This is a genomic window from Gillisia sp. JM1 (genome assembly GCF_000424645.1).
Lineage (GTDB): Bacteria > Bacteroidota > Bacteroidia > Flavobacteriales > Flavobacteriaceae > Gillisia.
The window spans coordinates 115,343-173,013 of sequence record NZ_AUKH01000007.1; the positions used below are offsets into that span (position 1 = coordinate 115,343).

General features: G+C 35.6%; 55 protein-coding genes and 1 tRNA gene (1 of these 56 cut by a window edge). 32 read left to right on the forward strand and 24 right to left on the reverse strand.

The genetic code is table 11. From position 1 onward, the window contains the following. From H033_RS0100465 to H033_RS0100500, 8 genes are all read left to right on the forward strand, one after another. Window positions 1-941 carry the 3' portion of a sodium:solute symporter family transporter gene (locus H033_RS0100465; RefSeq protein WP_026836557.1) on the forward strand. It extends 403 nt beyond the left edge of the window, so 941 of the gene's 1,344 nt are visible here — the last part of the coding sequence; the start codon falls outside the window, past its left edge; it ends in the stop codon at window positions 939-941. Then, window positions 917-1,741 (forward strand): metallophosphoesterase family protein, encoded by an 825-nt coding sequence (locus tag H033_RS0100470; protein ID WP_026836558.1) that lies wholly within the window; start codon window positions 917-919, stop codon window positions 1,739-1,741. Before H033_RS0100465 ends, H033_RS0100470 begins: the two co-directional genes overlap by 25 nt. A 56-nt stretch (window positions 1,742-1,797) precedes the next feature. Then, window positions 1,798-2,307 carry a rhodanese-like domain-containing protein gene (locus H033_RS0100475; protein ID WP_026836559.1) on the forward strand — a complete coding sequence of 170 codons (510 nt, stop codon included), beginning with the start codon at window positions 1,798-1,800 and terminating at the stop codon, window positions 2,305-2,307. A gap of 21 nt (window positions 2,308-2,328) precedes the next feature. Next, window positions 2,329-2,934, forward strand: coding sequence for a TIGR04282 family arsenosugar biosynthesis glycosyltransferase (locus tag H033_RS0100480; RefSeq protein WP_034885980.1), 606 nt, complete (start codon window positions 2,329-2,331; stop codon window positions 2,932-2,934). 5 nt (window positions 2,935-2,939) lie between these two features. Beyond that, a complete protein-coding gene (locus H033_RS0100485) occupies window positions 2,940-3,752 on the forward strand; it encodes a purine-nucleoside phosphorylase (protein ID WP_026836561.1) in 813 nt (270 codons plus the stop codon). A 67-nt stretch (window positions 3,753-3,819) separates the two neighbouring features. After that, complete coding sequence (gene arsM, locus H033_RS0100490; RefSeq protein WP_026836562.1) at window positions 3,820-4,788, forward strand: arsenosugar biosynthesis arsenite methyltransferase ArsM; 969 nt, start codon at window positions 3,820-3,822, stop codon at window positions 4,786-4,788. 239 nt (window positions 4,789-5,027) lie between these two features. After that, a complete protein-coding gene (locus H033_RS0100495; protein WP_026836563.1) occupies window positions 5,028-5,837 on the forward strand; it encodes a DUF547 domain-containing protein in 810 nt (269 codons plus the stop codon). A 1-nt stretch (window position 5,838) separates the two neighbouring features. Further along, window positions 5,839-6,525: a TIGR04283 family arsenosugar biosynthesis glycosyltransferase gene (locus H033_RS0100500; protein ID WP_026836564.1), complete on the forward strand. Its 687-nt coding sequence runs from the start codon at window positions 5,839-5,841 to the stop codon at window positions 6,523-6,525. Here the strand turns inward: H033_RS0100500 and H033_RS0100505 are convergent. Together H033_RS0100505 and H033_RS0100510 are read right to left on the reverse strand one after the other, a co-directional pair. After that, window positions 6,515-7,576 carry a glycoside hydrolase family 113 gene (locus H033_RS0100505; protein WP_051227710.1) on the reverse strand — a complete coding sequence of 354 codons (1,062 nt, stop codon included), beginning with the start codon at window positions 7,574-7,576 and terminating at the stop codon, window positions 6,515-6,517. The genes H033_RS0100500 and H033_RS0100505 overlap by 11 nt on opposite strands. Continuing rightward, window positions 7,566-8,273 carry a DUF547 domain-containing protein gene (locus H033_RS0100510; RefSeq protein WP_026836566.1) on the reverse strand — a complete coding sequence of 236 codons (708 nt, stop codon included), beginning with the start codon at window positions 8,271-8,273 and terminating at the stop codon, window positions 7,566-7,568. Before H033_RS0100510 ends, H033_RS0100505 begins: the two co-directional genes overlap by 11 nt. A 117-nt stretch (window positions 8,274-8,390) precedes the next feature. On the opposite strand from H033_RS0100510, the gene H033_RS0100515 reads away from it, so the two are divergent. Together H033_RS0100515 and H033_RS0100520 are read left to right on the forward strand one after the other, a co-directional pair. Continuing rightward, the gene (locus tag H033_RS0100515) at window positions 8,391-9,683 is read left to right on the forward strand and encodes an NAD(P)/FAD-dependent oxidoreductase (protein ID WP_026836567.1); all 1,293 of its coding nucleotides are present in this window, start codon (window positions 8,391-8,393) and stop codon (window positions 9,681-9,683) included. Window positions 9,684-9,706: 23 nt separating this feature from the next. After that, the gene (locus tag H033_RS0100520) at window positions 9,707-11,287 is read left to right on the forward strand and encodes a 4Fe-4S binding protein (protein WP_026836568.1); all 1,581 of its coding nucleotides are present in this window, start codon (window positions 9,707-9,709) and stop codon (window positions 11,285-11,287) included. Between the two features lie 87 nt (window positions 11,288-11,374). Here the strand turns inward: H033_RS0100520 and H033_RS0100525 are convergent, their stop codons facing one another. Together H033_RS0100525 and H033_RS0100530 are read right to left on the reverse strand one after the other, a co-directional pair. Then, entirely contained in the window at window positions 11,375-12,376 is a 1,002-nt protein-coding gene (locus H033_RS0100525) for a fasciclin domain-containing protein (protein ID WP_026836569.1), read from the reverse strand. A gap of 25 nt (window positions 12,377-12,401) precedes the next feature. After that, window positions 12,402-13,283, reverse strand: coding sequence for a hypothetical protein (locus tag H033_RS0100530; protein WP_026836570.1), 882 nt, complete (start codon window positions 13,281-13,283; stop codon window positions 12,402-12,404). A 220-nt stretch (window positions 13,284-13,503) separates the two neighbouring features. Here H033_RS0100530 and H033_RS19280 point away from each other — a divergent pair, with 220 nt between their 5' ends. The 5 genes from H033_RS19280 (at window position 13,504) to H033_RS0100555 (ending at window position 18,958) form a co-directional block, all read left to right on the forward strand. Beyond that, a complete protein-coding gene (locus H033_RS19280) occupies window positions 13,504-13,983 on the forward strand; it encodes a toxin-antitoxin system YwqK family antitoxin (RefSeq protein ID WP_051227712.1) in 480 nt (159 codons plus the stop codon). Beyond that, entirely contained in the window at window positions 13,984-14,676 is a 693-nt protein-coding gene (locus tag H033_RS0100540; protein ID WP_026836571.1) for a glycosyltransferase family 2 protein, read from the forward strand. Beyond that, window positions 14,676-16,148 carry a cellulose synthase family protein gene (locus H033_RS0100545; protein WP_026836572.1) on the forward strand — a complete coding sequence of 491 codons (1,473 nt, stop codon included), beginning with the start codon at window positions 14,676-14,678 and terminating at the stop codon, window positions 16,146-16,148. The genes H033_RS0100540 and H033_RS0100545 overlap by 1 nt, the downstream gene beginning before the upstream one ends. 7 nt (window positions 16,149-16,155) lie before the next feature. Beyond that, on the forward strand, window positions 16,156-17,157 hold the full coding sequence (locus H033_RS0100550; RefSeq protein WP_026836573.1) for a metal-dependent hydrolase: 1,002 nt from the start codon (window positions 16,156-16,158) through the stop codon (window positions 17,155-17,157). A 79-nt stretch (window positions 17,158-17,236) separates the two neighbouring features. Beyond that, complete coding sequence (locus H033_RS0100555; protein WP_026836574.1) at window positions 17,237-18,958, forward strand: DUF885 domain-containing protein; 1,722 nt, start codon at window positions 17,237-17,239, stop codon at window positions 18,956-18,958. Between the two features lie 882 nt (window positions 18,959-19,840). Here the strand turns inward: H033_RS0100555 and H033_RS19285 are convergent. From H033_RS19285 to H033_RS19290, 4 genes are all read right to left on the reverse strand, one after another. Further along, window positions 19,841-20,851: a M56 family metallopeptidase gene (locus tag H033_RS19285; RefSeq protein WP_051227713.1), complete on the reverse strand. Its 1,011-nt coding sequence runs from the start codon at window positions 20,849-20,851 to the stop codon at window positions 19,841-19,843. A gap of 279 nt (window positions 20,852-21,130) precedes the next feature. Then, window positions 21,131-21,373 carry a hypothetical protein gene (locus H033_RS21890; RefSeq protein ID WP_231367520.1) on the reverse strand — a complete coding sequence of 81 codons (243 nt, stop codon included), beginning with the start codon at window positions 21,371-21,373 and terminating at the stop codon, window positions 21,131-21,133. An 8-nt stretch (window positions 21,374-21,381) separates the two neighbouring features. After that, window positions 21,382-21,747 (reverse strand): BlaI/MecI/CopY family transcriptional regulator, encoded by a 366-nt coding sequence (locus H033_RS0100565; RefSeq protein ID WP_026836575.1) that lies wholly within the window; start codon window positions 21,745-21,747, stop codon window positions 21,382-21,384. A 150-nt stretch (window positions 21,748-21,897) separates the two neighbouring features. After that, entirely contained in the window at window positions 21,898-23,289 is a 1,392-nt protein-coding gene (locus H033_RS19290; RefSeq protein WP_051227717.1) for an IS4 family transposase, read from the reverse strand. Window positions 23,290-23,519: 230 nt separating this feature from the next. Between H033_RS19290 and H033_RS0100575 the strand changes: the two genes are divergently transcribed. Then, window positions 23,520-24,098 (forward strand): PhnA domain-containing protein, encoded by a 579-nt coding sequence (locus tag H033_RS0100575; RefSeq protein ID WP_026836576.1) that lies wholly within the window; start codon window positions 23,520-23,522, stop codon window positions 24,096-24,098. Window positions 24,099-24,378: 280 nt separating this feature from the next. Here H033_RS0100575 and H033_RS0100580 read toward each other — a convergent pair whose 3' ends face one another. After that, window positions 24,379-25,770, reverse strand: coding sequence for a dipeptidase (locus H033_RS0100580; RefSeq protein ID WP_026836577.1), 1,392 nt, complete (start codon window positions 25,768-25,770; stop codon window positions 24,379-24,381). A 145-nt stretch (window positions 25,771-25,915) separates the two neighbouring features. Here H033_RS0100580 and H033_RS0100585 point away from each other — a divergent pair. Together H033_RS0100585 and trhA are read left to right on the forward strand one after the other, a co-directional pair. Then, a tRNA-Leu gene (locus tag H033_RS0100585) sits at window positions 25,916-25,997 on the forward strand. A 465-nt stretch (window positions 25,998-26,462) separates the two neighbouring features. After that, entirely contained in the window at window positions 26,463-27,101 is a 639-nt protein-coding gene (trhA, locus tag H033_RS0100590) for a PAQR family membrane homeostasis protein TrhA (protein ID WP_026836578.1), read from the forward strand. 535 nt (window positions 27,102-27,636) lie between these two features. Here the strand turns inward: trhA and H033_RS21895 are convergent. The 6 genes from H033_RS21895 to H033_RS0100630 form a co-directional block, all read right to left on the reverse strand. Further along, window positions 27,637-27,786 carry a hypothetical protein gene (locus H033_RS21895; protein WP_155827669.1) on the reverse strand — a complete coding sequence of 50 codons (150 nt, stop codon included), beginning with the start codon at window positions 27,784-27,786 and terminating at the stop codon, window positions 27,637-27,639. A gap of 1,013 nt (window positions 27,787-28,799) precedes the next feature. Then, window positions 28,800-29,177, reverse strand: a complete 378-nt coding sequence (locus tag H033_RS0100605) for a PleD family two-component system response regulator (protein ID WP_026836580.1) — start codon at window positions 29,175-29,177, stop codon at window positions 28,800-28,802. A gap of 25 nt (window positions 29,178-29,202) precedes the next feature. Next, window positions 29,203-29,574 (reverse strand): PleD family two-component system response regulator, encoded by a 372-nt coding sequence (locus H033_RS0100610; RefSeq protein WP_231367521.1) that lies wholly within the window; start codon window positions 29,572-29,574, stop codon window positions 29,203-29,205. Next, the gene (locus H033_RS0100615; protein ID WP_026836582.1) at window positions 29,564-34,018 is read right to left on the reverse strand and encodes a CheR family methyltransferase; all 4,455 of its coding nucleotides are present in this window, start codon (window positions 34,016-34,018) and stop codon (window positions 29,564-29,566) included. Before H033_RS0100615 ends, H033_RS0100610 begins: the two co-directional genes overlap by 11 nt. Window positions 34,019-34,570: 552 nt before the next feature. Next, window positions 34,571-35,305 (reverse strand): LVIVD repeat-containing protein, encoded by a 735-nt coding sequence (locus H033_RS0100625; protein ID WP_026836583.1) that lies wholly within the window; start codon window positions 35,303-35,305, stop codon window positions 34,571-34,573. 4 nt (window positions 35,306-35,309) lie between these two features. Further along, complete coding sequence (locus H033_RS0100630) at window positions 35,310-35,813, reverse strand: hypothetical protein (RefSeq protein WP_026836584.1); 504 nt, start codon at window positions 35,811-35,813, stop codon at window positions 35,310-35,312. A 399-nt stretch (window positions 35,814-36,212) separates the two neighbouring features. Between H033_RS0100630 and H033_RS0100635 the strand changes: the two genes are divergently transcribed. The 4 genes from H033_RS0100635 (at window position 36,213) to H033_RS0100650 (ending at window position 39,204) form a co-directional block, all read left to right on the forward strand. Next, window positions 36,213-37,139, forward strand: coding sequence for an alkaline phosphatase (locus H033_RS0100635; RefSeq protein WP_051227719.1), 927 nt, complete (start codon window positions 36,213-36,215; stop codon window positions 37,137-37,139). A gap of 29 nt (window positions 37,140-37,168) precedes the next feature. Beyond that, window positions 37,169-37,639: a GyrI-like domain-containing protein gene (locus H033_RS0100640; RefSeq protein ID WP_316928617.1), complete on the forward strand. Its 471-nt coding sequence runs from the start codon at window positions 37,169-37,171 to the stop codon at window positions 37,637-37,639. 260 nt (window positions 37,640-37,899) lie between these two features. Continuing rightward, window positions 37,900-38,394: a nuclear transport factor 2 family protein gene (locus tag H033_RS0100645; RefSeq protein WP_026836587.1), complete on the forward strand. Its 495-nt coding sequence runs from the start codon at window positions 37,900-37,902 to the stop codon at window positions 38,392-38,394. A gap of 102 nt (window positions 38,395-38,496) precedes the next feature. After that, complete coding sequence (locus tag H033_RS0100650) at window positions 38,497-39,204, forward strand: TerC family protein (RefSeq protein ID WP_026836588.1); 708 nt, start codon at window positions 38,497-38,499, stop codon at window positions 39,202-39,204. A 249-nt stretch (window positions 39,205-39,453) separates the two neighbouring features. Here H033_RS0100650 and H033_RS0100655 read toward each other — a convergent pair whose 3' ends face one another. The 5 genes from H033_RS0100655 to H033_RS0100680 form a co-directional block, all read right to left on the reverse strand. Beyond that, window positions 39,454-40,032, reverse strand: coding sequence for a DUF1989 domain-containing protein (locus H033_RS0100655; protein ID WP_026836589.1), 579 nt, complete (start codon window positions 40,030-40,032; stop codon window positions 39,454-39,456). After that, entirely contained in the window at window positions 40,019-40,636 is a 618-nt protein-coding gene (locus H033_RS0100660) for an FMN-binding negative transcriptional regulator (RefSeq protein ID WP_026836590.1), read from the reverse strand. The genes H033_RS0100655 and H033_RS0100660 overlap by 14 nt, the downstream gene beginning before the upstream one ends. Before the next feature lie 3 nt (window positions 40,637-40,639). After that, complete coding sequence (gene gntA, locus H033_RS0100665) at window positions 40,640-41,341, reverse strand: guanitoxin biosynthesis heme-dependent pre-guanitoxin N-hydroxylase GntA (RefSeq protein ID WP_026836591.1); 702 nt, start codon at window positions 41,339-41,341, stop codon at window positions 40,640-40,642. A gap of 548 nt (window positions 41,342-41,889) precedes the next feature. Further along, a complete protein-coding gene (locus H033_RS0100675; RefSeq protein ID WP_026836592.1) occupies window positions 41,890-42,144 on the reverse strand; it encodes a SemiSWEET family sugar transporter in 255 nt (84 codons plus the stop codon). Between the two features lie 8 nt (window positions 42,145-42,152). Next, the gene (locus H033_RS0100680; protein WP_026836593.1) at window positions 42,153-42,674 is read right to left on the reverse strand and encodes a DUF421 domain-containing protein; all 522 of its coding nucleotides are present in this window, start codon (window positions 42,672-42,674) and stop codon (window positions 42,153-42,155) included. Between the two features lie 147 nt (window positions 42,675-42,821). On the opposite strand from H033_RS0100680, the gene H033_RS0100685 reads away from it, so the two are divergent. Together H033_RS0100685 and H033_RS0100690 are read left to right on the forward strand one after the other, a co-directional pair. Next, window positions 42,822-43,508: a glycerophosphodiester phosphodiesterase gene (locus tag H033_RS0100685; protein WP_026836594.1), complete on the forward strand. Its 687-nt coding sequence runs from the start codon at window positions 42,822-42,824 to the stop codon at window positions 43,506-43,508. A gap of 47 nt (window positions 43,509-43,555) precedes the next feature. Further along, window positions 43,556-44,770, forward strand: coding sequence for an NAD(P)/FAD-dependent oxidoreductase (locus tag H033_RS0100690; protein WP_026836595.1), 1,215 nt, complete (start codon window positions 43,556-43,558; stop codon window positions 44,768-44,770). A 7-nt stretch (window positions 44,771-44,777) separates the two neighbouring features. Here the strand turns inward: H033_RS0100690 and H033_RS0100695 are convergent, their stop codons facing one another. Then, window positions 44,778-45,257, reverse strand: coding sequence for a TspO/MBR family protein (locus H033_RS0100695; RefSeq protein WP_026836596.1), 480 nt, complete (start codon window positions 45,255-45,257; stop codon window positions 44,778-44,780). Between the two features lie 98 nt (window positions 45,258-45,355). Between H033_RS0100695 and mvaD the strand changes: the two genes are divergently transcribed. The 8 genes from mvaD (at window position 45,356) to H033_RS0100735 (ending at window position 53,673) form a co-directional block, all read left to right on the forward strand. After that, complete coding sequence (mvaD, locus tag H033_RS0100700; RefSeq protein ID WP_026836597.1) at window positions 45,356-46,447, forward strand: diphosphomevalonate decarboxylase; 1,092 nt, start codon at window positions 45,356-45,358, stop codon at window positions 46,445-46,447. A gap of 70 nt (window positions 46,448-46,517) precedes the next feature. After that, complete coding sequence (locus tag H033_RS0100705) at window positions 46,518-47,456, forward strand: mevalonate kinase (RefSeq protein ID WP_026836598.1); 939 nt, start codon at window positions 46,518-46,520, stop codon at window positions 47,454-47,456. Window positions 47,457-47,471: 15 nt separating this feature from the next. Next, a complete protein-coding gene (locus tag H033_RS0100710; RefSeq protein ID WP_026836599.1) occupies window positions 47,472-48,377 on the forward strand; it encodes a geranylgeranylglycerol-phosphate geranylgeranyltransferase in 906 nt (301 codons plus the stop codon). A gap of 71 nt (window positions 48,378-48,448) precedes the next feature. Further along, on the forward strand, window positions 48,449-49,324 hold the full coding sequence (locus H033_RS0100715; RefSeq protein ID WP_026836600.1) for a pseudouridine synthase: 876 nt from the start codon (window positions 48,449-48,451) through the stop codon (window positions 49,322-49,324). Between the two features lie 330 nt (window positions 49,325-49,654). Further along, window positions 49,655-51,058, forward strand: a complete 1,404-nt coding sequence (locus tag H033_RS0100720) for an arginine decarboxylase (RefSeq protein ID WP_026836601.1) — start codon at window positions 49,655-49,657, stop codon at window positions 51,056-51,058. Window positions 51,059-51,139: 81 nt separating this feature from the next. After that, window positions 51,140-52,018: an agmatinase gene (speB, locus tag H033_RS0100725; RefSeq protein ID WP_026836602.1), complete on the forward strand. Its 879-nt coding sequence runs from the start codon at window positions 51,140-51,142 to the stop codon at window positions 52,016-52,018. Beyond that, window positions 52,011-52,982 (forward strand): deoxyhypusine synthase family protein, encoded by a 972-nt coding sequence (locus H033_RS0100730; RefSeq protein ID WP_026836603.1) that lies wholly within the window; start codon window positions 52,011-52,013, stop codon window positions 52,980-52,982. The genes speB and H033_RS0100730 overlap by 8 nt, the downstream gene beginning before the upstream one ends. Window positions 52,983-53,058: 76 nt before the next feature. Next, window positions 53,059-53,673, forward strand: a complete 615-nt coding sequence (locus H033_RS0100735) for a lipid-A-disaccharide synthase N-terminal domain-containing protein (RefSeq protein ID WP_026836604.1) — start codon at window positions 53,059-53,061, stop codon at window positions 53,671-53,673. Here the strand turns inward: H033_RS0100735 and H033_RS0100740 are convergent. From H033_RS0100740 to H033_RS0100750, 3 genes are all read right to left on the reverse strand, one after another. After that, window positions 53,670-55,049 (reverse strand): mannosyltransferase, encoded by a 1,380-nt coding sequence (locus tag H033_RS0100740; RefSeq protein ID WP_034885982.1) that lies wholly within the window; start codon window positions 55,047-55,049, stop codon window positions 53,670-53,672. The genes H033_RS0100735 and H033_RS0100740 overlap by 4 nt on opposite strands. Window positions 55,050-55,404: 355 nt before the next feature. Beyond that, window positions 55,405-57,174 (reverse strand): MutS-related protein, encoded by a 1,770-nt coding sequence (locus H033_RS0100745; protein ID WP_026836606.1) that lies wholly within the window; start codon window positions 57,172-57,174, stop codon window positions 55,405-55,407. An 18-nt stretch (window positions 57,175-57,192) separates the two neighbouring features. Next, window positions 57,193-57,552, reverse strand: coding sequence for an MmcQ/YjbR family DNA-binding protein (locus H033_RS0100750; protein WP_026836607.1), 360 nt, complete (start codon window positions 57,550-57,552; stop codon window positions 57,193-57,195). Between the last annotated feature and the right edge of the window lie 119 nt (window positions 57,553-57,671).

Here is a 57,671-nt window from a genome sequence, read left to right on the forward strand (position 1 = left end):
ATACCATTGTAATAGGCACCTATTTTGGAGATCAGGGAAGTACTCCTTATTATTGGGCTATACTTGTTTTTACTGGTTTGACTTTGGCCTATACAATTAAAGGCGGCTTAAGCAGTTCTATTTTTACAGATGTGATACAAATGGGGCTTTTTGCTGTTTTACTAACTGTAATTCTTTTCAGTATTTTTTCTTCTGAAGGCTTTACGGTTTCAAAAGTTGCTACCTCCGGAGTATGGAGTTTTGAAATGGGTCTCAATTTGTTCTTTGCTGCCCTCATTCAATCCTTCAGTTACCCCTTTCACGATCCGGTATTGACAGACAGGGCTTTTATTAGTTCCCCGAAAGTAACCCGAAAAAGTTTTCTCTGGGCAAGTTTGTTGGGCGCAGCATGTATTATTCTTTTCAGTATTGTTGGGGTGTATGCCCAGTCCCAAGGTATGGTTGGCCAGGCCGCTGTACAAGTTGGTAAAGGCTTTGGAATCGTTATTTTGCTAGTCATAAATTTTATTATGATCACCTCGGCAGCTTCTACCCTGGATTCTACGTTTTCCTCCTTTTCAAAATTGCTTTCAGTAGATTTGAAAATGGGCGAATATCTTTCCTTCGGAAGGGCTTCCATGGTAGTGATAGCAATATTAGGTACAATACCCGTCTTTTTTGATGCAGAAATACTTTCAGCTACCACCATTTCAGGAACTATGGTAATTGGATTGACACCAGTATTTTTATTCTGGAAATACAAGACACCGAAAATAAGTTTTTATTTAAGCGTACTTTGCGGAATCATTTTTGGATTAGTATTGGTTTTTGATTTGTTTCCAAAATCACTCACCTTTACCTCCGGAAAATATGCCGATTTACTTTGGGTAAATATCTGGGGAATTAGTAGTTGTATCTTATTATATTTTATACCTTATTGGACAAAGAGATTAAAAAATTAGGATCATTACAGGGTAAAGTTTTGCTTTTCGGGGGAGTGTACAGTAATTTACAAGCTTTGGAAAAACTGAAGACAATTGCTGAAAATCAAGGTATTCCTCCTCAAAATTGTATAAGTACCGGAGATGTAGTTGGCTATTGTGCGCAACCACAAGAAACTGTAGATCTTTTTAGGAAATGGGGCGTAAATAATATCGCAGGAAATGTGGAAAAACAACTTGCAGAAGGTAAAGAAGATTGTGGCTGTGACTTTTTGGAAGGTTCCCGTTGTGATAGCTTTTCTCAACTCTGGTATCCCTACGCAAAAATAAATTTGAATCCTGAATCCATCAGCTGGATGGGCACTTTGCCGGATAATATTCAATTTGAATATCACAATAAAAAAATAACCGTCGTGCATGGTTCTTTCAGCAATATTTCAGAATTCATCTTTAAATCTACTCCATGGGAACTTAAAAAAAGGGTTTTTCAAGAAACAGAAAGTGATGTGATCGTTGCCGGTCATTGTGGGCTCCCTTTTAATGAATTTCAGGAAGGAAAAACCTGGATTAATCCAGGCGTTATTGGGATGCCAGCCAATGATGGAAGTCCCAAAGTTTGGTATGCAATTTTAGACAAGGATTTGGAAGGCGGATTCAAACATTTTTCGTTAAAATACAATCATAAGAAAACGCATATTCTTATGGTAAAAAACAAACTACCTATTGAATATGCAAGGACAATTCTAACAGGGATTTGGGATAACTCAGAAATTCTGCCTCCATTGGAAAGTGGATTACAGGGATTTGGCATCAATCTTTAGAAAAGTATAACATCTATCCTGCACGGCATCCCGTATATATAGATATATTTACTACTATGAATTTAACCAGATTATATTTTCTGCTTTTTATCGCTGCCAGCTTTAATGTTAGCGCCCAGGAATCTTTCGATAAATTATTGTCTAAATACAACTCTCACAGTATTCCTTATATTTCTGTGGAAGAGCTAAAGATGCAAAGTAATAATGAAAAAGTCTTTATTCTAGATGCTAGAGAAAAAGAAGAGTTTGAGGTAAGTCATCTTAAAAATTCAGTTTATGTAGGCTATAATGATTTTTCCGCTGAAAGTGTTACTTCAAAAATTAAAGATAAGAGTGTTCCAATTGTTGTTTATTGCTCTTTAGGAATTAGATCTGAAAATATTTCAGAAAAACTAAAAGATGCAGGATATACAAACATAAAGAACCTTTATGGAGGGATTTTTGAATGGATGAACAAAGGCTACAGCGTCTACGAATCTTCTAATAATGAAACCCAAAAAATCCATGCCTTTTCTAAGCATTGGACAAAATATTTGAACAAAGGTGAAAAGGTTTATAAATTATAATTTTTTAAAATTCTCATAAATTTGAATCCAAAAAATTTACTTCTCATATTTACTCGAAATCCAGAACTAGGAAAGGTGAAAACCAGATTGGCAAAAGATGTAGGAGATCAAACTGCTTTAAACATCTATAAATTCCTTCTGCATCATACGGTTTCAATAACAAAAGATTTACCAATAACAAAAGAAGTTTATTATTCAGAACAAATTCATGAGAATGATATTTGGGACACATCTATTTATAATAAGAAGCAACAAGCAGGACAAGGTCTTGGAGAGAGAATGGAACATGCATTTGAAACAGGCTTTAAAAATGGATATTCTAATATTATAATTATTGGGAGTGACATGTACGATATCACTTCCGAAGAAATAAATCAGGCTTTCGAGAAGCTGAACGATCATGACTTTGTAATAGGTCCTGCAGAAGATGGCGGTTATTATTTATTGGGAATGAGTAAGTTGAAACCAGCTCTATTTGCTAATAAAGAATGGGGAACTAATACCGTATTAAACGATACTTTACAAGATTTAGACAAAGAGAACAAAGTTCTTTTAGAGGCTAAAAATGATGTAGATTATTTTAGTGACATCGAAGAACATAAGGCTTTTCAACATTTTTTTCAATAGAGAACATGACAAATCAAATACAAGAAACTACAGATTACTTAAAAGATAAAGGTTTTGATAATCCCGAAATAGGAGTTATTTTAGGAACTGGGTTAGGGAAACTTCCTGATGAAATAGAGATTTTAGCTGAAATCAGTTACAATCATATTCCTCATTTTCCAACTGCTACTGTAGAGTTTCACAAAGGAAAATTGATCTTCGGAAATTTAGAAGGAAAGAAAGTAATAGTAATGCAAGGCCGTTTTCATTTATATGAAGGTTACTCTTTAGAGGACGTAACTTTCCCTGTGCGGGTTATGAAAAGATTAGGGATCCAAAAATTATTGGTTTCAAATGCTTCGGGTTCTATAAATTTAGATTTCAAAAAGGGAGAATTAATGTTGATAGATGATCACATTAATCTTCAAGGAGGGTCTCCATTAGCATTTAAAGGCGTTGAGAAATTAGGGGAACGTTTTGTAGATATGAGTGCACCTTATGATGCAAAAATGAATGCAGCTATAGAAAAGATTGCGAAAGAGCACACTATAAGGCTTCATAAAGGCGTGTATGCTTCAGTTCTTGGCCCGCAATTAGAAACCAGAGCAGAATACCGCTACTTAAAAATTATTGGAGCCGATGCTGTAGGAATGAGTACAGTTCCAGAAGTAATTGTAGCTAATCATCTAAATATTCCGGTGTCAGCAATTTCAGTAATTACAGATGAAGGAAACCCAGACGACTTAAAACCCGTAAATATAAGTGAGATCATCGCCATGGCAGAAAAAGCAGAGCCAGATATGATCTTGTTATTTAAAGAATTGATTAAAAACATTTAAGCTTTGTAATTAAAACAAAATAATTACAACTTACTTAAAATTGAATCACTCTAATAAAAGAGAAGAAATGAGTTATCTAGATACTACTTACGATGTTTATAAGGAGGCAGCCTTAACACCAGATGTTGGCTTATGTTGTACTACAAATCCTATTTGGGAATTACCTGGTTTAAAGATTCCTAAAATTATGCAGGAAATGAACTATGGCTGTGGGAGTACTGTGCATGCAAGAGATCTTTCTAATAATCCAAAAATGCTTTATGTAGGTGTTGGTGGTGGAATGGAATTGCTTCAATTCGCATATTTCAATCGAGAAAAAGGTGGTGTTATCGGGATAGACATGGTAGACGAAATGTTGGATGCTTCTCGCAAGAATTTTGTTGAAGCCGAAGCTGCTAACCCTTGGTTTAAAAGCGATTTTGTAACCTTGAAAAAAGGAGATGCTCTTAATTTACCGGTAGAAGATAATACGGTAGATGTCGCAGCTCAAAACTGTTTATTCAATATTTTTAAAGCTGAAGACCTTAAAAAAGCTATTGAAGAAATGTACCGTGTTTTAAAGCCTCACGGGAAATTGGTGATGAGCGATCCTACTTGTGAGAAACCAATGAATGAGGAATTAAGAAACGATTCCAGACTAAGAGCTTTGTGTTTAAGCGGAAGTTTACCAATTGCTGAATATGTAAAGGCACTTACTGATGGTGGTTTTGGAACTATAGAAATTAGAGCTCGTAAGCCTTACAGAATTTTAGACCCCAAAAATTACCCAACAGAAGAATTGATTTATATAGAATCTATAGAAGTTGCTGCGATTAAAGATCCAATGCCGGAAGACGGACCATGTATCTTTACCGGAAAAGCTGCTATTTATTATGGTGATGAAGCATTTTTTGATGATAAAAAAGGGCACATTTTACTAAAAAATCAGCCTTTGGCTATTTGCGATAAAACTGCAGCTGCCTTACAGGATTTAGGAAGAGATGATATCTACTTTAGCGAATCTACTTTCCACTATGATGGTGGGGGATGTTGTTAGAAACAAATAAGCTTCGACAGGCTCAGCTTGACAACTTCTTTTGTCATTCTGAACGTAATGAAATGGAGTGAAGAATCTCTAGATTCTAAGGGATTCCTCTACCGATTGCTATCGGGACGGAATGACATTTTATCATTTTTGTCACACTGAGCTTGTCGAAGTGTCTAATTCACAAGGCTCCTCAATAAGAATACATATAGTGAAAAGAAGCGAATTTTATTAATTTTTAAAACATACTTATGAAAAAGTCTAAATATTATATCCTTTTAGTTGCATTTGCGGCATTGGTAACCACCATGAGTAGCTGTAATTTAATTTCTTCAGCAGGTTTGTCCAGTAAAGGCTTGCCTACAAATGAAGCTCCCGAGGAATTACCTTCTACAACAGCAAATTCTAAAGTAAATGTAGACCACAGTGAATGGAACTCCTTGCTTAAAAAGCATGTTTCTAGCGAGGGGATGGTAGATTATAAAGGTTTCATGAAAGATAGAGAGCTATTAAATGTATATCTCTCGAAACTAGCTAAAATGAAACCCACCAAAGACTGGTCTGTACAAGAACAATTGGCTTATTATATCAATATCTATAATGCCTATACGGTAGACTTAATCCTTAATAATTATCCTACAAAAAGCATTAAAGATATTGATGGGAACTGGACAAAAGATATTGTAACTATTGGAGATGTAGAAATTTCCTTGGGTGGTATAGAAAATAGCATTTTAAGAAAAATGAACGAACCAAGAATCCATTTTGCAATTAACTGTGCTTCTATTTCTTGTCCTAAATTATTGAATGAAGCTTATAGTGCCGCTAAAATCAATGAGCAATTGGATAGAGTTACAAAGGAGTTTATCAACTCTGATAAAAATGAAATCTCAAAAAATTCAGCTAAATTGTCTTCGATATTTGACTGGTACAAAAAAGATTTTATTGAAGATGGGGTAACTATAATAGATTACGTCAACAAATATTCTGATGTGAAAATAGCTAATGGAACTACAGTAACTTACAAAGATTATAACTGGAATCTAAACGAACAAAAATAAAATGATCAGCATTATTATCCCTGTTTTAAACGAAGAAACCGGAATTATTAGGCTACTTGATCATCTTAAAAAGAATTCTTCCTTCACTAACAATGAAATCATTGTTGTAGATGGTGGAAGTACAGATAAAACTCCGGAACTTATAAAAGAGTATTCCGGAGTTTTTTATGTTTCTTCTGAAAAAGGTAGGGCAAAACAAATGAATACAGGAGCGAAAAACGCAAAATTTGATGTCCTTTATTTTTTACACGCAGATAGTTTCCCTCCTCTTAACTTTGACCAATCTATTCTGGATCAAATAAACTCCGGTAATAAGGCCGGGTGCTTTCAAATGAAGTTTGACATGAATCACTGGTGGCTGAATCTAATGGGATGGTTCACGAAATTTAATCATAAGGCCTGCAGAGGAGGAGATCAATCTTTATTTATCACCAAAAGCTTATTTAAGGAGCTCGGTGGCTACAACGAAACTTTTGTGGTTTATGAGGATAATGAATTTATTGGCAGGCTTTACAAGCAAAACCAATTTGAAGTAATTCCAAAATTAATTACCACCTCGGCGCGAAGATATGAAGAAATTGGCGTTTGGAAATTACAGTTTTGTTTTGCCGCTATTTATGTTAAACGACTTAGGGGAGCTTCTCCAGAAGAATTAAATAAATATTATAAACGTAGGATCAATCCCTGACCATTTCTCCATAAAAACCTTTTACCACTTTTAAAGCCGGTTTATTTTGAGGTGTGAACTGATTGTTTTCCAGCCCACCTGCCTGCTCATGATTATGAAACCATTTCCATAAAAACCCGCCAGAGAACCAATCTTCCCTCCAAAATTCCTGATATAGTGCCATCAATGCATTAGATTGCAATTCATTATTCACAGATGTTTCCTTTCTGGAAGAATCCCAAGGCTGCTTGGTTGCATAATTCGTATTTCTATAACCATACTCTGTAAATAAGACTTTCCTATCATATTTATTAGACAAGTCTTTTAATTGTGTCTTATGAGGTTTCCAGGAAGCTCTTAATTCTTCAATATTTGGGGATTTTCCCTCACTTAAAGGAAAATATGCGTCTACACCTATAAAATCTAATTGTGTCCAAAAATTAACCTTTTCAACCTTATCCCAGTTCTCGGCGTAGGTGAGTTTTCCTTTAAAGATCTTTCTAACTTTAGTAATTAGTTGCTCCCAGAATTCGGTTCTTTCATTTGCGAATGCGTATAATTCTGTACCTATACAAAAAAGTTCCACATTTTCTTCATCTGCCATTTTTGCATACAACAAGATAAATTCCTCATAGTTCGTTTCAAATTTCTTCCAATCTTCTTCAGAAGTCATTTTTATATTCCCTGTAAACTCACCTTTCCAGATCCAGATCTGTGGTTTTATCATCACTTTTAAACCCTGAGAATGTAACAACTGAGTGGTTTTTCTAGCACCCTCTAATCGCTCACCTTCCCATTGCTTCTCAATATTGAATTTAAGATCGGGGCTGGATAAACTTTTAATAAATCCAAAAGGCATAACGGCTACAGCATTAGCATTTATCTCTAAAATAGGTTTAATATGAGAACTTGAAATAGATTCCCGGGAAGCCACTAAACTTACCCCATTGAATTTTTTCTGTTGCTTCTGCCCTTGGCAGGATGCTATCACCATCAGTAAGCTGATGACTACGATAAGCTGAAGATGTAAAGCCCTTCTCCTAATGAATGTTGAAATAGATCTAAAGTGCATTCAACTCCCAATTATAATTATAAAATTCGATCTTTAAATTAGGAGGAATTACTGTTTTCCTGTATTTATTTATATAATCTATCAAACTAACACCCTCCTTTGTAAAGTCTTTTTGATACCAGTTCATTAATTCTGAAAGCAATATCGTATCCTTTTGGATCTTTACAAAGTCCGAAGAATTCATTGCTTTTACGGTTTGTTGTTGTAATTGCTTTTCCAAGGTTTCTGGCATATATGCTTCAGCAATTATTGGAGGACATCCTATAGCAGCACAAACCAGCACGAAATGAAACCTGGATTCATCAGGGTAGTTCCCTAATAAAAGTATCTTCTCTATATCATCTAAGGTTACCGATTTTTGCCCTAAACTATGTGTTTTTCTATTAAAGAAGCCTTCAATATCCATTGGAGATTTCACAGGAAATTGTTTAACAATACCACTTATCACGGCAATATTGTAAGCATTTATCCAAAAAGCTTTATAGACATCTGGGTCTTCAGTAGAAATTTTCACCCGTTTCGCAAGGCTCAACAATTCCTGCAAATTCTTGGGATTCTGCTTTATTTCTGCGTACTTTACCCTACCATTACTAACATATTGTTTAAAAAAAGAATCGGAAGCATCAAAGAATTTTGAAGTTTCCTGAGCAAATGAAAAGCTGGAAATTAGAAGTATTAATAAGGAAAAATATTTCATTTTTTTAATTTATAAAAGGTTATACGCAAATCTGCGACCAAACGAATTGAGTCTAAGTCGAATTTTGAGAAAACTACTAACCCGATTGTTACCAATCTTCTAAAAATAAGGAATAATATGGATCATATTGTCATTATAGGCAATGGAATATCTGGAATTACCGCCGCCAGACACATTAGAAAACAATCTGACAGAAGGATCACAGTAATTTCTTCAGAAAGTGATCATTTCTTTTCTCGAACTGCACTTATGTATGTGTATATGGGGCATATGAAATGGGATCACTTAAAGCCTTATGAAGATTGGTTCTGGGAAAAGAACAGAATAGAACTTAAAAATGCATTCGTATCTCAGGTGCAACCTGAGATAAATCAGCTCACTTTCTCTTCTGGAGAAATTATGGCTTACGATAAATTGATCATAGCTACAGGTTCAAACTACAACAAATTTGGCTGGAAAGGTCAGGATCTCAAAGGGGTTCAAGGAATGGTTACCAAACAGGATATAGAACTTTTAGAAGAAAATACCAAAAATTGTAAACAGGCAGTCATTGTAGGAGGCGGACTTATAGGCTCTGAGCTTGCAGAAATGCTCAGCACTAGAAATATTCCTGTGACCTTACTTGTTAGGGAATCCAGTTTTTGGAATGGTGTACTTCCGCCGGGAGAATCGGAAATAATCAACAATCATATTCGAGAACATCATATAGACCTTAGATTAAATTCCAATTTAAAAGAAATAGTTTCCGACGAAAATGGTCGAGTAAAAAGTATTATCGTAGAAGAAACTGGTGAAGAGATTATGTGCGATCTGGTTGGTCTAACCGCTGGAGTTTCCCCAAATATTAATTTTCTGAAAGATTCTGGAATAGAACTCGGTAAAGGTGTGAAAGTGAATAGATCGCTTCAAACAAATTACGATAATATCTATGCCATTGGAGATTGTGCAGAGCAGCGTGAGGGAATAGGCGAAAGAAAAACTGTTGAAGCAGTTTGGTATACCGGCAGAATGATGGGCGAAGTGGTGGCTCAAACCATTTGTGGAAATCCTATGGAATACAATCCAGGACATTGGTTTAATAGTGCAAAATTCTTTGATATAGAATATCAAACTTATGGTTGGGTTTTTCCTGATCCAAGGCAAGGAGAAGCACATTTTCATTGGCAGCACAAAGCTGGCAGAAAATGCATTACCATAAATTATAAAGAAGGAAATAGGAAGTTTGTAGGTATTAACACCTTCGGAATTAGAATGAGACAAGAAACCTTTGATAAATGGCTTACCGAAGAAAGATCTGTAGATTATGTGATAGATCACTTAAAGCTAGCCAATTTTGACCCTGAATTTTATAAACACCACGAAACTGAAATTCAACAAAGCTTTAATAAAAACGAACCTGTTACAAATTAACCCTTAAAAAATAAACCCTCATTATGGAAAATAATCTGTCCTTGACCGGTGATGTTTCAACCTCTTTAAATATTCCTCAGAAGTTAGCCACCTTTTTAGGGGTTTCTGGTTTATTTATTTTAACACTAGCTGCATTCAATATAAACTTTCCAAACAAAGCTTTTTGGTTGTATGCGTCCCTTTCTGCAATTGGGATTGGAGTAATTTGGTTTGCTCAGGCTACTTATGCAAATAAAACCGAGGGAATAAAAAATGATCATATTTGGTTTAAATCCATAACTAACAGAGGGGTATTGGCTTGGATCACCGGTTTGATATTAACAGGATTTTATATTGTTCTCTATTTCTATCCAGAACTTCTAGGCTTGAATGCTGAAGGAGAAAATACTGGAATAATCTCACTGTTTGACCCTTTAAGCAAACTGTTAAGCGGCAATCCCGCCAGTCAATGGTTCGTTTACGGAACATTATATACCATAGCAATTCTTTCCTTCGGAGTAAAATTTATCTGGAAATACCGTCATAATAAATATGAGCGTTTGCGAACCTTTTCGGTCATGTTCTTTCAATTAAGTTTTGCTTTTCTAATTCCAGAATTTATGCAGCGTCTTAATAGTGAGAATTTTTCCTTGCCTTATTACGATCTTAAGAACATCTGGCCGCTCAACTTTTACAATTTTGAACAATATCGGGTAGATTCCATGATAAATGCCGGAGATATAGGAATTGCCATGTTGATCTTTGGAGTGATTTCTATTTTCGTAATTACCCCAATTCTTACCTACAAATATGGGAAACGTTGGTATTGTTCTTGGGTTTGTGGCTGTGGAGGTTTAGCCGAAACTGCTGGGGATCCTTTTAGACATTTGAGTGACAAATCTCAATCGGCTTGGAAAATCGAGCGTTGGGTGGTACATAGCGTTGTGGTTTTTGTGGTACTCATGACAACAGCAGTTATTTATTCGTATCTGGGTGAAGATGGAAAATACTGGCTTAATAGAACCACTTTTCTAATTGGAGTTGCTGTTCTATTAACAGCAGTTTTTGCTGTAGTGATGATATTCAAAAGAAATGAATTTCAGAAAGATGCAAAATTTGGAGCGATAGGGTATTTAGCCATCATTTTAGCTCTAATTGGATTTCACTTTTTTAGTGGAGATGGGAAAGTATTCTTATTTGAAGCGGAAACATTAAGATCTACTTACGGCGTATTAATTGGAGCCATTTTTAGTGGAGTTATAGGAACCGGGTTCTATCCCATTTTTGGAAACAGAGTATGGTGTAGATTTGGTTGCCCAATGGCTGCAATATTAGGTTTTCAGCAACGATTATTTTCAAGATTTAGAATTACAACCAACGGTGGTCAGTGTATCTCTTGCGGTAACTGTTCTACTTATTGCGAAATGGGAATAGATGTAAGAGCTTATGCTCAAAAAGGGGAGAATATTGTAAGATCTAGTTGTGTTGGATGTGGAATATGCGCTGCTGTATGCCCGCGAGGAGTACTTAAACTAGAAAATGATTCTATGGATGGTAGAATTAATTCAAATGAAGTCTTATTAGGAAACGATGTTAATTTGATGGATCTATTAAATCAAAAATAATAGAATACTCATTCTTTAAAAAAAAGAATTAAAAAAGCCGCCTTTGATAGCAATTATCTTAGGCGGCTTTTCACTTAGCAAATTGGCTTAATTCAAATTCGGCAATAATACTCTGTCAATAACATGTACAATTCCATTAGTTGTTTGTACATCTGGAATTACCATATTAGCAGCTTGAGAGTTTCCTTGCCCTGTAACAGTTAAAGTTCCATTTGTAAATGCACCCAATGTAAGATCGTCCCCTCCTAGAGGAGTAACTGTTCCTCCATTTAATTCACTTGTAAATTTCCCGTTATTTCCAATTACATGGTTTAATAATACTGTTGCAACAAGATCTTTAGGTAATTGTCTTATATCTGCAGGCACTGTAAAAGTTAATCCTAATGCAGTTCCAAGATCTTTAAATGCTTGATCTGTTGGAGCAAATACTGTAAAGGATGGACTCCCTGCAGAAGCAGTTAAAGCACCAGCAAGATCTGCATATATTACAGCTTCCACTAAAAAGGAAAGTTCTGGAGATTTAAATACTTGAGCACTTTGTAATGCAATAGCAGATTGTACAATATCCACACCTGTAGCGATCATTACTTTATCTATAACATGTACAGTCCCATTACTAGCACTGATGTTAGTTGCAAGAATTTTTGATCCATTAATATAAGTATCGTTTCCACGGTCTATAAATCTTCTGTTTATACCTAATACCGATGCAGAAGTTCCTCCATCATTAATAGAAGCGTCTAAAAGGTTTCCGTTAGAAACATGATATAACAATGTATTTGTCAAAAAAGATGTTTGTAAAACTCCTAAAGATTCTTCATTTAATCCCAATCTTGCAAAAGCATCGTTGGTTGGAGCAAAAACGGTATAATCTCCAGAAGGATCGTTAGGGTTATTATTACTAAGAACTACAGCAACACCTCCTTGGACAGCTGCCGCTTCCAGCACGCTAAAGTTCGCATTAGATACCGCAATATTTGCTATTGAAGGTACATCATCTTCGTAACTAGATTCCGTTTCACAAGAAATTAATGTGAAGGTTGCTATAAGTACAAGCAACAATTTTGAAAGTATATTTTTATTCATCATTTTGATATTTATTAAGAATAATTAATTAAAAAGAATAAGCTAAACCCCCGTAGAATCCGGTTGCTTTACCTAAATTACGTCCTGCGATATAAGAATTTACACCACCTGTTAAACCAATACCATTATATACGGGTACATAAGCGTTTAAACCAATACGGGTAGAATTAACACGAGTTTCTGGAAAAAACCCAGTAAAACCTTCCTGTAAAATATCTGTTCCTTCTTTGTCTGATAATTGATTTGCTATAAAAGCATCTACATAAAATTTAGAAGCTGCATAACCAATTTTTAGTTCGCTTAATAATGCGTTAGGTACATCGTTTCCTTTTACGCTGTAACCTAATTGCCCACTAGTAAAAAGCCCTCCATTTGTCTTAAACATTGCAATGCCCAAAGCGGTAAAACTTGTAGATCGATTTCCTATTGCTATAATAGATTGGAGGCCATCGTTAACTTTGTAATCTCCAAGAGGTGTCTGAATGCCTAAAGCTCCAATAAGATCCAAACTACTTTTCTCAAAAGCAAAAGATTTAAATCTATACTTCCCAAATACCTTAAGGTCTTGAATACCTTTTCTTTCATTTTGGAAACCGTTATTATCCAATACTTCTTGAGAAGCATCTCCTTCAGCTTTTATGTAAGGCACGTTTACTACAACATCAAAATTATCTGATATTCCGTATTCACCATAAAAAGATAAACTTGAGGTAGAAATTTCATTAAAAATGGGTACTCCATCTATCTCTGTAGGCACTAAAAACAACTTATCATATTTCTCATATGAATAAGAAACTACTGCAGCGCCCTCTCCTTTATTCTTCATAAATCCACTTACTGGGCTTTGAGCCAAGATAATTGCAGGGAAAAACAAGCATAAACTTGTTATAAAATTTAATTTAATTTTCATTTTAAATATTTATTGATTGTTAATTACAGCACTATTTACGAGAGAAAGAATATTTGAGTTTGAATAAAGGGCATATGTTTTCAAAAAAATGTGTAATGAGTAAGCTTTAAAAACCAGAAGCCTTATTTTACCGTAATTTAATGCAGTACTAACTCTAGAAATTTCAGTATTCTTGTTAGCTAGTTAAACTATATACGTCTTCATACTTAACAACTGTTTAATGATTCATAAATTTTTAGCTTTTACATCACTGTTTTTTATTCTTTATCAAAATTCTACAGAACCGATAAATTTGTATAGTAGAGAATTCTATGAAAATGGGGTTTTGAAAGCTGAAGGATGGAAAAGTGGTACATCAAAGGAGAACTATTGGTATTTCTATTACCCTGATCAAAAAATTTCTAAAAAAGGGCATTACCTGCACGATTCTCCAAATGGATATTGGTTTTTTTTTGATAAAAACAAAACTTCAACTAAAGAAGGGAACTTTGAAGATGGTGTCGAAAACGGATGGTGGATATTTTATAATGGAGATATAACAGAAAAAATAATTTTTAAAAATGGAGAAAAAGAAGGTTTTGCTCTTATTTACAAAAATAATAAGCTAAAAAAAGTAGAAAAATATAGCAACAATTTAAAAACTGGGGAATGGACTTCCTTAATAAAATTTAAATATGATAACCCCGAAGTACTCTTTTAAATGAATGATCAAATAGTTGTTATAATACCTGCTTTTAATGAAGAAGCCTCTATTGGAAAGGTGGTTCAGGAAATCCCCGTGAACGTTTCGGAAATTATCGTGGTTAGTAATAATTCTACCGATAATACTGCTGAAGTTGCTAAGCATGCTGGCGCAACAGTTTTATTTGAGACCAGAAAGGGATATGGATATGCCTGCTTAAAAGGCATGGATTATATTTCCAAGAAAATTCAAAAGCCTGAAATTGTTGTTTTCATTGATGGAGATTATAGCGACTACCCTGCGGAATTGACACAGATTATTGAACCAATAATTGAAGATAATATAGACATGGTCATTGGATCTCGTGTTAGAAGATGGCGCGAAAATGGCGCGATGACATTTCCACAGCGATTTGGAAATTGGCTGGCAACTTCCCTCATGAAGTTATTATTCAATGCTAACTTTTCAGATCTTGGACCTTTTAGGGCTATTAAGTACAGTAAATTATTACAGCTAAACATGCAGGATAAGACCTATGGCTGGACGGTAGAAATGCAATTAAAAGCCATAAAGCAGAAGTTTTCGTATATAGAAGTGCCCGTGCATTATAAGAACAGGATTGGTGTCTCAAAAGTTTCAGGAACTATTAAAGGGGCTATCTTTGCAGGGGTCAAAATTTTGACTTGGATTTTTAAATACAGTTTTAAATAATGGATTTCGCGATTATATTTATCTATACACTTGCACTGTTGCTCATTTTATTATACAGTCTTTCTCAATTAAGTTTGCTATTAAATTACCTTAAGTCAATTAAAAAAAAGGATACCAGTATAAAATATAATTTTTCTAATCCTTCAGAAATCCCATTAGTTACCATTCAATTACCACTTTATAATGAAATGTATGTAGTGGAAAGGTTACTGGAAAATATTTCAAAAATAGAATATCCACAAGATAAACTTGAAATTCAGGTTTTAGACGATTCTACAGATGAAACTATAACAACTACGGCTCAACAGATTCTTGAACTTCAGAAAAACGGACTCGACATAAGACATATTACCCGAAAAGATAGAACGGGTTTTAAAGCCGGAGCTTTAAAAGAAGGACTTAAAATCGCTAAAGGAGAATTCATAGCGATCTTCGATTCAGATTTTATGCCGAAATCAGATTGGCTTCTTCAAACAGTGCCTTATTTTAAAGATCAAAATATTGGAGTGGTTCAAACCAGATGGGGCCATATTAATAGAGATTATTCCCTATTAACTAAAATTCAGGCTTTCGCATTGGACTTTCATTTTATTCTGGAACAAGTTGGCAGGAATTTCGGTAAGCATTTCATCAATTTCAATGGTACGGCCGGGATATGGCGAAAAGAATGCATTATGGATGCCGGCAACTGGAGCGGAGATACGTTAACGGAAGATCTAGATCTAAGTTACCGGGCGCAAATGAAGAAATGGAAATTCAAGTATTTAGAACAAGTAGAAACACCTGCTGAGTTACCCGTAGTAATAAGCGCTGCCAGATCTCAACAATTTAGATGGAATAAGGGAGCAGCAGAGAATTTTCAGAAGAATTACTCCAAACTGCTTTTTGACAAAACGCTAACAGCCGGAACAAAATTCCATGGATTTTTTCATTTACTAAATTCCAGTATGTTCCTGTTGATATTGCTTTTAGCCGTTTTAAGCGTTCCTGTCCTATATATTAAAAACACAAATCCTCAATTCAGTAATTATTTTAATGTGATCGCGTTTTTTGCAATAAGTACGCTTATCTTCTTTATCTGCTATTGGGTTACCTATGCCAAAATCCACGGAAAAGGTATCGGAAGTTTCTTTAAATTTATTGGAATGTTCCTTACCTTTTTTTCTGTAGCAATGGGGTTTTCTGTACATAACTCGCTTGCTGTTTTGGAAGGCCACTTCGGAAAAAAAAGCGACTTTATTCGAACCCCAAAATTCAATATTAATAACCTGAAAGATTCCTGGAAAGGCAACAAGTATCTTACCAAAAATCTATCTTTTAGCAATATAGTTGAAGGTTTGCTGTGGTTATACTTTGGATTTGCAATTTATAGTGCATTTGTGCTTCAGGATTTTGGACTTATTATATTTCATCTGATGCTTTTTGCAGGTTTTGGATATGTTGTTTTCAAGTCATTACTTTCAAAAATTTAATTTCTAGATGGATTCTCTTACCCAAATAGTTTTAGGAGCCGCGGTTGGAGAAGCCGTTTTGGGCAAAAAAATTGGCAATAAGGCTATGCTATATGGTGCCATTGCCGGTACCATTCCAGATCTTGATACATTTGCCAGTGCTTTTACAGACACTGTTACTGCCATTGAAATCCATCGTGGTTTTTCTCATTCTATTGTTTTTTCAGTACTGTTTGCACCTATTTTTGGCTGGATAATTTCCAAGATTGAGAAAAAATCATTAGCGGACTGGAAGGATTGGTCGTGGTTAATGTTCTGGGGACTTTTTACTCACCCTATCTTGGATTCCTTTACAACCTGGGGCACTCAATTATTTTGGCCGCTGGACATCAGGTTGGAATTTAAGAGTGTTTTTGTTATAGATCCCTTGTACACGCTGCCTTTTTTAATATTCCTTATTCTGGCGATGCGTTCCAAAAGAGGTTCCAAAAAAAGGCGGGAATGGAACAAGCTGGGATTGATTATTAGTAGTGCTTACTTACTCCTTGGACTCGGTTTAAAAGGCCTTAGCTATATCCAATTTAAATTGGCTCTTGAGGAACAGAACATTTCTTACCTGCAGCTCGAGACCAAACCAAGCCCTTTCAATACAATTTTATGGACTGCAAATGTTGAAACAGAAGATGCTTTTTTAATTGGGGATTATTCTTTTTTTGACACTCAGCCAATTAGGTTCAATTCCTACCCAAAAAACCATTATTTGTTAGGAGATCTTGCTTCTGAAGAAAAAATCAAGCGGCTCATAGCTATCAAAAATGGCTGGTATATTATTTCTGAAGAAAACGACAAAATATTTCTCCATGACCTCAGGTTTGGAGTTTTGGATCCCACAGCTGCCAAACCAACTTTTGTTTTTACTTATCAGATCATCCAAAAGGGTGAGGAAATCCTTGTTCAGAAAGTTGAAAGAAATCCTGAGGAAGCCAAAAAATTGCTCTCTGTACTTGGAGACAGGATTTTTGGGAACTAATATTTATCGTGATTTAAAAATAAATTTTTTCCATTCGTTTGGAAATTTTATCTTTAAATTCTCTAAATCAGCTCTTAATATGCAATCCTCCCGAAATTTATTACTAGTCTTCAGTTTAACAATTTTTCAAACACTTTTTTCTCAGCAGAGGTCAGAAGAACTTCATAATGTCATAGAGCAGGTTCAGGACCATAAAAGTTATGAGGTTAAGGAATTCCCTTTAGGCCTCTATACAGAAAATCACTACCGCAGAGAATCGCTTTTTGCAAGCGAGCAATTAAAAATGCTGAATTTATTAAATGCTTCTGAAATGTCCCAAACAGACATGATCTCATTGGAGCTTTTAAAATATAAACTTCAAGAAACCATCGATACTTTTGAATATAAATTATACTTGAACCCTTTGCTATCAGACTCTGGCTTTCATTTGAGCTTGCCTTATAATGTCACACAACTAGCAGACTATTCTCAAGTAAGAACATACCTAAACAAATTGAATGCGATTCCGGAGTATGTAGATCAGCATCTCATTTTACTCAGAAAAGGATTGGAATTAGGTATCACCCAACCCAGAGTGATCTTTGAAGGTTATGAAAGCACCTATAACGATCAACTAGTAAAAAATTACAAAGACAGCTACTATTATTCCCCTTTTAATAACCTTCCATCAACACTTACAGCTTCACAAAAAGATTCAATTTTAGATGCTGCAGAAAAAGCGATAAAGCAATCTGTATTACCAGAATTTAAAAAGATCAAGAAATTCTTCGATAAAGAATACCTGCCTAAAACTCGTACTAGTTTAGGAGTTTCAGAAATTCCCAATGGGCGAGAATTTTATCAGAATAGACTGAATTATTATACCACCCTAGATCTAACTGCAGAAGAGATCCATCAAATAGGATTAGATGAGGTAGCGCGCATTAATACAGAAATGAAGCAAATTATCGAGGAGGTGAATTTTGAAGGTTCCTTCGAAGAATTTATACTCTTCTTAAGAACCGATCCTCAGTTCTATGCAAATACTCCAGAGGAACTGTTAAAAGAAGCTAGGAACATTTCTAAAAAGATAGATGCCCAGTTACCAAGGTTCTTTAAAAAGTTACCACGTAAACCTTATGGCGTTACGGCAGTACCCGATGCCATTGCTCCAAAATATACCACAGGAAGATACATCTCTCCACAAGAAGACACTCAGCCTGGCTATTATTGGGTGAACACCTACGATCTACCTAGTAGACCGCTTTATGTACTGCCATCGCTTACGGCGCACGAGGCAGTGCCTGGGCATCACTTACAGATCTCGCTAAATGCTGAATTAGGAGATAGCATTCCTAAATTTAGGAAACGCTTTTATCTTTCGGCTTATGGCGAAGGTTGGGGATTATATTCGGAATTTTTAGCCGAAGAAATGGGCATTTACACTACTCCTTACGAGATGTTTGGAAAACTCACTTACGAGCAATGGCGAGCCTGCAGATTGGTAGTAGATACCGGAATTCATGCTTTAGGCTGGACCAAGAAACAAGCAGTTGACTTTTTAAGAACTAATACCGCTTTATCTTTTCATGAGATCAATACAGAAGTAGACCGATATATTTCTTGGCCGGGACAAGCGGTTTCTTATAAAATTGGAGAGTTGAAGATTCGGGAATTACGTAAAAAAGCCGAAAAGGAATTAGGGGAGAATTTCGATATCCGCGATTTTCATGAAGTAATCCTTTCTCAAGGCACAGTGACCTTGGCGATAATGGAGCAATTGGTAGATAATTATATTGAGAGAGAAAAAATTAATCCATAAAAAATGTTCTTCGTCAAAAGAACCTTTTTGCATTATTTACTGTCATTTCGAAGGAGCTTTTTTCGACTGAGAAATCTCTACTTTACTTGAAGCAACCGATTGGTTGGCGCGGATTTGAAAACCGCGCCAGCACATGTGTCATTTCGAAGAAGCTTTTGTCGACTGAGAAATCTCTTCTTTACTTAAAGCATCCAGAGCTTGAGATCTCTCCCTATTGTCGAGATGACAAACTCAAAAGAGCATGCCCAACAAATTGTCATTTCGAAAGAGCTTTTTGCGACTGAGAAATCTCTTCTTTACTTAAAATATTCAACTCCATTGAGATCTCTCCCGATGGTCGAGATGACAAACTCACAAAGTCATGCTCATCCATGTGTCATTTCGAAGGAGCTTTTGTCGACTGAGAAATCTCTTCTTTCTTTAAAGCATCCAGATCCATTGAGATCTCTCCCGATAGTCGAGATGACAAACTCGACTAATCTTGCTTAACAAAAATGTCATTTCGAGAAACGCCGATTGGTTAGCGCGGATTTGAAATCCGCGCTAGCACATGTGTCATTTCGAAGGAGCTTTTGTCGACTGAGAAATCTCTTCTTTCTTTGAAGCATTCAGATCCATTGAGATCTCTCTCGATGGTCGAGATGACAATTGCATTAGAACCCGATTGGTTGGCGCGGATTTGAAATCCGCGCTAGCACATGTGTCATTTCGAAGGAGCTTTTTGCGACTGAGAAATCTCTTCTTTCTTTAAAGCATCCAGATCCATTGAGATCTCTCCCGATGGTTGAGATGACAAGCTCGACTAATCTTGCTTAACAAAAATGTCTTTTATAGAAACCCTGATTGGTTGGCGCAGATTTGAAATCTGCGCTAGCAATATTGTTAATCATTACCTTTTTTATCGGTTAATTTTACTGTAGGTTTTTCTTCGTCAGTATAAGTTATTCGAACGTTTACACTTTTTTGAACTTCCACTAGGTTTCTAGCTTTTTCAGGTTCAATGATTTTCCCAAAGTAATAAAAGATGGCTCCATCTGCGACCAGTTTCTCAAAAATAGGTGGTGCTGGAGGCGAAGGTGGTGGTGGAACATCTTCTACAACGGTTATTATTACCGGTTCATTAATAGGAGGAATCGGTGGCGGCGCTATCATATCTGAAGCTGGATGTGGTGCCGTGATACGATCATGTTCGGATTTGGGTGGTGGCGGAGGTGGAATCACTCCACGTAAATCATTCTCCATGGTTGGCATTGGTGGTGGCGGTGCATTTTTGGGAACTATTATTTCAGGAAATTTCTCAGATCGCTCTCGTTGTTCCTTGGTCATCCTATCGAAAATATAAACCATTAGGCTTAATTCTTCTCGGCTTATTGTTCTCTCATTTTTAGGTAAGGCATTGTACTTCTTAGCTAATTTATTGTATTCGCTAATCATTTTCTTAGTGGCAATATCTTGAACCAAAACTGAAGTTTCGGGCTGAGTAATTATGTCACTGGTATTGGAATTCGCTAGCTTACTTACTTCTTTCTTAGTGCTAAAGCTATAAAGCAATAGCGCAAGTAATGGAATTACCAGAACGGTTTTTACCATGATCATTTTTTTAGACGTGTGTGTTTTCATAACTGTAAATCGTTTTTTGACCTGCCCGAATTTCCCAAAACTAAATGTCTTTCCAAATACGGTCAGGCGGGTTGATGAATAATTAAAGGCATTAGCCAGATTGCTTGCTTCAGCATTCGATGAAAATGCCAACAAGGTTCTTTGATATATGGATGTTTCTATTCCGTTTTTTATAACCGACTGATCGGCCAAAAATTCATGATTTAATTTAATTGCATTTTTTGCCAGATAAATCAAGGGATTAAACCAGAATATAATTTGTAATATTTCCATGAATAGGATATCCAAGCTGTGTAATTGTATTGCATGTGCTTCTTCATGAACAATAACTTCCTGTGGAATTTGTTTGTTAATGAACTCTTCTTTATTAAAGAATAAGTAATTGAAAAAAGTGTGTGGTACTATTTTATCACTTAAAAGAACACAGACGAAACTTTTGTTTTTAAGCTTCAGGTTTTGTTGAATTCTTAGTAGAATTTCAGCTAAATTATTAAAAAACTTAATGCTGAAGATAACAACTCCTAGTCCGTATATAATCCACAGAGGTTTGGCTCAGTTTAGTTTTGAAGAAGTATCAGTTTCAGAAATTAACACTGAAGAACCAGAAAATTGCTGAAGAGAATCTGTAGATGCCTCTACATAAGTTGTAAACGTAATAAAAGGAATTATGAGAGCTATAAAAACAGAACCTAATAAATAAAACCTTTTAAACTGATGCATGGTTTCATTTTCTAGTAGTAGTTTATAGAAAAGCAACAACATAGTTAAGCAAGCAGCGGAATTTAATAAATACATTTCCATAACTATTTACTTTTAATTTCTTGATCTATAATTTTTCTAAGCTCCTCCAATTCGGTCTTGCTCAAATTGGTCTCCTTGGTAAAAAAAGAAGCAAATTGCGAACTGGAGTCGTTGAAGAAATTTTTTATAAGTCCGTTTACATGTTTGGAGAAATAATCTTTTTTTTTCACTAAAGGAAAATATTCCCGAGATCTTCCCAACTGTATATAGTCTACAAATTTCTTATCCTGCATTCTTTTCAACAAAGTCGCCACCGTTGTAGTTGCAGGTCTAGGCTCTGGATAAGCTTCAATAAGATCCTTCATCAATGCTTTTTCCTGTTTCCAGAGGATCTGCATTAGTTGTTCTTCAGAATTTGATAATTGCATATTACTTCGAATTATTAGATTGCTCTACAAATGTAGAGTAAATATTTCTTTCTACAAACATAGAGCAACTTTATTTCAATTTAATTCTTCCATTTAATTTCCCGTTAAGTATCCTGAACCTATAAGGACATCATTCTGTCCCGAACCATCCTATCGTGTGGACATATCTTTATGAATGGTCCACCCTTCCATTGCGGCTTTAAAATATTTCAATCCTATCCATAGGGTTGTTATACCTGGATGTCTTTTGCTTTCATACCCTTTCCAACCACCAAGTCTAGCTATCGCCCAAACATATCTTTTTAGCTCTTTTTTCTTATAGTGGTTTTTTTGTTTCTCTGTTTTACCTTCCAGACTTTTTATTTGGTGCTCTAAAAACTCTTGCTCTTCTTCTGTAAAACAGCTATCGGCGCTCATCTCTCTTTCTGGTTCTGCATATGCTAGCCGCATTAGGAACAGTTTGATGACGACCTCCATTATCAATAAGCTTAGTTTTCTTACCGATGACCCATACTCCAGCTCTGAAGCCTCAACATTGTAACCCTCTTTTTTTAATATTTTGAACACCTCTTCTATCGTCCATCTCCACTTATACCATTCCACGCACATTTCTGCCATTTCTATTGTCTGTATAGGCAAGGTTGTCAATAACCTCCAACATATTCTATCGGGGCCAATATAGTTCGCCTCTTTGGCCTCTACCAGATATAGTTTTATGCTGGATGCCACTCCTTTGCTTGTTGCGCTGGTTCTTTTGAGCTCCACCTCTTTATATCTGATTTCAATTTTTGCCGTCCTTTTTTTTTTGGTCTTTGCACAGGCATCCACCTGTACCTCATAAAACCCTTGACAGGGTTGATCTTCCAGGCAACTGAATAATTTTGACCTATCTGCCAATGTTCTATCCACACGAGCTCTTATCAACAGATCTGTTTGTGCATCTGGTATGATTGCAAACTGTTCGTAAATATCCCCTTCTCTATCTTGTATGATCACCATTCCCTCTACCACATCCCGTAGTGAGGCCTGTGTGTTTTTGGACACCTCTATCCATTTATAGGATTCTTTTTCTTCTATGGGCAGTTTACCGTACTGTCTTTCATGCTTTGATTTGAACTCTAAGGGCCTGTTCCAAACTTTAATATCAGAATAGCCGTAGGGGGTACCAGTCACGGCATCCAAGACCAAACTTGGATGAATAAAGAATCCCAATCCTTGGGAGCCCTTTGCATTGGTAGTGCCCACAAAGCTATCTTTGTTGATCCTTTTGCCATGACTGCTTAAGTTGATTTCTGTGGTATCTTGGATACAGACAACGAATCTACCGGCACATGCCGTCCGGCAATTATGAATCAAGTTTTCTATAATATCTTTTTCACTGACCCTGTCGTTCTGCAAAAAACGGTAAACCGCTTTTGCCTCTGATTCATTCCTGCTAATCTGACGGATTGAATGGACGCTCTTACTGAATAGATCCGATAAAATCTTATTGCCTCTGTAAACTAAACGTTTATCCTCTAGGTCTGTGAATCCCCTTTTCATTTTATTAGCAAAACTATTATTAGTCAGCTAAAATATTAAAAAATTGTGTCCACACGATAGGAGTCTTCGGGAGTTTCAGAATCTTAAAATACAGTATATTAGAAACATTTAATAGAGACCCTGAAATAAATTCAGGGTGACGAAATAATTGTTACAACAAAAAAAGGATATACATATTCCATTTCTATCTTTTAAGGATTCGGTTATCTTTACCTCCAAAACATATAACAATGAGTACAGAACAAGAATTATTTCAGCGTAGCGGATCAAAGTGTGAATTATGTGGAGCAACAGAAGACCCTCAGATCTACGAAGTGCCGGAAAGCCCAACAAAGGGTACCGATAGCGCAATTCTTGCTTGTTATACTTGTAAAGAACAGCTTGAAGATCCTGAAAAAGTTGAGGCTAATCATTGGAGATGTTTAAACGACAGCATGTGGAGCACTATTCCCGCAGTACAAGTGGTTGCTTGGAGAATGCTTACCAAACTTAAAAATGAAGGTTGGCCACAAGATCTTTTGGACATGATGTATATGGAAGAAGATGTGAAAGAATGGGCAAAAGCAAATGAGGTTGCAGATCCATCAGCAAAAACTATAGTTCACAGAGATAGTAATGGAGTAATTCTGGAAGCAGGAGATTCTGTGGTGCTTATTAAGGATCTAAAAGTTAAAGGAAGTAGCATGGTTGCCAAACAAGGAACGGCAGTACGCCGAATTTCTCTAGATCATGAAAATGCCGAATATATTGAAGGTAGAGTAGATGGGCAGCAAATTGTTATTATCACCCAATATGTGAAGAAATTATAGATTTTACTCTTATAACTTCTCGACTCCGTTCGAAGTGACATCAAAAAATAATCCCTCAGATTATGCCGATAAACGCAAATAAATCTGCGTAAATCTGTATGATCTGCGGGATGTTTTACTTTAGTAACCTGTCACATTGAGCCCGTCGAAATGTATTAGCAGTATAAAAAACAAGCATAGGAGCTATCTGGACGCTAGGTGACAGCAAAAATAATCCCGCAGATTACGCTGATAAATCTGTGCGATTTGCGGGATGTTTTTATTCAATTCAATAGGCAACTTACTTCTTCGTCATCGCGGTGAAATGTTTGTAAAACAAGGGAATCGTTTTTATGCCTTTTAAATAATTCCAGATACCAAAATGTTCATTTGGCGAGTGAATAGCATCACTATCCAATCCAAAGCCCATTAAAATAGTCTTACTTTTCAGTTGTTTTTCGAACAGTGACACAATTGGAATACTTCCTCCACTTCGTTGTGGAATTGGCTCTTTTCCAAAAGATTCTTTATATGCATTACTCGCTGCTTGGTACTCTACGGTATCAATTGGGGTAACATAAGCCTGTCCTCCATGATGAGGCTTCACTTTCACTCTTGTTCCTTTAGGCGCAATACTTTCAAAATGTTTTTTGAACAATTCTGTGATCTCCTGCCAATCTTGATTTGGTACTAATCTCATACTTATCTTAGCAAAAGCTTTACTAGCAATTACCGTTTTTGCACCTTCTCCTGTATATCCGCCCCAAATACCATTTATATCTAATGTTGGTCTAATGGAATTACGCTCATTGGTAGAATATCCTTTTTCGCCATATACAGCCTCGATATCCAAAGCATCTTTATATTTTTCTAATGAAAATGGCGCCTCTGCCATTTTCTCACGTTCTTCTGTACTAAGTTCCTCTACCTTATCGTAGAATCCAGGAATAGTAATATGATTATTTTCATCGGTTAATGAAGCGATCATCTTTGTAAGCACATTAATAGGATTTGCAACCGCTCCTCCGTACAATCCACTATGAAGATCTCTATTTGGTCCCGTAAGTTCTACCTCAACGTAACTCAACCCGCGTAAACCTGTGGTAATAGAAGGCGTGTCTTTTGCGATCATTCCCGTATCGGAAATCAAGATCACATCATTCGCTAACTTTTCCTTATTACGCTCTATAAACCAACCCAGACTTTCACTTCCAACTTCCTCTTCTCCTTCTATCATGAATTTCACATTACAAGGAAGACTCCCTGTCTTGGTCATATATTCCAATGCTTTTACGTGCATATACATTTGTCCTTTATCGTCACAAGCTCCACGAGCAAAGATGGCTCCTTCAGGATGTACCTTTGTGTTTTTAATAACCGGTTCAAAAGGTGGGCTGTCCCAAAGCTCAATAGGATCTGCTGGTTGCACATCATAATGACCGTAAACAAGCACTGTTGGAAGATCTTTATCAATTATTTTTTCTCCGAAGACAATTGGATATCCAGGAGTCTCACATATTTCTACAGAATCACATCCTGCTGTTTTCAAAGCATTTTTGACGGCCTCGGCTGTTTTCAAAACATCCTTTTTAAAAGAAGGGTCTGCGCTTACTGAAGGGATCTTCAATAATTCTATCAGCTCTTCTATAAACCGATCTTTATTTTCTTCAACATATTTATCTAAATTCTTCATGCTATTTTTTTTGAAATCAGGTAAAGGTAATAAATTGATATTTTCTTGTTGGACTATTTGAATATTGAAACATTTATGTATATTTGCAGCCGCTTATCTAGGTAAGCATTTTTACAACGAGTCCTAAGTGTTGTAAAATGGAAATGCAGGCGTGGTGGAATTGGTAGACACGCTAGACTTAGGATCTAGTGCCGCGAGGTGTGGGAGTTCGAGTCTCCCCGCCTGTACAAAGGAAAAGCCGACTTTAACGAGTCGGCTTTTTTATTTTGGTACAACATAGGTACAGCAAATTCTCGTTTTTCATTGCTTCATTAAATTTGGTAATAAATCTCATCATTTTATCATCTTCACAATTAATATCAGCAGGATCAAAATAGAAATTATTCAAGCCCTATTTAATACCAAAACTATTAATTTACTTTGCGGACCATTCGAAAATGTATTCGCATATTTGATTGTCTAATATTTTGGATCAGGAAGGTTTTCAGATATCCTTTTTGTTGATGATGAGTTTATTACATTATTTGATAGGATTGATTTCGTGAAAAAAGGACAATATCAAACTGTGGCGAAATCGAGGAAGATGTTCTCTAAACTATCCTTGACAGGAATTTAAGAGAAATGAAAAACCCCAGACATTGAGTACTTTTATAGAAGTTAAGACGTGCAATACTTAATCAAAATCTATACTTATGCGAGCTTCAAATTCCAATACACAAATCCAACAAGAACTTGTAAACAGTATCATTCATGGCTTTGGAATTATTTTTGGCATCGTAGGGATTCCTATCCTGATAGCCTTTGCCATAAAAAGCGATAATGCACCTGGTATTATTGGCGCAGCAATCTATGGATTTTGCTTTTTACAACTTTTTACGTCTTCCACGCTCTATCATGGCTTTCAACATGTCGAGGCAAAACGGGTTTTCGAGATCCTTGACCATATCAGTATTTATTTCCTGATAGCTGGCACCTATACGCCGTTCTTATTGATTTATATGAACAATCCTTTTGGTATTACTTTGCTAATTATACTTTGGAGCCTGACCGCGATCGGGATTGTTTTTAAGATATTCTTTACCGGCAAATGGAATATTGTTTCAACGCTGGCTTATATCGCAATGGGAGGTATTATGGTGGTTGGCGGACGTACTTTCTTTGATGCAATTCCTCCCATGGTTATGGTAATGATTCTTATAGGAAGTGCTCTTTACCTTTTGGGTGTTATCTTTTACCTTTGGGAAAAATACCCCTATAACCATGCCGTTTGGCATTTTTTCGTATTGGCGGCCGCGGTTTGCCACTATGTAGCTATTTTAATGGCGGTTTAAAAGTTGATAAATTTACTTATTACTTTTATCTTCTATCAAAGATAGCTCAAGTAAACTAGTTTTTCTTCAACGAAAACAAATGCTTCCTTTTAACTTGGTCTAATGGCACCCTATGGTAGTGGTGGATTTTAATATTAGGATTTTTTTGGTGTCATTTTTTAACTCCTAGATTGGGCATCAGCCAAGTGATAAATAACAGATTGACCTGTGCTAAAATTCTTTCCATGGTCATACATATGCCAGCCAATTAATACGGAATAAGCATATTAAGCCGGCTACAGAAATTCGTACACTCACATAAAAAAACATGAAACTTTCCTCATAATAAGCGAAAGAATATATTCATGCTATTTTTACCAATATTGTCGGATTTAAAATAGATTGGCTTATTTTTCAAGACTTTGGAAGGGGAAGCTTCGAGATGATGTTGCCATCCTTTATGCATAGAATTTTTTTAATTTATAGATCCACTAGAGACCGAGACTCCGTTAGTCGATTAAAATTATGGAGATTAATGATTTTCTGATAGGCGTTTTTAAACCATCAATAACTGCTCAAAACCACGTTCATAAAACAATTGTCTTTGGCGCTCAGGAACTAAAATACCGCCTGTGGCCCAAGCAATATGAGATGCATTTTTCATATTGAGAAAATGGGTTTTTGCACATCCCGTTTTTTCCATCATTTGAGGCCCAACTAAACCAGTAGTTGCTATAGGTTCGAGAAAAATGTTTTCACTATCTTTTAATTGAGTTAAAAGCTTAAAAAGATGCTCATCTTCAATGGTGAGGCAGGATAAAAGCTACTGGTTTATTAGGCTCAGGTATGGGTATACAATGCCTCAGTTTAACGATTATCCTATGCACAGTGGGAACGTTCACCAATTAACCATTAGAATTGGTGGAATGTATAGAGGGATTAAGCGCGTATTGTAGTTCCTCCAAAAAATTGATAGTTTAGCCTAAGTAAAAGATTTCACGCAAATTTCCTACAGGATCCTTGGAATAGTTTATAGAAGTTGTAAAAGACCAAAATTAAAAAAAATTCTGTATATCCGAATAGTGTCCTATAGGGTAACACCTTCTCGACACCCTGAGAAAATCGTCAACCTGAAACCCGCCCGTACCGTTCGGGCGGGTTTCAGGTTCTAAAGGAATGAGAAATTACCCAAGCGAAAGATTCTGAAATGCATTACCATTGACGTAATCTCAAGAATACGGAAAACACTCCTTTTAGTCGATAAAGATTTGTTTAATTTTTAAGGTTGCTCATTTTTTTGCCTGTCCAAAAAAACGAACCAAAATAAGGGCATTTTTTTGTAGGTGTTTCCAATTATGCTACCGCATAATTAGAACCGTACTTCCCCGGAATAAATTTTCTCCAAGGTTTCAAAAATTTATTTCGGGGAAGAACTACATTTGCAAAAAAGAAGATCTTAACACTATAAATCTGCTAGGAACCATCATGCGTCATTTTCCTACGCTAGATAAATTTTTTTATCATTAGTCTCAGGATGACGTCCTTTTGATTGTTGGAATTTAAAAAATGGAAGAGAATGATTATCATCAATCTGAGCTTGCCCACCCGTAACGTTCAGGCGGGTTTCAGGTTCTAAAACAATTAGAAGTTGCCCAAGCGAAAGATTCTGAAATGCATCCTGGGCTATCGGAACGGGGAATAAAAGCCTCAATCAGGGATTTAATCATTTAAAACCTTTCCCTTATTTATTGTGTCCTTAACAATCGTGAATAAGTCCTTTATTTCAAAGGGTTTTGCTATAAAATTAGTGGCTCCAGCCTCAATGCAATTTTTCTTGGCTCCATTGAGCGCAGACATCATAAGGATGGGTGTATTTGAAATAGTATCTGTTTTTCTAATTTCAACGCAGATATCTGTTCCGTCCATCCCGCTTAATAATTTATCCATTAATACTAAGTCAAACTCATCTTCCAGAAGATTTTTGATCGTTTTATCGGGTATCCTTAAAAGACTCACTTCATATCCATTTAATTCGAGCAGGTCACAGATCATAATTCCCAGGTTATGATCATCCTCGACCAGTAAAATTTTATCCATCTTAAATTTTTTTAAATGTAGCTAATTATACCTTCGCTTGCTTTAAAATAGTCTCAATCTTTAAAAAGAGGGTCTTCATCTCAAATGGCTTAGATATAAAATCTGTAGCCCCGGCCGTCAAACATTTTTTTTTAACTCCACTAAGGGCAGACATCATTAGTATAGGTACGTTAGCGGTAGTTTCATTTTCCTTTAGTTCCTTACAAACCTCTATACCACTCACCCCAAATATAAACTGGTCTAACATAACCAAATCAATAGCATTCTGGAGAATGTTATCCACTGTTTGCTCTGGTTTGTCAGAAATAAATGCCAAATATCCTTTAGATTCGAGCACGAATTTTAGCATTTCTCCTATAATGCGGTCATCATCGACCACCAATATCTTATTCATCATTGTTCCTTTTCATATCTGTCTTAGTATTGACGGGCAGGGTAAAAATAAATTCTGAACCCTTTCCTTTTTTGCTCTTCACACTTACCTGGCCATTGTGCCGCTCTATGATCTCCTTGGCTAAATACAACCCGATCCCAAAACCAGAAAAGGTTTCCTCATCCTTTCCACTTACACGGTAAAAACGCTTAAAAATATTTTGTTGATCTTTCTTTTCAATACCAATTCCATGATCTTTTACAATTACAGAAACCGAATCATCTTTTGTTTGAATAACCTTGATCTCAATATTCTGGTCATCTGGTGAGTACTTAATGGCATTGGTAATAAAATTGATAAGCACTTGCCCTATCCTGTCCCTATCTGCATTGACCAGACAACTACTTTCTATCTGCAAGCTAATATGGGTTTGTTGATAGGCATATTTAATATCATCAATGGTGTCCTTAACCAGTTCATTTAAATCAAATATTTCACTTTGCAAAAAGAGTTGATTGTCTTTAATCCTATCAACATCTAACATTTCAGAGATCAATCGGGTTAATCTGGTTATTTGATTATCAATGCGTTGCAAGGACGATTTTATAGGCAGGGAATCCCATTGAATTTCCTTATCGTCTTCCATCAAACTCAACAGGAGTTGTGTGTATCCCTTTATGGAAGTAATAGGGGTCTTGAGCTCATGGCTTACCATTTTAAGAAAATCCTCTTTGCGTTTTTCCTCTTCTTTTAATTTCTGTATTTGGGTATTTGCACCTAACCACATAATGATTTTTCCCGTTTCATCTTTTACGGGGACGGCGCGGCTGAGGTGCCATTTGAAATCCCCGTTTTTATCAAGAATTCTCAGTTCCATCTCAAAATCGTTACCGGTTTTCACTGCTCTCATCCAGTTTTGTTCGGCTGTGAGCAATTCATCTGGATGCATCAATTTTCCCCAGCCCTGTTTTTTTAACTTTTTCATACCCCATCCCGAAAATTCTGTCCAGACTTTATTGTAATAAAACACCTCCCCATCAACGGTAGTATTGGTTATCATGTCTGGCACCAGATCTGTCATTTGGTGGTAACGGGCCTCACTTTCCTTTATTTCTTTATTGAATTCTGCCTGTGCCGTGACCTCGATGGCGATAGCCGCAACCCCCACAATCTTTCCTCTAACATCCCGTTGAGCCTGGTACACAAAATTGTAATACGAGAGTTCCATTTTTCCTCCCCGTTCTAGGTTTACGGGCATTTCATGGGCATAATAAGGTTTTCCGGTCCTATAGACTTCCCGTAAAAGTTCGCCCAATCCCTGTTCTTCGAGTTCGGGAACCGCATCCAGGTGTGGTTTGCCTATAATCTCTTTCCCTCTTCCCAGTTGCTTTAAAATAGCATCGTTTGCTACCGTGAGTATGAAATCTTCACCCTCGAGAATAGCGATCAAGGAAGGCGAAGAGTGAATCATCTCGTGATAGCGGTGTACGCTTTCCTCCACCTTCTTTCGGGCAAGCACCTGCTCGGTTACCTCGGTGGCTACTACCATGATTCCTGTAACTGTGCCGTCCCCGTCACGCATTGGTTGGTATACAAAGTTATAAAATCCCTGTTTGTTTTTGTTGTTTCTGTTAATTTTCACTTCCAGTTCTTTGCCGTAATAAGGTTCCCCACTTTTTAGTACGCCATCAAAAAGCTCTTTGATTCCCTGAGTTTTCAGCTCTGGCAGCGATTCAAAAATGGACCTGCCAATAAAGTCTTTTTCTTGTTCTACCAACTGTAAGTAAAAATCGTTGGCCAGTTCTACCTGATAATCGTCTCCTTTTAAAAACAGAATGGCCACTGGGGCCTGCATCACGAGGTTTCTAAATTTCCCCACAAGTTCCTGTTCTTTATCCCGAAGATGCTTTTTTTCCGTAATATCCTCGATGGTTAATAGCACCATTTTTCTGGATTTGTTTTCTCCTTTTATCTCCCGGGCATTTAAGAGCATGGTGCGCTCCCCGATGGATTCGAAGGTGTGGGTCATCTCAAAATCCACAAAGCTTTCCTTTTCTGGCAGTATAGATTCCAGCAGGCTTCTCAATCCAGGGATATCCCACTGTTTATTTCCCAAATCATATATCAATCTTCCAGTTGTCTCCGATTCTTTTACCTCAAAGGTTATATAAAAAGAACTATTAGCGCTAATTACCTTGAGATCTTTATCCAACACCACCAAGGGTTCACGCACAGTCTCGACTACCACTTCGGCAAAATTACGCTCTTCGGTTACTTGTTCATTCAAACTAACAAGTTCCTGGTTTACAGATGTAAGTTCTTCATTGGTGCTTTGTAATTCTTCTTTGCTAGTTTCCAACTCTTCATTCAGACTTTGTAATTCTTCACTACTACTTAGCAGCTCTTCGTTGGAACTTTGAAGTTCTTCGTTGGCAGCCTCTTGATCTTCTGTGATTTCGAGAATGTCTTCATGGGTCTGTTGGAGTTCTTTCTGTAGTTGTGCTATTAACTGATCCTTAGGATCTGGCCCGGTTTCATTTCCCTTATCTGCAGTAATTTCCACTGTGTTAGCTCCTAAGGCTTTGGCATGAAAAAGCACCATAAAATAAGGCTCGGCCATATTGGGAAGTGGAACAACCTCCAAAGAAACAACTAAGGTGGTATTTACCACTTTTATAGGGATATTTTCCTTTTGCACCCTCTCATTGTTCTTTTTTGCCTTTTGCAGTAAGCTGCGCAGCTCAAAAGCCAATCCAGACCTTGCAATTTTAACCAAGTTATAGCTAGGCTTGCCGGTTTGTTGTTGCAGGTAGTTTCCTGTATCGCCCTTAAAATACACTATATCCAAAACTTCATTAACCACCACCCCTGCCGGGGTATAATCATTTAGTAAAAGGGTATTTGCCGCTTTTTCAAAATTGGTGCCTTTTTCTTTGGTTTGAGCAGCACGATCGCCCCGTTCAGGGCGGAATTTCTTGGCAACATGTTTAGGAGGGAGGATTAATTTACCAGGCACTTCTTTACGGACATATAACTTACTGGCCTTATCTTCCCTGGCAAATAATTCACTCATTGTACTGCCTGTTTCAGATTTGCCCAGCAATAAAAAGCCTTTTGGTTTTAGTCCATAGTAAAAAGTGGTGAGCGCCTTTTTTTGCAAATAGGGTTCCATATATATCAGAACATTACGGCAGCTGATTAAATCCATCTTCCCAAAAGGAGGATCTTTCAAAAAATTCTGCTCGGCAAATACGCACATCTCCCGCACCTCTTTATTAATCCGATATTTGTCATTGGACTTAGTAAAGAATTTACGAATGCGCTCCGGACTAAGGCTCGAAAGTTCATCCTTTTTATATATGCCTTTGCGAGCCTTTTCAATGGCTGGTTCACTTATGTCGGTTGCAAAGATTTGTACTTTTCCGCTAAGCTTACTATTATCTCCCATCTGCTCCCTTAGGCAAATGGCGAAAGTATAGGCTTCCTGTCCCGTGCTACATCCCGCTACCCATATCCTTATTGGATCAGCATTCTTTCTATTGTTTAAAATATGTGGGAAAACCGACTGACATAGATGATCGAATATTTTTGGATCCCTGAAAAAATCGGTTACAGGAATCAATAGATCCTGATATAATAGATCTTTTTCCCCATTGTTATTTTGTAGAAAATTAAAATAGGCATCAATATTTTTGCATTTATTGATTGAAATCCTGCGCGCTATTCTTCTGCTTATTGTAGTTTTTTTATAATAAGTAAAGTCTGTCCCTCGGCGCTCATGCAACAAATCCAATATTTGCTTTATCACTTTAGAATTTTCTTCTGAATTTTCTTTTGAATTATTTTGTTCCTCTCCCTTATCCTTATTGCTTTCACGTATTAACTCTGCAATTATTGCCGGGATCTTTTCAGGTGGCAATACAAAATCTACAATGCCCGCTTTTACAGCATTTCTAGGCATGTCGGGCCACTCGGCAGAAGCTTCATCCTGGGCAAAAGTAGTCCCGCCTTTGTTTTTAATAGCTTTAAAGCCTTCAGTTCCATCGGAACCAGATCCCGATAAGATAACCCCAATAGAATGAGATTGATGTACATTGGCAAGGGAATCAAAAAAGAGGTTTATGGGTAGATTAGTTTTACCTTTTTCTGGTTTTGGCCGTGGTTCAAGTTTTAATATGCCATCATTTGCCATGAGCATTTTGTTGGACGGTAGAATATAGATATTATCTGGTTCCACATCCATATCATCGGTAATTTCCAAAACCGGGATTTTAGTAACCTTTTGTAAGATTTCGGGTAAAAGGCTTTTATGGTCGGGATCGAGGTGTTGTACAAGAACGTAGGCAATACCCGATTTTTCGGGAATATTTTTTACAAAACTTTTAAATGCATTTAAGCCTCCCGCAGAAGCGCCAACTCCCACCACAGGAAATTCATTCTTTGACTTAATAAGTTTATCTTTTTTCAAATTTTAGGATTCTTATGGAGATTCTGTTAAGAAATATAACCGAACTTATCGGGTTTTCAAGTAAAAAGCAAGGTTTTACAATACTTTTAACGAAAATGTAGAAAAATAAGAAGGGTGCCAATATTTGAAACAAGCTCATAGCCTACAAACACACCTCCATTTAAATGCTTGGAATTGGTCTTGCCTAAAATCGATTTCATTTTTTGCAAGTGTTTTCTTGAGTTTTTTCATACGGCAAGTTCAGCTTTACGAATTAGCAAAAAATGTCCTTCTGAACATCGTGAAGAATCTCAATGAAGCAGGATTAAAGTTTAAAAGGGATTCCTCCTCCGTCGGAATGACAAAAGGTTCTTAGTTCTTAATCATGAGCAGAGCAAAAAATGTCCTTCTGAACATCGTGAAGAATCTCAATGAAGCAGGAGTAAAGTTTAAAAGGGATTCCTCCTTCCGTCGGAATGATAAAAAAATTTGTTTTAGTTAATCCATAAGAATGTCGTGAGTCAACTCCCTAACAATTTAAAAATTCTTCAGAATTAGTTTGAAGCGCCTCTTTTAAAAATCTATTGAACTTCTAAAAACTATATCTTCTATATCCTCAGGATTTAACTGATATTGGCTTAGTGACTTTTCTCCAATAATGAACAAATCGTTATTACGGATAATAATATCGAAGGCATCTTCTTCAATACCTCCTACAAGATCTGGTTGTGCCGGGTTAGTAACATCAAAAACACGTACCACATCTTTATCGGTAACCAATAAATGATTTCCGTAGAGACCAAGTCCAATGGGACGATCTAGAGTAATGGTAGTAATCAATTCTGGTCTTAAGAGGTCTTGAGTATTATAAACTTCCAGCTGATTTATATTTCCAATACATACCGCATTGGTATGAAGCGTTACATAGGTATAATCACCAGAAGAAACCACCGGATCACAACTACGCACATGTTCTACTTTAGAGAGCTGCAGTGGAAATTTAGGATCGGAAATATCAAAAATAAACATTCCAAGACGGCTACCTACAAACAAATATTCATCTAAAGAATAAAGGGTTTCTATATCGAAACCTATATGTTTCGTTCCTACAAAAGTTGGTTGTGCAGGATTTGCAATATCAAAAATCCTCAGGGATTGATCATCTACTGTATATAAATAATCTCCTACAAGCGAAAATCTTGCAAGGGAACCTCCTGTACCATCTACTGAGGCTGTTGGCGAATTATCCCCTTCTGAACTACAACCAATAAACAGTATGGAAAGACAGAGTAGTATAACTTTTTTCATCTTCTTAGTTTAGTTGTTGATAGCCTATTACAATTTCATTTTCGGGAACATTATAAAATGAGGGCTCTAGTCCTTCAGGAGAACGCAGTGCAGGAAAAACGTTACGCTCCCGGTGCACAATATTTAATGAGTTAGAATCAAGCGAATAGGTAAAAGCAACAAGATCTACCGCATGATGCACATATAAAATATTGTTTCGAATAGCCAGATCTGTAGCTAATGGAATTTTTATGAAGGCAACAGGATTAGGATTAATAGGATCGGTATTATCTATAATATGAAAGCCTTCCCCTAGTTCATTTAAGTAAATAAGATCTTCTTTTACATAAATTTTACCAGAGTTAATTACTGGACGTTCACCCATAATACTTATACTCTTTTCAAAATCCTGACGGGATTGAGTTATGGGTTTAAAATTACTCCTGTTAAGATCGTCATCGCTTCCAGTTCCAGGCCAACAGGATTGCAATATTAATAATATTGAGAAACAAAATAGAAGTTTTTTCATAAAGCAACTCTTATAATTCATAAAAATGAATCTTTCCAAAATTTCTGCGGGAAAAAATAAAGATTTGATAAATATAATTAAATTTTTATAAACTATAGGTTCGTAAAACTCATAAATACTGGTGATTCGTTTTAAGTCTTGCTACTACTCCATCTTAAAAATTAGCCTGAATATAGCTAAAGTTTAAATTCAAAACAAACTAACGGTAAAGCCTAAGCATTAATAAATTTCATACTTAAGTATAGCTTACTATGGAATTGATAGTGTTGGTGATTTACTCACATATCAAAAAGCTTTCTTACCCACTCACTTATAAAAACAATCTCAAACAAACGACGTTTTAAATTCTATACAAAAAAGGCTAATTTAGCACTCATTTAATTATATAATATTTTATTGATGTTCCAAATTCTATTGAAGCGTTTCAAATTACTTAGCATAATTATAAGTTTAGTTTTCTGCGCTAGTACACAAAAAGCCATTTCCCAAGAACAAAATAAACAAGTTGCGAAACACCTAATCTTAATTGGGGTTGACGGTTTTGGAGGCTACGCTTTCGAAAAAGCTAAAATTTCGAACATCCGTAAAATGATGAAAAATGGAAGTTATTCCCTAAAAGCAAGAGCTGTGCTCCCCTCTTCCAGTGCTGTGAATTGGGCTTCTATGCTTATGGGATCTGGTCCGGAATTGCATGGATTTACCGAATGGGATAGTAGAGAACCTGAATTACCTTCAGCAAATCTTGGTGAAAGCGGTATCTATCCAACTATTTTCAGTCTAATAGACACACAATTGCCAAAGGCAAAAAAAGGAGCTATTTATACCTGGGGTGGAATTAGGAACCTTTTTGAAAGAGAACTTGTAGACTTGGATTATAATGCTGAAAATGATACACTAACGCTTGAAAAAGCTACAAAATTTATAACCAAAGAAAAACCGGTTTTCACTTTTATACATTTAGATGACGCCGATCATACAGGACATAAAATCGGCTTTGATTCCCCTGAATATTATATGGAAATTGAAAAGATTGATGTTCTTGTTGGGAAGCTGATCGCTAGCCTTGAAGATAAAAATTTAATGAAAGAAACCATCATCATTTTAACTTCAGATCATGGGGGAAACAGGAAAAGTCATGGCGGGAAAACCTTAAAAGAAGTTGAAATTCCTTGGATCGCGTATGGGAAAGGAATATCAAATCAAGGAGAAATGAGCACTACCATAGTAACCTACGATACGGCAGCTACGATTGCGTTCTTATTAGGACTCGAAATACCTGAATTCTGGAGAGGGAAACCGGTTACTGATATAATTTCGAGCAAATAACACCTCCTACTTTTAACATACAACCCAGAATTGAAAGCATTTCAGAAATAAAACTAGTTGGAAAAAATATGAAGATGTCCTTTTCCAATCTCCAAACTCAAAATCTTTGGAAAAATTTTATGCCTCGCAGAAAAGAAATAGCGAATGTCTTGGAAAACAAGCTCTTTTCAGTAGAAGTATACAATACTGCGAACTTTTTCAAAGATTTTGATCCTACACTAGAATTTGAAAAATGGGCTGCAGTTGAGGTTTCTCATTTCGATACTATCCCATCAGAAATGGAGACTTTAATTATTCCTTCCGGGAAATATGCTGTTTTCAATTATAAAGGAAGAGGTAGTGAGGCTTCAGAAGCTTATAGAAATATAATCCAAGATTGGTTTCCAACTTCAGAATATAAATTGGTTCATCGTCCGCATTTTGCAGTGATGGGCGAAAAGCACAAAAATGAAGATCCCACTTCCGAAGAAGAATTATGGTTCCCCATAAAAGCAAAATAAATAATTATAGAGTCAGTAAGTAATTTCATGTTCAAATATTCATGGGTGCTTCGGATGTAAGGTTGAGCATTTCGACTTCACTTAATACAGGCTAAAGTCGATACCTGATTTTTACATATTAATAGTTCTCGACTGCGCTAGAACAGACTAAAAATCTATTTTTATATTATTAACAATCAATTAGTCAGGACTATAAATTGTACGCATTTAACTACCGACCTTTAAATAACTAAATTAGTTTCCATTTTCAAAAGCAAACTATGAATAGCAAAATAGTTAAAATCCTCTTCCTACTATTTCCTTTAATTTTAATTTCTTCATGCACTTCATGCAAGAACATAGAAAAAACAGCAGGAGATAAATATATACCAGACGATCCTGGATTATACGAGGAAATTGTAAAAATGGACACTCAGTTTTTTGATGCTTATAACAGTTGCAACTTAGAAATGCAGAAATCCATATATGCTGAGGATATAGAATTCTTTCACGATCAAGGCGGATTGATGACTTCAAAACAAGGAATTCTGGATGCAACAGAAAAAAATATCTGCGGAAAAGTTACAAGGCATTTAGTGCCTGGCAGTATAGAAGTCTACCCCATAAAGGATTTTGGAGCAATAGAATTTGGCGAACACACATTCAAAAACAACCAGGAAAGTGCAGACACTCCTTCTCAAATTGGGAAATTTGTGATCTTTTGGGAGAAAAAAGAATCGAAATGGTTTATCACTAAAGTTGTTAGTGTGCATTAGCTTATAAAGGCAAAAAGGGATTTATTATTTATCAAAATCTCTTTTCAAATCTCCCTATAATTTTAGTAATTTTCCGCCGTAATAACTGCCAACACCACTTTCATGGAAATATTTTTACAAGCAGATACTTGGATTGCCCTCCTTACATTAACCTTTATGGAAATTGTATTAGGAATAGATAATATTATTTTTATCTCTTTAGTTGCAGCAAAACTGCCTAAACATCAGCAAAAAAAGGCACGCCTAGGCGGACTTTCTGCCGCATTAATCATGAGGGTTTTACTGCTTTTGAGTATCACTTGGATCATAGGACTTACAGAACCTGTACTTACTTTTGGAAGTTTCGAATTAAGCTGGAGAGACATCATATTAATTGGAGGTGGAATATTTTTACTGGTAAAAAGCACTCTAGAAATTCATCATAAAGTGGAAGGCCAGCATGAGGAACAAACGGTGAAAAGCGTTAGTTCTTTTGGATATGCGATCGTTCAAATCATGCTCTTGGATATTATATTTTCTTTCGATTCTATTTTAACCGCTATTGGTCTTACTGACCAACTATTATTAATGATCATCGCAGTGGTAATTTCTATAATTGTTATGATGATTTTTGCGAGACCCGTGGGAGATTTCGTGGACAAGCATCCTACAATTCAAATTCTTGCTCTTTCCTTTTTAATTTTAATAGGAGTAATGCTAATTATTGAAGGAGCTCATTATCATGTACCAAAAGGCTACATCTATTTTGCAGTTTTCTTCTCCTTATCTATTGAAATGCTGAATATGAGGTTTAGAAAGAAGAATAATTAAAGCAGAGAACTATTAATTCAATTAGTATTGTCCAGTAAAAAAATTCAGAATTTCGGTGAGGCTAGAAGTAACGTGGATTAAGACTGTTTTCAAGGTTTAGGAGCTTGCCATTGGAAAACAGAATTATTTTTCCTTTTTGAAAAATTCATAGAGATTAAAATATTGATTTTCAATTAGTTGAAATGAAGTCTTACGTCTTGAATCTAGCAGCGCAGCGATCTTATATCTTTTGTCGGACGACAGTGAAGATCAATCTAAAATTTCATAATGAATTGGCTTAAAGCTGCCGTTATTACTGTCTTCTGCAGAACATGCGGTTAAGGCAACAATAAGATCCATTTGAGCCTGAAATAGCAAATAATCCCCCGCTTTGCTTAATGGCGGGTCCACACGTAACTTACCGTCTGCAGCAAACTGCACATTCATAAAAATATTGAAAGCTGTTGGCACATCATCTGGCTGGATGTTGAACTTTTCGAGATTAGTATATAAATTTTCAAAACAACTCGGGTGATACTCGGGATTGTTATACATTATCTGAAATGTTTCCGGACTACAAGGAGCTAAAAGAAAATCGTTTCTACCATTGGTGTCTTCCAATATTTCCATCATTTTTCTACTGCGATTACTCCACAAAAAATTCCCTTTCGTAATAAGTATATTTTCCTCAAAATCTAAGGTTTTTCCTGAAGAAATTTTCTCGCGGGTATCTTGTGCATTAAAAAGAACCATATCACTCACCTGCTCTCCTAGGGGATCCAAAACTTTTAATTTCTGTCCTTTCTTTAAAGTAAAAGCAGCTCCAGTTTGTTTTTTAATGACTTCCATTATTTTCTTCTTTAATGTTTTTACTCAATTCCCTACTCAACGCATCTCCCTCACTTAAATGATCTATTACAGATTCTACATCCTCTTTTTTATAAGTCTGATGCAATTTTGCCACTCCTTCAATTTTAACCGGCTCTGCCCAAAACCCCGTTATTAATGGAAGGTGATCTTCTAACATTTGCTTAGGTAGATCTTTATAATATAATGGCTTCGTCTGATTTTTTTCAAATCTATGAACCAAATTCTCTAAAGACGTTTCTAGCTCTTCTCGGGATTGTAATTTTAATTTAACGTTTACATGCACTGCAGAATAATCCCATGTGCTAATATCCTTTTCCTGATACCAAGAGGAAGAAACATATCCATGAGCCCCTTGAAAGATCATTAGAGCCTCTGCATCATTTTTTAAATATTGAAGTTGTTCGTTATGGTTGGCAATATGGGAGTACAATCTAAATTTTTGAGGATTTCCCTCAACGAGAACAGGAATATGGGTCGCCAAAAGACGTTCCCCTTTCAGAATAAAACTCGCGAAAGGATGTTGTTTAATGAATTCAAATAAATATTCTGGGTCTTGCTTCTTATATTTCTTTGGCTGATACATGTATTAGATTTTCCCAGAAAGAAACGGACATTTCCATTCATCTCCAACTTTTCTTCCGCTGTATTGTCTGGCTTCACTATTCTCACCAAAATCCTGAAGCACTGGGTTTATATCTCCTTGCAGTTCTGTATCTCTCTCCCGAATCTTATCTCTTACAACCTCATAGGTTCCCATTTCCCGCAACTTTTCAAATTGCCAGTGCAAATTAAAAGCGATTGCAGGATAAGGAGTTTGCCTAGCCATTCTCGAACTGTTTGGATGTAATCCAACGATATAGAAAGCTTTCCCGCCTAAACTGAAACTGAAATCTTTATTAGAAGAATCACTACTCACAGCAGGGTCCCAAGAATCTGTATCTACTTCATGTAAGAAATCCAGCTGTTTCCAAAGAATCTCCTCGAATTGCTGCTCAGTAAAGGTTTTTCTTCCTTTGAATACAGCCATAAAAGTCAAAAAATCATTCGATTCGAAATCATAATTTTCGATATATGCCCTGAGATCCTTAAGGATTTTTATTGCAGTATAATTAGAACCGAAGTTATCATATACATGAAAATCGACTTTATCCATACTAAAAACAGTTTGCGCCATTAGACACGGATGATTTTTTTTAATGATAAAATTTTGAAATTCAGCTTTAACCTTTTTATTATCATCTACACCTAAGCGTTCATGTTTTGCTTTGTTTTCAATTACCGGCCTCATGATCTTAGTTTTTTGGTTGTAAAAAGTAAATTTATAATTACAAGTTTAATTTGTGAAAGTGTTTAAGAATAAATTAGTTTAACTTTAAAAAAGATTAACATGGTATGGAAATAATAAGAATATTAGTTCCTGGAGTACTAGCAACCTCTATTATAACATTTTTCAGCTATATTATTTCGAATATAAGATATAGGCAATTTAGAGAGCCCGAACTGCTTAATATTGTATTATCAAGATCAGATTTTTTAGATTAGAGTTATCAAAAAACAGCAGTACGGGTTGGATATTACATTACTTGATTGGATGGTTATTCGTTTTGGTTTTTGAAATGGTTTGGAAATTAGAATTTGTTCCATCTCCATTATTTCAGGAGCTCTTTTGGGTTTTGCAGCAGGAATTATTGGCGTTTTCGGTTGGAAATTTTTCTTTTAATTAATCAAAAATCATCCAGAAAGAAATTGGAATATTAAATATTATCTGCAATTAATTGTTGCGCATGTTATTTTCGGAGTGAGTGCTGCTATAATTTATAAGATTTGGCAATCTTTTTAACGATATTTCAACATAAGGTAAAGCATTATTCCATTCAGAGTTAGAGAAATACTGTTAGTAGCAATTATGGGAATATCATTTTTAAGAACTCCATAGACTACCCACAAAAAAATTCCGACAATTAAAATACTGAACATTGTTGGGGAGACATCTTCTACTTTTTTAGTTTCCCATGCTTTTTTTATCTGAGGGATTACTGCTACTGTAGTGCATAGCCCCGCAGCCAATCCTATAATATTTATCCATTCCATATTTCAGTTTACCTAGTAACGCCCTCCATTAACCAATCTTCCAGTTCTACATTTTCATCTTTAGTATGCAAAACCGAAATATCTCCTGTTGCTTCAAACACCACCGCTCTAACTTGGGAGAGTTCTAACACATTGGTTTCTCTTAATTTCGATCTTAGATCTGACTCTGTGACTCTCGCCTTTTTTAAGTTTTCATACAATATCTCTGTTCCATCCATCAACATCAACGGAGTGTTATCAACAAGTTTTTCTACATTTGAAGATCGCCTTAAAATAGCGACAGAGAGTTGAAGTATATAAACCATTGCAAGTCCAACTACACCATCTGTAAGACTTACAGATTTTGAAAGAACTGTAGTCGCAATGATAGATCCTATTGCTACCGTCATTGCAAAATCAAAACTAGACATTTTAGAAAAACTACGTTTCCCTGCTAATCTTGTAAATATTATTACTGCCAGATAAATTCCAATTGCTGTGATACAAATTGCCACAACAGATGTCCAAGATGCTTCAAACCACTTTTCCATATCTAATTCTTTAAATTATTTCTTGGTTTTTTTTCGACTATTATATTACAAATTATTAATCAAGTAGTATAATTGAATTTGAATATCATTAATTTACTAGTTGTAATTGAAATTTAAAAATTACTGTCAATAAAATAACTATAAATTATGAATCCTATCTATAAAATTGGTCATCGCGGGGCGAAAGGACATTGTACCGAAAACACTCTGGAAAGCATCAAACTCGCATTGGGAATGGGAATAGACGGAATAGAAATAGATGTTCATTTATGCGCTTCGGGAGAACTGGTGGTTTTTCACGACTTCACACTAGACCGATTGAGTGATGGTATTGGAGAAGTTACTACCAAGACTTATGAGCAACTTCAGCAATTAACGCTTAAAGGAGGTTATAAAATCCCTTTGCTAACCGAGGTTTTAGATCTTATTGAAGGCAAATGTTCTATTAATATAGAGCTTAAAGGTTTGCATACCGCAAAAGGCACTTGCGCTATTATTTCTAATTATATAGATAAAGGCTGGGAATACTCGAGTATTCTAGTTTCTTCCTTTCAAGAAAATGAATTACTAGAAGTAAAAAAAATAAATAGCAATATTCTTATTGCAATACTTAGTAAAGCAAGTGTAGAGGAAGCAATAGAATGGGCTAAGGTCTTGAACGCTACCGCTATTCACCCTTCTCTTGGAATTATTACCAGACAAAGTGTTATAGATGCCCATAATGAAGGATTTAATGTAAATGTATGGACGGTGAATGAGCCAGAAGATATTGCCAGAATGATCGATTTTGGCGTAGATGGAATAATTTCAGACTATCCAGATAGACTTGGCTAAAATGCTACTCTGAAAACCGCTAACTTTGCGCTTTCAATTTTTTCTGAATGAAGTATGATATTATTATTATTGGGGGTGGTGCTGCAGGATTCTTTGCTGCTATCAACGCTGCTGAATTAGATCCAAATGCCAAAATATTAATTTTGGAAAGAGGAAAAGAAGTGCTTACTAAAGTGCGTATTTCGGGAGGTGGAAGATGTAATGTTACTCATGCTGAATTTACTCCAAGCGAACTAATAAAAAAATATCCTAGAGGAGAAAAAGAGCTTCGCGGTCCTTTTCATTCATTTATGACGGGAGATACGATTGCCTGGTTTGAAGAACGCGGAATTGAATTGAAAATTGAAGAAGACGGGCGAATGTTCCCTGTTTCAGATTCTTCGGAAACTATTATAGATTGTTTTCTTTCTGAAACTCAGCGATTAGGTATTGAGATCCTTAAAAATCATTCTGTTCAGAATATAACTTCAGAAAATGAGCAATGGCTTATAAATACTAATAATGGAGATTTTTCTGCTGAAAAACTTCTTGTAGCCACAGGAAGTAATCCGAAGATCTGGAAATTATTGGAAGGTTTAGGGCATCAAATGGAAACCGCAGTGCCTTCATTATTTACATTCAACATAAAAGATGAGAGAATTAAAGAACTTCCGGGAGTTGCCACTTTTGCTAGCGTGAAAATTCCAGAAATAAATATGGAAGATGAAGGTCCTCTTTTAATTACTCACTGGGGATTAAGTGGCCCGGCAATCTTAAAACTTTCTGCCTGGGGTGCCAGAGAGTTGAATGAGCTTAGTTATAAATTTGAGATCCAGGTAAATTGGCTTGCAAATCAAAATTCTGAAGAAATTCTAGAGCAATTGTTAGAGCTCAAATTGAAACATGCTAAACAGCAACTTACCAAATACGCTCAATTTGACTTACCAAAACGATTATGGAAAAGTTTGGTTCTAGCTTCAGGGATATCAGAAACCGATATTTGGGCAGATATTAATAAAAAACAATTAGTCACACTTAGTGAGCAACTTACAAAATCGGAGTTTTCTGTAGATGGAAAAAGCACTTTTAAGGAAGAGTTTGTAACTGCCGGGGGTATTAAACTTAATGAAGTGAACTTTAAAACCTTTGAAAGTAAGCTTCAGAAAAATTTATATTTCGCAGGAGAAGTTCTAAATATAGATGCCATTACAGGTGGATTTAATTTTCAAAATGCATGGACTGGTGGCTACTTAGCTGCCAAGGCAATGACTAGTCTAGATTAATAAAATATTACAAGTTCAGTCTCCAGATCTCAAAATTCAAGACCGCTGCAAAAGCTACCCAAATAGCATAAGGAATAAGTAAATATGCCGCAGTTTTATTTACAATTTTAAACCATTTAATGGTCAAAAGAAGGACTATAAAAAGCGCTATTATATCCAATAATGCCCAAAAGGGTTCCATCAACCCAAAGAAAAGCAAGGACCAGGAAGCATTTAGCAAAAGTTGAAACCCAAAATGATATAAGGCTATTTGAACCCATTTATGATAAAAACCTTTATTCCAAACTATTCCCGCTGCAATTCCCATTAATATATATAATACCGTCCAAACAGGTCCGAATATCCAGTTTGGCGGATTAAAACTAGGTTTATTAAGCTGTAAATACCAACCTCCAATACTTGTTTGAGTAGCAAGAGACCCAAAAAAACCTATGAACAGACAAATGCCCAGAGCAAGGAAAACTCGTACAAAGAATTTAGAAGTCATTTTTTAGTTGGTTTGGCAACCTAAAATAGGGAATTATTTGAAATCATGAGTTATCATCTCTTAACTAAAAAAGTATATTTGTCTAAAATTTCAGGAGGATGAAAGCAAAAGATTTTATACCACAATCTAATCTAGAGACAATTAATACCGGTAAAGTTACTTGGCAATCGCCTAGTAACATTGCTTTGGTAAAATATTGGGGTAAAAAAAAGAATCAAATTCCTGCAAATCCTTCTATCAGTTTTACGTTGAATAATTGTAAAACAATAACCAGTTTAGAGTTTACTCGTAAAAAAGATTCTGAACAGAAGGGAGACCTTTTTGATTTCGAATTTTATTTTGAGGGTCAAAAGAAAGAAGATTTTAAGCCTAAAATTTATACTTTTTTTGAAAGAATAGAAGAATATTGTCCTTATCTAATGGACTATAAACTTATTATAAATTCTGAAAATTCCTTTCCTCATAGTAGCGGGATTGCCTCTTCTGCTAGTGGAATGAGTGCTTTGGCATTATGTATAATGAGTTTAGAAAAACAACTTTCTTCAAGTATTTCTGAAGATTATTTTTATAAAAAAGCATCCTTTCTTGCTCGTTTAGGATCGGGAAGTGCATGCAGAAGCGTGCAGGGCAAACTAGTTGTTTGGGGTGAGCACGCTAACATTGATGGAAGTTCAAATCTCTATGGTGTTGAGTACCCAAACAAGGTTCATGAAGTTTTTGAAAACTATCAGGATACTATTTTATTGGTAGATAAAGGAGAGAAAAAAGTGAGCAGCAGTGTGGGGCATAATTTAATGCACGACCATCCTTTTGCGGAAGAGCGTTTTAAACAAGCACACAAAAATTTAGCTGCGCTAAAAGACATTTTTAAATCAGGAAATTTAAATGATTTTATTGAAATAGTGGAGAGTGAGGCTTTAACACTGCATGCAATGATGATGAGCAGCAAGCCATATTTCATCTTAATGAAGCCTAACACCCTGGAAATCATTAATAAAATATGGGATTTTAGAGAAGCAACCGGACTACCTGTTTGTTTTACATTGGATGCTGGGGCAAATGTTCATGTATTGTATCCAGAAAAAAATAAGACTGAAGTTTTTCAATTCATTGAGGATAAATTACTTGTGTATTGCGAAAAAAATCAATTTATATCTGACAGTATAGGTTTAGGTTCAAAAAAATTGTAGTTTTAATTGATTATATTTGCCTCGAAATCTATCGTTTAGAATTCTATTCAATTCAGAATATTAAAAGCTTATGAAAGGACCATTATTTTATTCTAAGATCTTGCTTTTCGGAGAATACGGGATCATCAAGGATTCCAAAGGTTTATCTATACCATACAATTTTTATAATGGTGCTTTAAAGGTGGATGAAAATCCTTCTGAAGAAGCTATAGAATCTAATAAAAGCCTTCAAGCTTTTGCTAAACATTTAGGCGAATTAGAAATTTCTAATCCTTCTTTAGTACATTTTAATTTAGATGAATTAAATAAAGACATCTCAAATGGGATGTATTTTGATTCTACTATCCCTCAGGGATATGGAGTTGGGAGCAGTGGTGCCTTGGTTGCAGCAATTTATGATGAATATGCTACAGGTAAGATCACGGTCTTAGAAAATCTAACAAGAGAAAAATTATTAAAACTGAAAAAGATCTTCGGGGAAATGGAATCTTTCTTCCATGGTAAATCTTCTGGTCTAGATCCTTTAAATAGTTATTTAAGCATTCCTATTTTAATTAATTCTAAAGATAATATTGAGCCTGCCGGAATTCCATCTCAAACTGAAAACGGAAAAGGTGCTGTCTTTTTATTAGACAGTGGTTCTATGGGTGAGACTGCGCCGATGGTGCAGATCTTTATGGAAAACATGAAACAGGAACCTTTTAGAATAATGGTTAAAGATCAGTTTATCAAACATACAGATGCTTGTGTAGATGATTTTTTACAAGGAGATATCAAATCTTTGTTCGGAAATATTAAAAAACTTTCTCATGTTGTCTTGGACAACTTTAAACCAATGATCCCTACTCAATTCCATAATTTGTGGAAACAAGGAATAGACTCTAACGATTATTACTTGAAACTTTGTGGTTCTGGTGGTGGTGGATACATTTTAGGTTTCACCGAGGATATAGAAAAGGCTAAAAAATCTTTAAAAGATTATAATTTAGAAGTGGTTTACAACTTCTAAAACCTACCGAATTACATGGCGCCAGCTAAGAACAAACTTTTAATGCTTAAGATGTTGAGTTTGTTTTCGGTAGTACGAGGCTATAATATTCTCATTCTTATAATTGCACAATATCTTACTGCAGCATTCATTCTTGCGCCTGGCTTAGAGTTGAGAGATGTGTTTTTCGATCCAAATCTCTTTTTCCTTATACTTTCTTCGGCCACCGTTATAGCTTCGGGATATATTATCAATAATTTTTATGATAGTGAGAAAGACCTAATAAACAGGCCTAAAAAAACGATGCTTGACAGGCTTATTAGTCAGCGCACCAAACTTTCGGTATATTTCATTTTAAATTTTGCTGCGATCTTCTTTGCCAGTTATGTGTCTTTTAGAGCAGTGGTTTTCTTTTCTATCTATATTTTCACGATCTGGTTATACTCACATAGGATCAAAAAAATCCTTTTTCTTGGTAATATTATGGCCAGTATCTTAGCCATAACCCCATTTTTTGTGGTATTCATTTATTATAGAAATTTTGAGACCGTTATTTTTATCCACGCCACTTTTTTATTCATTATGATCGCGATGCGAGAACTGGTAAAGGATTTGGAGAATTTAAAAGGAGATCTTATTCAGAATTATAAAACAATCCCAGTGGTCTATGGTGAAAATTGGAGTAAATTTTTTCTTTCCGTGCTCACTGTCCTCGCTGTTATTCCCATCTTGCTTTTAACAACAAGATTCGATACAGGTTTAATGGATTACTATTTTTACTCTTCTTTGCTCCTTCTTATTTTCTTTTTACTTTTTCTTTATTTCAGTAATGCTAAGTGGCAATATTTAATACTGCATAATATACTTAAGCTAATTATAGTTGCGGGGGTTTTTAGTATCCTACTTATAGATTACAAAGAAGTTTTTAGTAGAGTTTTTTAAGAATAAAAATCTTTAAGTGTTAAAATATAAAGAGAAAGAATTATCTAGTATCTTTGCAAAAAATTAGCGTTATGAGCAGGAATGATAATTCTTCAGGGAAAAAGTTTAGTGGAAGACAAGGTGGTGGGCCAAAGAAAAAATCTATGGCTAGAGGAAATGCTCCTATTAAGAAAGATTCTGCTCCAAAAAGCGCTCCTAAAGGTGCCGTTAAACCAGCCGCGAAAACTGGTCCTAAGCCTGAAGGAATAAGACTTAATAAATATATCGCAAATTCTGGTGCTTGTTCTCGTAGAGATGCAGATATCTATATTGGCGCAGGAAATGTAACTGTGAATGACAAGATAGTCACCGAAATGGGATACCGTGTAAAACCTACCGAAGAAGTGAAATTTGATGGGAGACGTGTTATTCCAGAGAAACCAGAATATATTCTATTGAACAAGCCTAAAGGTTTCTTTACCACTGGAAGTTTAGAAAAAGGTTCCAGAACGGTAATGGATCTAATAGCTAATGCAACAAAATCCAAAGTAGCGCCTGTTGGAAAACTGGACCGTCAAGCTACTGGACTTCTTTTGTTTACCAATGACGGGACTTTGGAAAAACAACTGGGAAAACCAAAGAACGGAATTAGACAGATCTATCATTTAGAACTCAATAAGCCTATTTCTTTTGAAGAATTAAAAAGAATAGAAGACGGAGTTACCCTAGAAGATGGAAAAGTAAAAGTTCAAGAGGTAAGTTATATAGACAATAGACCTAAAAATGAATTGGGAATAGAGACCAATAGTATAAAGCCACACGTGATACAACGTCTATTTAAAAGCTTAGGTTTTGAGGTGGAAAAACTAGACAGAGTAACCTTTGGCGGCCTAACGAAAAAGGATCTTCCAAGAGGGAATTACAGAACTCTTACCAAGCAAGAGATCATAAATATAAAAATGCTTTAAGCCTTAGGTCAAAAAATGTAATTTCAACTAACATTTTTTATACATTTGCTTGACTAATAAGTGAATTGCTTTTTAAATATTCATTTTTAGTAACAAGTAAAGTAGAAATTTTCAGATTTAGAATTAAATAAACTCAATTGATAACGTTGATGTTATTTTCAAGTGAAGCCATTGAGCTTCAAGTTTTTAATTCAGCCCTAGGTTCGACAAATCTTAGCGCGCTTAAAATTAGCGACTTCCCTTCAATTTATCTTAACAATAATTTACGAGTCAATCCTTTTGACAGTATAATTTAATCCCTAATTTTTAACCAACAATTAAAACAAAGCATTGAACACAAAATATCGCGATTTAATAGAGCAAACTTTTTATTTTCCTCAGGAAGAATTTAAACTAGAAGATAACGAGCTGCAATTTCATGGTATAGATCTTATGAAATTGGTAGAGCAATATGGTGCACCTCTTAAATTCACCTATCTCCCAAAGATATCTGAGAATATAAATCGAGCAAAAGAATGGTTTAAGAATGCAATTAAGGAACACGATTATAAAGGAAAGTATAATTACTGTTACTGTACCAAAAGCTCTCATTTTGAGCACGTTTTAAACGAAGCTTTAAATAATGATATTCATATTGAAACTTCATCTGCGTTTGATATTAACATCGTTCAGAAATTAAAAAAATCAGGGAAACTCCATAAAGACGCATATGTTATTTGCAATGGTTTTAAAAGAGACCAATACATAAGCAATATTGCAGATCTTTTAAATGAGGGTCATAAGAATTGTATTCCTATAATAGATAATTATGAAGAGATCGATCTTCTTTCTGAGCAGATCAACGATCCTTATAAAATTGGAATTAGAATAGCTTCTGAAGAAGAGCCAAAATTCGAATTCTATACTTCCAGATTAGGAATTGGATACAAAAATATTGTTCCTTTTTTCAATAAAAAGGTAAAAGACAACCCACAGGTAGAGCTTAAAATGCTTCACTTTTTTATAAATACAGGAATTCGCGATACTGCGTATTATTGGAATGAGCTTAATAAGTGTTTAAAGGTATATATCGACCTTAAAAAGGTTTGTCCAAGTTTAGATAGTCTTAATATTGGTGGCGGATTTCCTATAAAGAATTCTCTAGCTTTTGAATATGATTACCAATATATGGTGTCAGAGATCGTCAACCAGATAAAACTCACTTGTGAAGAATATGAAGTAGAAGTGCCAAATATCTTTACTGAATTTGGATCGTTCACAGTTGGAGAAAGCGGAGGAGCTATTTATGAGATCCTATACCAAAAACAACAAAATGATCGTGAGAAGTGGAACATGATAAACTCATCTTTCATCACCACACTTCCAGACACCTGGGCTATTAGCAAGAAATTTGTGATGTTGCCTATAAATAGATGGAATGATGAATATGAGCGTATTTTATTAGGTGGACTTACTTGTGATAGTGACGATTATTATAACTCTGAACAAAATACTAACGCAATTTATCTTCCGAAGTATAAAAAGGAAAAGCCGCTTTTTATAGGTTTCTTTAATACAGGAGCGTATCAAGAAAGCATTGGTGGTTTTGGCGGATTACAACACTGCTTGATTCCACAACCAAAACACATCCTAATAGACAAGGAAAAAGATGGCACATTGACAACTAAAGTATTTAGTGAGCAACAGAATGCCGAAGATCTATTACATATCTTGGGATACGATAGAAACAAATAGATTTAAAAAAATTTATAACTTTAACCATTACAATTTAAACCCTCAATGAGGGAGTCAACTTAAAACTTTTAAAATCAAGCAATGAGCAAAAAGAATTACGCCGGGATACCAGAAAAATATGCACGTTTAGACGATGCACAAGTGGTATTAATCCCTGTTCCTTATGATGGAACAAGCTCCTGGCAAAAAGGCGCAGATAAAGGACCAGATGCTTTTTTAGAAGCTTCAGAGAACATGGAACTTTTCGACATTGAAACGCGTTCAGAAGTTTACAGAAAAGGTATTTACCTGGCTCCGCCAGTAACAGAAAACTCTTCACCAGAGAAAATGGTAGAAGCTGTTCACAAAACAACCAAGAATTACATCAACCAGGAAAAATTTGTAACTATTTTTGGAGGAGAACATTCTGTGAGTATTGGTACCATTCGTGCCTTTAATGAATCATTTCCAGATCTTACCGTTGTGCAAATAGATGCTCATGCAGATCTAAGACCAGAATATGAAGGTTCTAAATTCAATCATGCTTGTGCGCTTCATGAAGCTAGAAAAACCACTAACCTTGTTCAGGTAGGAATTCGATCTATGGATGTCACAGAATTAGAGCATATGGACGAAAATCAGGTCTATTTTGGTGATGATCTTTACGAAAATTGGACAGAAGATGCAATTGGACAAATGACACCAAATGTGTTTATCACGATAGATCTGGATGCTTTTGATCCTTCTATTATGCCATCTACGGGAACACCAGAACCAGGCGGATTACTATGGTATGAAACTTTGGAATTCCTGAAAATGATATTCAAAAAGAAAAATGTAGTAGGATTTGATATTGTAGAGCTTTGTCCAAATGATGTGGATAAATCTTCCGATTTTCTTGCAGCAAAATTATATTATAAAATGTTGAGCTATAAGTTCAAATATTTGAATCATAACCCAGACGAAGACGAAGATGAGTAAAGGAGCGATTTCAGAATTTATTAAAAAATACTATTTACACTTTAATGCCGCTGCTCTTGTAGACGCTGCTGAAGCTTATGAAAAGCAATTAGCTCAAGGTTCTAAAATGTTGGTGTCTCTTGCAGGTGCCATGAGTACTGCAGAAATAGGAAAAATATTTGCAGAGATGATCCGTCAGGACAAATTGCAAATAATTTCTTGTACTGGTGCCAATTTAGAGGAAGATGTAATGAATCTAGTTGCGCATTCTCACTACAAAAGAGTGCCAAACTATAGAGATCTTACTCCTCAAGATGAATGGGATCTTTTAGAAAAAGGATTAAATAGAGTTACAGATACGTGTATTCCAGAAGAGGAAGCATTCAGAAGGATTCAGGAGCATATCGTGAAGATCTGGAAAGATGCTGAAGCTGCTGGAGAACGTTATTTTCCTCATGAATACATGTACAAATTATTACTTTCCGGAGTTTTAGAAGAGTACTATGAAATAGATATTAAGGATTCTTGGATGTATGCTGCTGCAAAAGCAAATCTTCCAATGGTCGTTCCAGGATGGGAAGATAGTACCATGGGGAACATTTTTGCATCTTATGTATTAAAAGGTGAATTAAAGGCAAGCACTATGAAATCTGGGATCGAGTATATGACTTTCCTAGCAGATTGGTATACAGAAAATTCTAAGGAAGGAATTGGTTTCTTCCAGATTGGTGGAGGTATTGCGGGAGATTTCCCAATATGCGTGGTGCCAATGTTATACCAAGATATGGAACGTACAGATACTCCTTTTTGGAACTATTTCTGCCAGATCTCTGATTCTACAACCAGCTACGGATCTTATTCCGGAGCGGTTCCAAATGAGAAGATCACATGGGGAAAATTAGATATCAATACTCCTAAATTTATCATAGAAAGTGATGCTACTATTGTTGCACCACTTATTTTTGCATACTTATTAGATATGTAGATCTAGATAAAATATATTTTGAAAGCTGCCAATCTTCTCTGACTGGCAGCTTTTTATTTAAAACCGTTTTTAATTTATGAATGATTGGATAATATACAGCATAGGATTTCTGGCACAATTACTCTTCTCTATCAGACTTATTACTCAATGGTTCTTATCTGAAAAGGCTGAAAAAGTAATAACCCCAACTCTGTATTGGAAATTAAGTTTACTTGCGGCGCTCTTGCTATTTATTTACGGATATCTTAGAGAAGATCTTCCAATTATGATTGGTCAAATATTGATCTACGGTGTTTATTTCCGAAATTTAAAACTTCAGCATGAGTGGAAGAGTTCTAGGTTGCTTTTCAAAATCACAGTATTTCTTGTCCCTATGCTCATTGCTGGTTATTTACTGTTATTTAGCCAAAAACAATGGAGTGATTTTCTACAGAATGAAAACATAGCCTTGTGGCTAATTATTTTGGGTATTATTGGACAACTGGTTTACACCTCCCGATTTATCTACCAGTGGATATATTCTGAAAGGCATAAAGAATCTTCACTCCCTAGGATTTTTTGGATTATAAGTATTACAGGCTCTGCTATTATTTTTACCTATGCTGTTTTTAGAAGCGATCCCGTTTTACTTGCTGCCCATTTTTTTGGATCCATCGTTTATATCAGAAATCTTTTTCTAAATAATGATTAGAGCTGTAAAGGAGTCTTTCGTCTAAAGAGTTCTTTAATAAAAACACCAATTACAATTATATATTCTAAAGCCACCAACCATAAATTTTCTTGAAATCCAGCGGAAGTATACGCAGCATAACTTAAGATCACCACAAAACTCCAAACCATTAGATATCTATAATTAGTAAAAATGGAGAGCATTAAGGGTATTGCCAAATACCATGGATGAACGGTAGTAGAGAGAAATAAGTAGGCAGTAAAACCAAAAAGCATAGCGGTTATAAGTTTTTCAAAAGAATTATTTTTTCTGAAGAACGATAAGCCTGCCAATATCCCGATGGTGACCAATGGGAGGGCTATTCCTGCTGTTTCTATAATATTATAACCCTTTGACTGAAATCCAACCCAACGCGCTATATAATAGAAACTAGCGTTGAACTCAAATTTCTGAAACCAAAGGCTAATGCTTGCCATAAAATTTTCGATAAATACTGAAGATAAAATGGGTAAAAAACCCAGTACAACTGTAATACCGATAATTAAATAGAATCCTAACAATTTAGCAAAGCCTAATTTCGACTCATTTTCTGCATCTTTAATATTCTCTCTTTTATAGATAAAATACCCGAAGAAAACTGGTAAGAACATTAGTGGAACTAACTTTAGTAGCACAGAACACGCAAAGATGATTGCACTCCCTATCCATTTTTTTTGCTGAAGTAAATACAAACTCCAAACTAAGAAAAAAACCATCACACCTTCAAAATGAAGATTTCCGGTGAGTTCAATAATAATAAATGGATTCAACAGATAAAGAAATATTCTGGATTCAGGCAACTTAAGCTTTATCAGTAATTTTCTTCCGAAGTATAATACTCCAATATCTGCTGCGATAATAAGAATCCTCAAAATTACTACAGCACCAATAATACTCTTTCCAGAAAGAATTCCTGCAATGGCAAACAGCAACTGATTTAATGGAGGATAATTGGTGAAATGTCTGGCACTAAGCGCTCCCATCCCGTCAAACAATTCTTTAGCTTGAGCAATGGGGGCAGTTCCCAACTCGATTAAATTCTCTGGCAAATATAAATAAGGGTTAAATCCTTCGGCAATCATTCTGCCATCCCATATAAATCTGTAGAAATCTTGGGAAAGATTGGGGATCGCACCAATAAATAGAAGCCTAAATAGCAATGCCACTCCTGCTAAAAACCAAAAGTTGACTTTTTCAATTTTATAAAGCTTCCAACTCAAATAGAATACTCCTGAATAAAGTCCGATTAGTTTTATAAGATCAGAACGTTCCAAGTCGTATGCAAAGGCAATATAAAATGCTGCGCTAGATACTATAAGTAGCAGCGAAATTTTATGCAGTTGGAAAAAGTTCTTCATTAAGGAATTTAATTCTTTAAAGAAACGGAAAATTTAGATTCTGAAACACTTCTGATAGCTAACTGAACAGAATGGGATAATTAGGATATTCGATGTCACATCGAGCGTCCCGATAGCTTTCGGGATCGAGATGCTTCGAAATCCCGATAGCTATAGGGACAGCGAGACATTCCGATTATAAAAATTATATATAACACTGTCAGTCTGAGCTTGTCGAAGACTGCTATTTCAGTTATAAAACAAACTGTCACATCGAAACCAAGCGAGATGCTTCGACAGGCTCAGCATGACATTTCGATTATAAAATTTATAAATATACTGTGAACTCAACTATAATAAAAGCCTCAATGAGGCACTAGTCTACGATGTTCATTTTTTTCAATAAGAAGGAAGCATTCATATTCTGGCAAACACCCTCCTTAAACTTATAGTCGAAAAACAGTTCGTCATTCACGATCTCGGCATCAAAATAGTGGTTTTCTACCTGGTTCAATTCATCTGAAACTTCACATAAACTTAGATCATGTGTAGCAATAATTCCTGTCGATTTGGATTTCACCAATTTCTGAATGAATTTTCTAGAACCGATCGCTTTATCGGTACTATTAGTTCCCTTCAATATTTCATCTAGTATTATAAAGTATTTATCCTCTTGAATTTCATTTACGATATACTGCAAACGCTTCAGTTCAGAAAAGAAATAAGATTCATCATCACTTAGTGAATCTGTGGTTCTCATACTTGTTATAAGTTTGATTGGAGAATATTCACTTTTATCGGCACAAACAGGAAGGCCAATATTTGCCATCACAATGTGAAGGGATACCGTTCTTAAAAAGGTGCTTTTCCCTGCCATGTTTGCTCCCGTAATGATCATGAAATGTTCATTCTCTATATAAAGATCGTTATCTACTCTCTTTTCAGGATTTAGCAAAGGATGCCCCAATTTTTCTGCCTTAATAATAGACTTATCTTTATGGATCTCTGAGAAGCTATAGTGTTCATGATTAAATGCAAAATTCCCAAGGCTGTTATACGCATCTATAAATTCGATCACCTCGAACCAGTTCTTCACATTTTCATGATGTGCTGAAATCCATTTCTCAAGACGTAATGATTGTCTCAGATCCCATAAAAGAAACCCATTCCCTATAGCTATGAATATACCGTTATTCCGCTGATCCAAAGCATCGATAGCTTTTGAAAAAGATTTCAATATTTTTGACGCCTTTTTTTCTTCAGATTTCACATTGGACTGCTCCTCTTTCAAAATCTCAGATTGAAAGCTCACAGTCTCTATCATTCCCAATAACTGATAGTATTGATGAAAAGTATCCTGCACTTTCCCAACATTATTGGCCAGATCATTTATTTTCTTTACATAGATCCCCGTTATTCCCCAGCCCACTAAAAACCATCCAAAAACAAACCATCCATTGATGCTTTGCATGTAATATGCAGCTATTAATAATATAGAAATTGCCGTGAAGCCCCAACTAAGCCAAAACATAAATTTGGGAACAAAAGTTTTATAGTTGGTTAACCATTTTAACACATTGCTAGAACTGTTTTCTGTTTTTACCAACTTGGCAACAGCAGAGAATTCCTGTCTCCATGTTGCCTTTTCCGCCAATTCCTTGATAGCTTCCTGCTTTTCAGGAATTTGTAGAATAGTGTTCTCTGTTAAAATTTTAGCTAACTTTCGTTTCCCGTCTTTTAAAGAAGTTCTATTCAAATATTGGAAAAAAGATCCATTTCCAAACAAATCTATATCCTGGCTAAAAGGATGATCATGATCTTCGAATTCCTTTCCAGTTGCTAAATGCGAAAAATTTCTATTCAAAACTTCCAGCTCAGTTTCATTCAGCTTTACAAGTTCATCAATTTTATTACGCTTGTACTTTAAGTCTGAATGGCGAGAAACCAGGAATAAGAATATGCCGAATCCAACTACTCCAATTAAAGCAGCAATCTTCCAATCTGGATAAAAGTAATAGATGCCAAAAGCAGTTCCTAGAAAAAGGATTAGGCGTAACATACTAGATAAGTTCAGTTGCTTATTGGCCTCTCTTAAACGCTTATTTTGGGTTGCTTTTTCTTGGGTATAAAAATCGAATGCTGTCATGAACTTTAATAGCTATAATTATAGTAAATCCAGCTCCTCTTTAAGTTTCTTGGTTAAACCTAATAGTATCAAATTATAGGAGTGATCTACAAGCTCGAAGATAAGTGTTTTTTGAAGACTGCCATCTAAGACCTTAGTATTCCAGTGTTTTTTATTCATGTGATATCCTGGCAGAATATATTTTGGATGTTCTTCCCGAAGCCTAATTGCCATTTCCGGATCGCATTTCAGATTAACTCTTAAAGGAACCTCATCTAAAGAAGCAATGCTAAAGATCTTTCCCATTAACTTAAGAACAAGACTATCCGGCCCAAAAGGCAAACCCTCGGTCACCCCTGTTTTAGAAAGACAATAATCTCTATAAGTTTCGATGTCCATAAGCTCTTCAATTATAATTTTTCAGTTCAACTTGTCGAAGTTTGAAGGATGATTGGTATATAATCTCCAATGAGATTTCTCGACTCCGATCGAAATGACATTAGATTTCTCTACAGGTT

Coding starts and splice junctions, on each gene's coding strand:
- H033_RS0100475 (WP_026836559.1), top strand. CDS start 1,798: ATGAATTTAACCAGATTATATTTTCTGCTTTTTATCGCTGCCAGCTTT.
- H033_RS0100485 (WP_026836561.1), top strand. CDS start 2,940: ATGACAAATCAAATACAAGAAACTACAGATTACTTAAAAGATAAAGGT.
- arsM (WP_026836562.1), top strand. CDS start 3,820: ATGAGTTATCTAGATACTACTTACGATGTTTATAAGGAGGCAGCCTTA.
- H033_RS0100495 (WP_026836563.1), top strand. CDS start 5,028: ATGAAAAAGTCTAAATATTATATCCTTTTAGTTGCATTTGCGGCATTG.
- H033_RS0100500 (WP_026836564.1), top strand. CDS start 5,839: ATGATCAGCATTATTATCCCTGTTTTAAACGAAGAAACCGGAATTATT.
- H033_RS0100505 (WP_051227710.1), bottom strand. CDS start 7,576: ATGCACTTTAGATCTATTTCAACATTCATTAGGAGAAGGGCTTTACAT.
- H033_RS0100510 (WP_026836566.1), bottom strand. CDS start 8,273: ATGAAATATTTTTCCTTATTAATACTTCTAATTTCCAGCTTTTCATTT.
- H033_RS0100515 (WP_026836567.1), top strand. CDS start 8,391: ATGGATCATATTGTCATTATAGGCAATGGAATATCTGGAATTACCGCC.
- H033_RS0100520 (WP_026836568.1), top strand. CDS start 9,707: ATGGAAAATAATCTGTCCTTGACCGGTGATGTTTCAACCTCTTTAAAT.
- H033_RS0100525 (WP_026836569.1), bottom strand. CDS start 12,376: ATGATGAATAAAAATATACTTTCAAAATTGTTGCTTGTACTTATAGCA.
- H033_RS0100530 (WP_026836570.1), bottom strand. CDS start 13,283: ATGAAAATTAAATTAAATTTTATAACAAGTTTATGCTTGTTTTTCCCT.
- H033_RS19280 (WP_051227712.1), top strand. CDS start 13,504: ATGATTCATAAATTTTTAGCTTTTACATCACTGTTTTTTATTCTTTAT.
- H033_RS0100540 (WP_026836571.1), top strand. CDS start 13,984: ATGAATGATCAAATAGTTGTTATAATACCTGCTTTTAATGAAGAAGCC.
- H033_RS0100545 (WP_026836572.1), top strand. CDS start 14,676: ATGGATTTCGCGATTATATTTATCTATACACTTGCACTGTTGCTCATT.
- H033_RS0100550 (WP_026836573.1), top strand. CDS start 16,156: ATGGATTCTCTTACCCAAATAGTTTTAGGAGCCGCGGTTGGAGAAGCC.
- H033_RS0100555 (WP_026836574.1), top strand. CDS start 17,237: ATGCAATCCTCCCGAAATTTATTACTAGTCTTCAGTTTAACAATTTTT.
- H033_RS19285 (WP_051227713.1), bottom strand. CDS start 20,851: ATGGAAATATTACAAATTATATTCTGGTTTAATCCCTTGATTTATCTG.
- H033_RS21890 (WP_231367520.1), bottom strand. CDS start 21,373: ATGTATTTATTAAATTCCGCTGCTTGCTTAACTATGTTGTTGCTTTTC.
- H033_RS0100565 (WP_026836575.1), bottom strand. CDS start 21,747: ATGCAATTATCAAATTCTGAAGAACAACTAATGCAGATCCTCTGGAAA.
- H033_RS19290 (WP_051227717.1), bottom strand. CDS start 23,289: ATGAAAAGGGGATTCACAGACCTAGAGGATAAACGTTTAGTTTACAGA.
- H033_RS0100575 (WP_026836576.1), top strand. CDS start 23,520: ATGAGTACAGAACAAGAATTATTTCAGCGTAGCGGATCAAAGTGTGAA.
- H033_RS0100580 (WP_026836577.1), bottom strand. CDS start 25,770: ATGAAGAATTTAGATAAATATGTTGAAGAAAATAAAGATCGGTTTATA.
- trhA (WP_026836578.1), top strand. CDS start 26,463: ATGCGAGCTTCAAATTCCAATACACAAATCCAACAAGAACTTGTAAAC.
- H033_RS21895 (WP_155827669.1), bottom strand. CDS start 27,786: ATGATGGAAAAAACGGGATGTGCAAAAACCCATTTTCTCAATATGAAA.
- H033_RS0100605 (WP_026836580.1), bottom strand. CDS start 29,177: ATGGATAAAATTTTACTGGTCGAGGATGATCATAACCTGGGAATTATG.
- H033_RS0100610 (WP_231367521.1), bottom strand. CDS start 29,574: ATGATGAATAAGATATTGGTGGTCGATGATGACCGCATTATAGGAGAA.
- H033_RS0100625 (WP_026836583.1), bottom strand. CDS start 35,305: ATGAAAAAAGTTATACTACTCTGTCTTTCCATACTGTTTATTGGTTGT.
- H033_RS0100630 (WP_026836584.1), bottom strand. CDS start 35,813: ATGAAAAAACTTCTATTTTGTTTCTCAATATTATTAATATTGCAATCC.
- H033_RS0100635 (WP_051227719.1), top strand. CDS start 36,213: ATGTTCCAAATTCTATTGAAGCGTTTCAAATTACTTAGCATAATTATA.
- H033_RS0100645 (WP_026836587.1), top strand. CDS start 37,900: ATGAATAGCAAAATAGTTAAAATCCTCTTCCTACTATTTCCTTTAATT.
- H033_RS0100650 (WP_026836588.1), top strand. CDS start 38,497: ATGGAAATATTTTTACAAGCAGATACTTGGATTGCCCTCCTTACATTA.
- H033_RS0100655 (WP_026836589.1), bottom strand. CDS start 40,032: ATGGAAGTCATTAAAAAACAAACTGGAGCTGCTTTTACTTTAAAGAAA.
- H033_RS0100660 (WP_026836590.1), bottom strand. CDS start 40,636: ATGTATCAGCCAAAGAAATATAAGAAGCAAGACCCAGAATATTTATTT.
- gntA (WP_026836591.1), bottom strand. CDS start 41,341: ATGAGGCCGGTAATTGAAAACAAAGCAAAACATGAACGCTTAGGTGTA.
- H033_RS0100675 (WP_026836592.1), bottom strand. CDS start 42,144: ATGGAATGGATAAATATTATAGGATTGGCTGCGGGGCTATGCACTACA.
- H033_RS0100680 (WP_026836593.1), bottom strand. CDS start 42,674: ATGGAAAAGTGGTTTGAAGCATCTTGGACATCTGTTGTGGCAATTTGT.
- H033_RS0100685 (WP_026836594.1), top strand. CDS start 42,822: ATGAATCCTATCTATAAAATTGGTCATCGCGGGGCGAAAGGACATTGT.
- H033_RS0100690 (WP_026836595.1), top strand. CDS start 43,556: ATGAAGTATGATATTATTATTATTGGGGGTGGTGCTGCAGGATTCTTT.
- H033_RS0100695 (WP_026836596.1), bottom strand. CDS start 45,257: ATGACTTCTAAATTCTTTGTACGAGTTTTCCTTGCTCTGGGCATTTGT.
- mvaD (WP_026836597.1), top strand. CDS start 45,356: ATGAAAGCAAAAGATTTTATACCACAATCTAATCTAGAGACAATTAAT.
- H033_RS0100705 (WP_026836598.1), top strand. CDS start 46,518: ATGAAAGGACCATTATTTTATTCTAAGATCTTGCTTTTCGGAGAATAC.
- H033_RS0100710 (WP_026836599.1), top strand. CDS start 47,472: ATGGCGCCAGCTAAGAACAAACTTTTAATGCTTAAGATGTTGAGTTTG.
- H033_RS0100715 (WP_026836600.1), top strand. CDS start 48,449: ATGAGCAGGAATGATAATTCTTCAGGGAAAAAGTTTAGTGGAAGACAA.
- speB (WP_026836602.1), top strand. CDS start 51,140: ATGAGCAAAAAGAATTACGCCGGGATACCAGAAAAATATGCACGTTTA.
- H033_RS0100730 (WP_026836603.1), top strand. CDS start 52,011: ATGAGTAAAGGAGCGATTTCAGAATTTATTAAAAAATACTATTTACAC.
- H033_RS0100735 (WP_026836604.1), top strand. CDS start 53,059: ATGAATGATTGGATAATATACAGCATAGGATTTCTGGCACAATTACTC.
- H033_RS0100740 (WP_034885982.1), bottom strand. CDS start 55,049: ATGAAGAACTTTTTCCAACTGCATAAAATTTCGCTGCTACTTATAGTA.
- H033_RS0100745 (WP_026836606.1), bottom strand. CDS start 57,174: ATGACAGCATTCGATTTTTATACCCAAGAAAAAGCAACCCAAAATAAG.
- H033_RS0100750 (WP_026836607.1), bottom strand. CDS start 57,552: ATGGACATCGAAACTTATAGAGATTATTGTCTTTCTAAAACAGGGGTG.